Annotated in this window: 57 protein-coding genes and 1 pseudogene (1 of these 58 running past the window's edge); 4 read left to right on the top strand and 54 right to left on the bottom strand. The window is 33.1% G+C overall.

The window, feature by feature from the left end; all coding sequences use genetic code 11:
- The 31 genes from BUB90_RS08540 to BUB90_RS08390 form a co-directional block, all read right to left on the bottom strand.
- Nucleotides 1-290: the beginning of a thioesterase II family protein gene (locus BUB90_RS08540; protein WP_073286056.1), read on the bottom strand. The gene continues 418 nt to the left of window position 1, outside the view; the window shows 290 of its 708 coding nt (coding positions 1-290); the start codon lies at nucleotides 288-290; its stop codon lies off the left edge, out of view.
- A 310-nt stretch (nucleotides 291-600) separates the two neighbouring features.
- Nucleotides 601-2,196, bottom strand: coding sequence for a B12-binding domain-containing radical SAM protein (locus BUB90_RS08535; RefSeq protein WP_073286053.1), 1,596 nt, complete (start codon nucleotides 2,194-2,196; stop codon nucleotides 601-603).
- A 13-nt stretch (nucleotides 2,197-2,209) separates the two neighbouring features.
- On the bottom strand, nucleotides 2,210-3,895 hold the full coding sequence (locus tag BUB90_RS08530; protein ID WP_073286050.1) for an HAD-IA family hydrolase: 1,686 nt from the start codon (nucleotides 3,893-3,895) through the stop codon (nucleotides 2,210-2,212).
- Between the two features lie 81 nt (nucleotides 3,896-3,976).
- Nucleotides 3,977-4,690: a PIG-L deacetylase family protein gene (locus tag BUB90_RS08525; protein ID WP_073286047.1), complete on the bottom strand. Its 714-nt coding sequence runs from the start codon at nucleotides 4,688-4,690 to the stop codon at nucleotides 3,977-3,979.
- Entirely contained in the window at nucleotides 4,687-5,889 is a 1,203-nt protein-coding gene (locus tag BUB90_RS08520) for a DegT/DnrJ/EryC1/StrS family aminotransferase (protein WP_242952510.1), read from the bottom strand. The genes BUB90_RS08525 and BUB90_RS08520 overlap by 4 nt, the downstream gene beginning before the upstream one ends.
- A gap of 2 nt (nucleotides 5,890-5,891) precedes the next feature.
- Nucleotides 5,892-6,359, bottom strand: a complete 468-nt coding sequence (locus BUB90_RS08515; RefSeq protein WP_073286044.1) for a type II 3-dehydroquinate dehydratase — start codon at nucleotides 6,357-6,359, stop codon at nucleotides 5,892-5,894.
- On the bottom strand, nucleotides 6,352-7,443 hold the full coding sequence (locus tag BUB90_RS08510; protein ID WP_073286041.1) for a Gfo/Idh/MocA family protein: 1,092 nt from the start codon (nucleotides 7,441-7,443) through the stop codon (nucleotides 6,352-6,354). Before BUB90_RS08510 ends, BUB90_RS08515 begins: the two co-directional genes overlap by 8 nt.
- 2 nt (nucleotides 7,444-7,445) lie before the next feature.
- A complete protein-coding gene (locus BUB90_RS08505; protein ID WP_073286038.1) occupies nucleotides 7,446-8,390 on the bottom strand; it encodes a hypothetical protein in 945 nt (314 codons plus the stop codon).
- A complete protein-coding gene (locus tag BUB90_RS08500; protein ID WP_073286035.1) occupies nucleotides 8,380-9,750 on the bottom strand; it encodes a class I adenylate-forming enzyme family protein in 1,371 nt (456 codons plus the stop codon). Before BUB90_RS08500 ends, BUB90_RS08505 begins: the two co-directional genes overlap by 11 nt.
- Nucleotides 9,737-10,948 (bottom strand): alkaline phosphatase family protein, encoded by a 1,212-nt coding sequence (locus BUB90_RS08495; RefSeq protein ID WP_073286031.1) that lies wholly within the window; start codon nucleotides 10,946-10,948, stop codon nucleotides 9,737-9,739. The genes BUB90_RS08500 and BUB90_RS08495 overlap by 14 nt, the downstream gene beginning before the upstream one ends.
- Before the next feature lie 18 nt (nucleotides 10,949-10,966).
- A complete protein-coding gene (locus BUB90_RS08490; RefSeq protein WP_073286028.1) occupies nucleotides 10,967-12,178 on the bottom strand; it encodes a GTP-binding protein in 1,212 nt (403 codons plus the stop codon).
- A gap of 11 nt (nucleotides 12,179-12,189) precedes the next feature.
- Entirely contained in the window at nucleotides 12,190-12,990 is an 801-nt protein-coding gene (gene cysD, locus BUB90_RS08485) for a sulfate adenylyltransferase subunit CysD (RefSeq protein WP_073286025.1), read from the bottom strand.
- Nucleotides 12,991-12,996: 6 nt separating this feature from the next.
- On the bottom strand, nucleotides 12,997-14,124 hold the full coding sequence (locus BUB90_RS08480) for a radical SAM protein (RefSeq protein ID WP_073286022.1): 1,128 nt from the start codon (nucleotides 14,122-14,124) through the stop codon (nucleotides 12,997-12,999).
- Nucleotides 14,125-14,140: 16 nt separating this feature from the next.
- A complete protein-coding gene (locus tag BUB90_RS08475; RefSeq protein WP_073286019.1) occupies nucleotides 14,141-14,851 on the bottom strand; it encodes an SDR family NAD(P)-dependent oxidoreductase in 711 nt (236 codons plus the stop codon).
- Nucleotides 14,844-16,139: an alkaline phosphatase family protein gene (locus tag BUB90_RS08470; RefSeq protein ID WP_073286017.1), complete on the bottom strand. Its 1,296-nt coding sequence runs from the start codon at nucleotides 16,137-16,139 to the stop codon at nucleotides 14,844-14,846. The genes BUB90_RS08475 and BUB90_RS08470 overlap by 8 nt, the downstream gene beginning before the upstream one ends.
- A gap of 11 nt (nucleotides 16,140-16,150) precedes the next feature.
- The gene (locus BUB90_RS08465) at nucleotides 16,151-17,119 is read right to left on the bottom strand and encodes a carbamoyltransferase N-terminal domain-containing protein (RefSeq protein WP_073286014.1); all 969 of its coding nucleotides are present in this window, start codon (nucleotides 17,117-17,119) and stop codon (nucleotides 16,151-16,153) included.
- A 72-nt stretch (nucleotides 17,120-17,191) separates the two neighbouring features.
- Complete coding sequence (locus BUB90_RS08460; protein ID WP_073286011.1) at nucleotides 17,192-17,821, bottom strand: carbamoyltransferase C-terminal domain-containing protein; 630 nt, start codon at nucleotides 17,819-17,821, stop codon at nucleotides 17,192-17,194.
- A gap of 17 nt (nucleotides 17,822-17,838) precedes the next feature.
- Nucleotides 17,839-19,386: an alkaline phosphatase family protein gene (locus tag BUB90_RS08455; RefSeq protein ID WP_073286008.1), complete on the bottom strand. Its 1,548-nt coding sequence runs from the start codon at nucleotides 19,384-19,386 to the stop codon at nucleotides 17,839-17,841.
- Nucleotides 19,387-19,452: 66 nt separating this feature from the next.
- A complete protein-coding gene (locus tag BUB90_RS08450) occupies nucleotides 19,453-20,442 on the bottom strand; it encodes a class I SAM-dependent methyltransferase (protein ID WP_073286005.1) in 990 nt (329 codons plus the stop codon).
- A gap of 16 nt (nucleotides 20,443-20,458) precedes the next feature.
- Entirely contained in the window at nucleotides 20,459-21,235 is a 777-nt protein-coding gene (locus tag BUB90_RS08445) for an alpha/beta hydrolase (RefSeq protein ID WP_073286001.1), read from the bottom strand.
- 18 nt (nucleotides 21,236-21,253) lie between these two features.
- Nucleotides 21,254-22,186 carry a glycosyltransferase family 2 protein gene (locus BUB90_RS08440; RefSeq protein WP_073285997.1) on the bottom strand — a complete coding sequence of 311 codons (933 nt, stop codon included), beginning with the start codon at nucleotides 22,184-22,186 and terminating at the stop codon, nucleotides 21,254-21,256.
- A 10-nt stretch (nucleotides 22,187-22,196) separates the two neighbouring features.
- A complete protein-coding gene (locus BUB90_RS08435) occupies nucleotides 22,197-22,451 on the bottom strand; it encodes an acyl carrier protein (protein ID WP_073285993.1) in 255 nt (84 codons plus the stop codon).
- Between the two features lie 85 nt (nucleotides 22,452-22,536).
- Nucleotides 22,537-23,283, bottom strand: coding sequence for a sulfite exporter TauE/SafE family protein (locus BUB90_RS08430; RefSeq protein ID WP_073285989.1), 747 nt, complete (start codon nucleotides 23,281-23,283; stop codon nucleotides 22,537-22,539).
- On the bottom strand, nucleotides 23,280-24,113 hold the full coding sequence (locus BUB90_RS08425; RefSeq protein ID WP_170865466.1) for an ROK family protein: 834 nt from the start codon (nucleotides 24,111-24,113) through the stop codon (nucleotides 23,280-23,282). The genes BUB90_RS08430 and BUB90_RS08425 overlap by 4 nt, the downstream gene beginning before the upstream one ends.
- A gap of 71 nt (nucleotides 24,114-24,184) precedes the next feature.
- Complete coding sequence (gene metK, locus BUB90_RS08420; protein WP_073285982.1) at nucleotides 24,185-25,414, bottom strand: methionine adenosyltransferase; 1,230 nt, start codon at nucleotides 25,412-25,414, stop codon at nucleotides 24,185-24,187.
- Entirely contained in the window at nucleotides 25,407-26,372 is a 966-nt protein-coding gene (gene sbnA, locus BUB90_RS08415) for a 2,3-diaminopropionate biosynthesis protein SbnA (RefSeq protein ID WP_073285979.1), read from the bottom strand. Before sbnA ends, metK begins: the two co-directional genes overlap by 8 nt.
- 66 nt (nucleotides 26,373-26,438) lie before the next feature.
- Nucleotides 26,439-27,407 (bottom strand): 2,3-diaminopropionate biosynthesis protein SbnB, encoded by a 969-nt coding sequence (gene sbnB / locus BUB90_RS08410; RefSeq protein ID WP_073285976.1) that lies wholly within the window; start codon nucleotides 27,405-27,407, stop codon nucleotides 26,439-26,441.
- 53 nt (nucleotides 27,408-27,460) lie between these two features.
- Nucleotides 27,461-28,150: a 4'-phosphopantetheinyl transferase family protein gene (locus BUB90_RS08405; protein ID WP_073285972.1), complete on the bottom strand. Its 690-nt coding sequence runs from the start codon at nucleotides 28,148-28,150 to the stop codon at nucleotides 27,461-27,463.
- Nucleotides 28,151-28,371: 221 nt separating this feature from the next.
- Nucleotides 28,372-28,692, bottom strand: a complete 321-nt coding sequence (locus BUB90_RS08400) for a helix-turn-helix domain-containing protein (protein ID WP_073285969.1) — start codon at nucleotides 28,690-28,692, stop codon at nucleotides 28,372-28,374.
- 167 nt (nucleotides 28,693-28,859) lie between these two features.
- Nucleotides 28,860-29,210, bottom strand: a complete 351-nt coding sequence (locus BUB90_RS08395; protein WP_073285966.1) for a helix-turn-helix domain-containing protein — start codon at nucleotides 29,208-29,210, stop codon at nucleotides 28,860-28,862.
- A 1,073-nt stretch (nucleotides 29,211-30,283) separates the two neighbouring features.
- Nucleotides 30,284-30,616, bottom strand: coding sequence for a TfoX/Sxy family protein (locus BUB90_RS08390; RefSeq protein ID WP_073285963.1), 333 nt, complete (start codon nucleotides 30,614-30,616; stop codon nucleotides 30,284-30,286).
- A 117-nt stretch (nucleotides 30,617-30,733) separates the two neighbouring features.
- Between BUB90_RS08390 and aroB the strand changes: the two genes are divergently transcribed.
- Nucleotides 30,734-31,855 carry a 3-dehydroquinate synthase gene (gene aroB / locus BUB90_RS08385; protein ID WP_073285959.1) on the top strand — a complete coding sequence of 374 codons (1,122 nt, stop codon included), beginning with the start codon at nucleotides 30,734-30,736 and terminating at the stop codon, nucleotides 31,853-31,855.
- Nucleotides 31,856-32,176: 321 nt separating this feature from the next.
- On the opposite strand, the gene BUB90_RS08380 is transcribed toward aroB, so the two are convergent.
- Complete coding sequence (locus BUB90_RS08380) at nucleotides 32,177-32,836, bottom strand: DUF1349 domain-containing protein (RefSeq protein ID WP_242952509.1); 660 nt, start codon at nucleotides 32,834-32,836, stop codon at nucleotides 32,177-32,179.
- A 120-nt stretch (nucleotides 32,837-32,956) separates the two neighbouring features.
- On the opposite strand from BUB90_RS08380, the gene BUB90_RS08375 reads away from it, so the two are divergent.
- Nucleotides 32,957-33,865 carry an AraC family transcriptional regulator gene (locus BUB90_RS08375; RefSeq protein WP_073285956.1) on the top strand — a complete coding sequence of 303 codons (909 nt, stop codon included), beginning with the start codon at nucleotides 32,957-32,959 and terminating at the stop codon, nucleotides 33,863-33,865.
- A 562-nt stretch (nucleotides 33,866-34,427) separates the two neighbouring features.
- On the opposite strand, the gene BUB90_RS08365 is transcribed toward BUB90_RS08375, so the two are convergent.
- The 12 genes from BUB90_RS08365 to BUB90_RS08315 all read right to left on the bottom strand — a co-directional run bounded on the left by BUB90_RS08365 (nucleotide 34,428) and on the right by BUB90_RS08315 (nucleotide 45,739).
- The gene (locus BUB90_RS08365) at nucleotides 34,428-34,994 is read right to left on the bottom strand and encodes a DUF4256 domain-containing protein (RefSeq protein WP_073285948.1); all 567 of its coding nucleotides are present in this window, start codon (nucleotides 34,992-34,994) and stop codon (nucleotides 34,428-34,430) included.
- Nucleotides 34,995-35,256: 262 nt separating this feature from the next.
- The gene (locus BUB90_RS08360) at nucleotides 35,257-35,835 is read right to left on the bottom strand and encodes a uracil-DNA glycosylase family protein (RefSeq protein ID WP_073285945.1); all 579 of its coding nucleotides are present in this window, start codon (nucleotides 35,833-35,835) and stop codon (nucleotides 35,257-35,259) included.
- A gap of 681 nt (nucleotides 35,836-36,516) precedes the next feature.
- Nucleotides 36,517-36,675 carry a hypothetical protein gene (locus BUB90_RS23475; RefSeq protein ID WP_170865465.1) on the bottom strand — a complete coding sequence of 53 codons (159 nt, stop codon included), beginning with the start codon at nucleotides 36,673-36,675 and terminating at the stop codon, nucleotides 36,517-36,519.
- 317 nt (nucleotides 36,676-36,992) lie between these two features.
- Nucleotides 36,993-37,280: a hypothetical protein gene (locus BUB90_RS08355; RefSeq protein ID WP_242952508.1), complete on the bottom strand. Its 288-nt coding sequence runs from the start codon at nucleotides 37,278-37,280 to the stop codon at nucleotides 36,993-36,995.
- Between the two features lie 30 nt (nucleotides 37,281-37,310).
- Nucleotides 37,311-38,846 carry a hypothetical protein gene (locus tag BUB90_RS08350; RefSeq protein WP_242952507.1) on the bottom strand — a complete coding sequence of 512 codons (1,536 nt, stop codon included), beginning with the start codon at nucleotides 38,844-38,846 and terminating at the stop codon, nucleotides 37,311-37,313.
- Nucleotides 38,824-39,444 carry a hypothetical protein gene (locus tag BUB90_RS08345; protein WP_073285942.1) on the bottom strand — a complete coding sequence of 207 codons (621 nt, stop codon included), beginning with the start codon at nucleotides 39,442-39,444 and terminating at the stop codon, nucleotides 38,824-38,826. The genes BUB90_RS08350 and BUB90_RS08345 overlap by 23 nt, the downstream gene beginning before the upstream one ends.
- On the bottom strand, nucleotides 39,441-39,776 hold the full coding sequence (locus BUB90_RS08340) for a relaxase/mobilization nuclease domain-containing protein (protein WP_073285939.1): 336 nt from the start codon (nucleotides 39,774-39,776) through the stop codon (nucleotides 39,441-39,443). The genes BUB90_RS08345 and BUB90_RS08340 overlap by 4 nt, the downstream gene beginning before the upstream one ends.
- Before the next feature lie 18 nt (nucleotides 39,777-39,794).
- Nucleotides 39,795-40,142, bottom strand: coding sequence for a plasmid mobilization relaxosome protein MobC (mobC, locus tag BUB90_RS08335; protein ID WP_084139160.1), 348 nt, complete (start codon nucleotides 40,140-40,142; stop codon nucleotides 39,795-39,797).
- Nucleotides 40,143-40,147: 5 nt separating this feature from the next.
- On the bottom strand, nucleotides 40,148-40,591 hold the full coding sequence (locus BUB90_RS08330) for a hypothetical protein (RefSeq protein WP_073285936.1): 444 nt from the start codon (nucleotides 40,589-40,591) through the stop codon (nucleotides 40,148-40,150).
- Between the two features lie 359 nt (nucleotides 40,592-40,950).
- Complete coding sequence (locus BUB90_RS08325) at nucleotides 40,951-42,732, bottom strand: ABC transporter ATP-binding protein (protein ID WP_073285933.1); 1,782 nt, start codon at nucleotides 42,730-42,732, stop codon at nucleotides 40,951-40,953.
- Nucleotides 42,722-44,518 (bottom strand): ATP-binding cassette domain-containing protein, encoded by a 1,797-nt coding sequence (locus tag BUB90_RS08320; protein WP_073285929.1) that lies wholly within the window; start codon nucleotides 44,516-44,518, stop codon nucleotides 42,722-42,724. Before BUB90_RS08320 ends, BUB90_RS08325 begins: the two co-directional genes overlap by 11 nt.
- Before the next feature lie 27 nt (nucleotides 44,519-44,545).
- Nucleotides 44,546-45,739 carry a radical SAM protein gene (locus BUB90_RS08315; protein ID WP_073285925.1) on the bottom strand — a complete coding sequence of 398 codons (1,194 nt, stop codon included), beginning with the start codon at nucleotides 45,737-45,739 and terminating at the stop codon, nucleotides 44,546-44,548.
- A 723-nt stretch (nucleotides 45,740-46,462) separates the two neighbouring features.
- Here BUB90_RS08315 and BUB90_RS08310 point away from each other — a divergent pair.
- The gene (locus tag BUB90_RS08310; protein ID WP_084139158.1) at nucleotides 46,463-47,827 is read left to right on the top strand and encodes a TldD/PmbA family protein; all 1,365 of its coding nucleotides are present in this window, start codon (nucleotides 46,463-46,465) and stop codon (nucleotides 47,825-47,827) included.
- Between the two features lie 26 nt (nucleotides 47,828-47,853).
- On the top strand, nucleotides 47,854-49,152 hold the full coding sequence (locus BUB90_RS08305) for a metallopeptidase TldD-related protein (RefSeq protein ID WP_073285922.1): 1,299 nt from the start codon (nucleotides 47,854-47,856) through the stop codon (nucleotides 49,150-49,152).
- A gap of 511 nt (nucleotides 49,153-49,663) precedes the next feature.
- On the opposite strand, the pseudogene BUB90_RS24535 reads toward BUB90_RS08305, so the two are convergent.
- The 10 genes and pseudogenes from BUB90_RS24535 to BUB90_RS08265 all read right to left on the bottom strand — a co-directional run.
- Nucleotides 49,664-49,956, bottom strand: a pseudogene (locus BUB90_RS24535) (transposase); the annotation flags it as partial.
- A 548-nt stretch (nucleotides 49,957-50,504) separates the two neighbouring features.
- A complete protein-coding gene (locus BUB90_RS08300) occupies nucleotides 50,505-51,146 on the bottom strand; it encodes an HNH endonuclease (protein WP_073285919.1) in 642 nt (213 codons plus the stop codon).
- Nucleotides 51,147-51,149: 3 nt separating this feature from the next.
- Nucleotides 51,150-51,803, bottom strand: a complete 654-nt coding sequence (locus tag BUB90_RS08295) for a hypothetical protein (protein ID WP_073285916.1) — start codon at nucleotides 51,801-51,803, stop codon at nucleotides 51,150-51,152.
- Nucleotides 51,804-51,814: 11 nt separating this feature from the next.
- A complete protein-coding gene (locus BUB90_RS08290) occupies nucleotides 51,815-53,206 on the bottom strand; it encodes an ATP-binding protein (protein WP_139241727.1) in 1,392 nt (463 codons plus the stop codon).
- Between the two features lie 137 nt (nucleotides 53,207-53,343).
- Nucleotides 53,344-53,499 carry a hypothetical protein gene (locus BUB90_RS23470; protein WP_170865464.1) on the bottom strand — a complete coding sequence of 52 codons (156 nt, stop codon included), beginning with the start codon at nucleotides 53,497-53,499 and terminating at the stop codon, nucleotides 53,344-53,346.
- Between the two features lie 234 nt (nucleotides 53,500-53,733).
- Nucleotides 53,734-54,096: a hypothetical protein gene (locus BUB90_RS08285; RefSeq protein ID WP_073285908.1), complete on the bottom strand. Its 363-nt coding sequence runs from the start codon at nucleotides 54,094-54,096 to the stop codon at nucleotides 53,734-53,736.
- A gap of 107 nt (nucleotides 54,097-54,203) precedes the next feature.
- Nucleotides 54,204-55,841: a DNA cytosine methyltransferase gene (locus BUB90_RS08280; RefSeq protein ID WP_330393767.1), complete on the bottom strand. Its 1,638-nt coding sequence runs from the start codon at nucleotides 55,839-55,841 to the stop codon at nucleotides 54,204-54,206.
- Between the two features lie 41 nt (nucleotides 55,842-55,882).
- The gene (locus tag BUB90_RS08275; RefSeq protein ID WP_073285906.1) at nucleotides 55,883-56,074 is read right to left on the bottom strand and encodes a hypothetical protein; all 192 of its coding nucleotides are present in this window, start codon (nucleotides 56,072-56,074) and stop codon (nucleotides 55,883-55,885) included.
- Between the two features lie 48 nt (nucleotides 56,075-56,122).
- Nucleotides 56,123-56,761, bottom strand: a complete 639-nt coding sequence (locus BUB90_RS08270; protein ID WP_073285903.1) for a hypothetical protein — start codon at nucleotides 56,759-56,761, stop codon at nucleotides 56,123-56,125.
- 288 nt (nucleotides 56,762-57,049) lie between these two features.
- Nucleotides 57,050-57,316 carry a hypothetical protein gene (locus BUB90_RS08265; protein ID WP_073285900.1) on the bottom strand — a complete coding sequence of 89 codons (267 nt, stop codon included), beginning with the start codon at nucleotides 57,314-57,316 and terminating at the stop codon, nucleotides 57,050-57,052.
- Nucleotides 57,317-57,671: the final 355 nt, after the last annotated feature.

The raw sequence follows: 57,671 nt of genomic DNA, 5'->3' as shown, positions 1-57,671 counted from the left end.
TTAATCCCCCATAATCTGAGCTGATAATATACCTCATAAGCCAGCCAACTCCCCATACTGTGTCCCAGTATAATATAGGATTCGTCAGGACTATGCCATATGTGTTCTGATATATCAGTTGCCACATCATATACTGCTTCCATGAAGGTATTATACAATGGAAGCTTTTCCTTAACCCCTCTCCCTGCCAATTCAATACCAATCACCTCTACAATCCCCAACAGACTTCTTTTTAGAGGAACGAATGAAGCGATAAGACCACCAGCATGTGGTATACAAAATAATTTCATGTCATTTTTTCCTTTTTTTATTTAATTATTTAAGCGTAATAACGGAATGAAAACCTACACATAATATAACTGTTTTTTAGCCCGTAAAAAACCATCAATAGCAATCATTTAATATACCTTTCGCGTTATCAGTGTTGTTATAATAGATTGGATTGACGCGCTGTCACTTTTGTGACAATTACCAATGGCGCGTCATGCGCAACCTGCAAAGCATTTTTTATGGTATAGGACGCAATTCCCTATATCATAAAAAAGATGCTGCGGCGTCAGCCACAACATCTTTTTAGTTATCTTCAATTTTCTTATTGCATTATCGATTAATAAGTTTCTGCCCTAATTTTAAGATCTCACGTCCCAGCTGATATTGAGCTTTACGAATTTGTTCCATGCTTTTTTTAATTTGATGATCCAGTAAAGTTTTTTCTTTTTCAACATCAAATGCTGTGGGATCTTTTAGTAATCTCATAAAAAACTTGATATTGAATTTGGCCATTTCCTTTCTCTCTTCATTAACAAAATTTCGAAAATTCTCTATTTTGTCAAAGGTAGTTGTATTCTTATACTCTCTTCTAAGTCTCGTGATAAACGTATGAATTACAATATCAAATATCTCAAAATCCCAAACAGATTCAAGCTCCAGCAAACTCTTAAAGATATTAGGAAACACATTTACCCTACTGTCTATAAACCTATATTGGTACATCCCTTCAGTAATATCATACTCTTTTGTAAGAAGCGCATCTTTAATAAGTTTTTCTTCCATCAGTGTCCCTGGATATACTTCTAGCTGCCAAAAATAATGTCTGATTACCTGTCCGATTCCCGTTTTATATAAGAATCTCGCATTATCAGCAAGATCTTCCATGGTACTGTAAGGATGAAGCATAATAAAGCCAAATGTAATATAGATATCAGGAAAATCCTTTATAATCTCAATTGCTTTCCAGTTATCAGACATTCTTGCTTTTTTATTTAATATTTTAAGTCCACGGTCATTTCCTGACTCAAATCCGATGTTAACCTTTTCCAATCCAGAATTAATTAATAACGCCAGTAATGGTCGATCTTCATCTTTCCAGTTTTCTGCTCTAAAGCAGCAATTATAATAAATATTAAGCTTTCTGTTAATAATTTCTTTTGCAATCTCACCTATTCTTATCTTACCTTCTTTTCCTGGATCTTCAAAGGTAGAGTCTACGAAATCAAACGTATGAAAGTCGTAGTCCTTAACCAGTTGCTCTAACTCATCAACTACATTTTTAGGACTTCTCCCTCTCCAACAAGGGCCCTTTTGCTTTCTACCAACAAAAGAACTGCAAAATGCACAGTTGCCATAACAGCCCCGGCTAGTAGATATTCTTATATATTGAGTGTTTTTTTTATTATGTAGAAATTGATCTCTTGCCGGAAAAGGAAGATCATCCAGATCAGCAATCAATTCTCTGTCTTCATTTTTCTGTACTCCATTTTCATTACGAAAATAAATTCCTTTTACTTCAGATAAATCGGAATTATTCTCCAAACAAGTTACCAGTTCATAAAAACTAATTTCCCCTTCCCCTGAAATGATATAATCAATCTGGGGAAACTGCATTAGTATTTGCATACCAGAAAAAGTTGCCATATGTCCTCCCAGTACAATATTCAGCCCATTGCGGCATTCTTTCAGATGCTTTGCAACAGTAAGTACATCTGTTAAAGTAATGCAGGTAGTTGTAAAACCAACTAGGTCATAAGATCCTGGCAGCAAATTCTCATAATTCTTTTTTTCCTTTGCATTTTTTATCTCCAATAGACTTACTTGATGTCCCTTTTCTCTTAAATAAGAAGCAATCATTCCAAGTCCAACATGCTCTGCCGAGCGAACTAGATCTCCTCCGAGCACTGCAACTAAACATATCTTCACGCTTTCACCAACTTTATCTTAATATTTGTTTTAATTTTACCAAATGGTTTCTAATCGATATAAAACTATAGAGAGGAACTTGAATTAACTCATCAAGGGATATCTTATCCTCCATATACAAATTAAATATATCCCATGGTGTATAACATTGACTACATTCCTTGGGAGGATTATTGGCATTGATAAACTGATAGCACAGACTACGATGTCTTTCCTGTATCTCCATATTGCAATTATTATCCAAAATGTTATTCATTTCAGTAAACCAATAATTCGGACAAGGCGTTCTTCTACCATCATCAAATAATCCGTTTGCCACCTTGGGAATATAACATCTTTCTCTTCTAGATCCTGTCTTGATAACATATAACAGCTCTTCAAGATATGCCTTGGGTGGAAGAATCTCTTTAAATCTTTCATACTCAGAATATAACCGTTCCACACCTTGGTATTGATTCTTAGCTGAAATATAGTTTTCTTTTTGATTTCCTCTTATTGGAAAAGGAAGAAGCATAACTGACTTTCCTATATATTTTATCAGATATTCTGCAAACTCTTTGAGAACAGGGGTGTTTTTATCTGTCAATACACAGTTAATTTCAACAGGAATATCATAGTGAACTACCAGATCCAAATTCCTTAGGATCTGATCCAACTGCTTTTTCTTCTTTGTTCGATAACCATTCCCTTCTAAAGTATGGTGATCTAAAGACAACTGGATGCAAATACCAGGTATTCTGCTTAACTCTTCTAACAATGTTTCATTTAATAAAAGACCATTCGTCAAAATCTGAATCACCTTGTAGTTTGCAGACTGTTTTTTAATAAAATCCAGCAGGTTATTAATTAGAAGTATTTCTCCTCCACTGATTTTTAATATTGCAGTATCATAATATTGACACATTCTTTTTAATATCTGATCTAGGTCTCTTTGAATATCACTTCCTTCTTCATAAAAAAGCTTATGATCTCCTCCATTTTTAAAAATACTAGTTTTAGTTAGACAATAATCACATTGCAAGTTGCAAATATCTTCTCTAATAACAAAATCATCCATTAAGTTAATTTTCTTAAGAATGTGATTTCCCAATTCTTCAATAGACTGCATCAGTAAATCCGGTTTGGCTCCTTCAAGTACTTCTTTTTCCTGATCTCCCCATGTAACTGCAATACTAAAAACACTGGCTGCTTTTGCACATAAAATATCATTGACAGCGTCTCCAACCATCACCGCATCTTTTGCTTCTATTTGTAAATTCCTAAGGGCGACAGACAAACTGTCCGGCGCAGGTTTTGCATGCTCCACATCATCAGAACAAACAATCGTATCAAAATAGGACAATAATTTATGATGCGTTAATATTTCTATGGTTCTTTCCCTGTCCTTACCAGTACATATACCACATTTAGTCCCCTGTTCTTTTAATTGCCCCATTAATTCATGAATACCATCAAATACATGGATATCATTTACTCTTTCCCTGCTCAGTTGCTGATATAAAGGGATCATCTCCTGTGTTAACCCCATTATTTTAAATATATTTGTTAAGGAGTTACCACAGTGTTCAAAAAATTCCTCTATAGGAGGTTCCCTGTATTTCCCATAATATGTTTCATAACTTTTTATGAATGCATACTTTTGAACCTGAGATGATTGAATTATCACCCCATCCAAATCAAAAATAACCGCTTTTGGCAATATCTCACCTTCCTTTTACGCATGACTAAAATTTCTCTATTGTGTTTTAACATTCAATTTGATTTTATTAGTTCTTTGATTTTATGGTTCATTACATAAAATAGCCTCTACCACTTCCTTGTACTCTTTTGCAGCAAAGTATTTGAATGCTTCCGCATATTCGTAATCCTTTTTTGTGATCAATGCTCCGCGGAACCTATGTAATGATACATCTCGATTTATGATATTATAGTGGTCTAATTGTGAATTATAACATTTGATTGCAAGACTTTTTTGACTATAAAAATCAGAAACGTTGATATATAAATTGGGATATAAAATAGGCGTCCAGACCTCATACATACAAATAGTAACAGGCACATCAGCTTCTAATACATTTGACAATGCTTTCACTACTGCCACATGATCTTGATTTAAGTCAAAGATATAAGGAACAAAAATCATATTGTAATGCATTTTCTCCTGCAGTCCCCTTATCTTTTTTTCCAATCTTAAAAATTCCTTTTCTTTCCCCAACTCACCATCCTTAAATTGAAATAGATATCTATTCTGGCAGGATAATATATCTAAGGCATGGTGAAATTCTTTCAATCTTTGCTGCTCATGTGTCAATAATGCAATATCTACAGGAATCCCCTGATTTAATAAATATAAGATAGTTCCACCACATCCTAAAAGCTCGTCATCGGGATGGGGTGCTAACACCAAAGCTTTTGTAATATGAAATGTATCGCTATTAAATTTTACTCTTGGCAATGGAGAAGTCATTTTTTTGAATGCTTCTTCCTTTCTCATAACATACCTTTTATTTTTAGAATGGCTAAAGTAATTTCCAGCAGATCTGTATCATCACCTAGCAATGTATAATGAGGCAGCCATACGACTTCTTTTGAGACTTTCACCGCATTAGGAATTAACTCTTCCTTATATTCTCTTGTAATATTAACTCTGCCCGCAAACGCCCGTGCTTTAAAGAAGGAAGTATTACAGATGGCAGGGTAAGCTACAAAACAAGGTATTCCCTCTGCATTCATGTGTTCAACAAACTCTTCTCTCGTCATATTCCCAAATAATTCCTTTTTATAACAAAACATATACATATAATGGGAATTTATAGTTCCTCTCGGGTCAAATATTTGTGGAACTATCCCGTTAATGCTGGATAATAAATCATTTAACCTTTTTGCGTTTTGTTCCCTTCGCTCATTAAATTCTGGTAGTCTTTCTAATTGTGCAAGCAATACTGCTGCCTGAAATTCATTCATCCGATCATTGCTCCCTAAAACTTTATGCTCATACACTGTATCTCCTTTGGGTCTTCCTACACCATGAATCAAGTACGCCTTTTCATACAGATCTTTGTCATTTGTTACAATTGCACCCCCTTCTCCGCATGTAACAATCTTTCCGTTTTGGAAACTAAAAGTGGCCATATCTCCAAAAGAACCTATTCTTTTATGATTCCATTCTGTACCATGGCCATGTGCAGCATCTTCTATAACTTTAATCCCATATTGTTTCGCAATATTGCATATAGTCTCCATTTCACAAGGGTGACCCGCCATATGGACCGGTATTACGGCTTTTGTTTTTGGTGTAATAGCTTTTTCAAAGGAAGCTGGATCCATGCAAAATGTCTTGGGATCTATATCTGCAAACACCGGTTCCGCATTACAATAAAGAACCGCCGTTGCCGTTGAAATAAACGTAAAAGCAGGTACAATTACTTCATCCCCTTTTCCGATCCCCAATGTATTCAAGGCCAATTCGATTGCATGAGTACCATTCGAAAGACCTAAACAATATTTTACGTCATGCATCTTTGCAAACTTTTCTTCGAATTCTTCCACTTTGCTACCTGTCATACGCCACCAATTGCGGCTATCTAAAACTTCTTTTAAATTATGAAGCTCTCTCTCATCGGCATATGGCCATTCATGAAATTTCTTCGTCCTTACAGGTACTCCTCCGTTTTTTGCTAAAATGTTTTTCACATCTACTCCTCCGTTTTTCTATTATTTTCACTTATATAATGACACATGGCTCTTACCCCTGACTCATATATATAATCTTTCATTCCTGCCATCACAGCTACTGCTTTTGAGGAAAATATAGAATCAGAATGCCAGCGCTCCCTTGCATAAATATTTGATAAATGTACTTCAATAAAAGGCACCTTGGTTGCTATTAATGCCTCCAGCATAGAATACCCATAACAAGAAAGTGCCGCCGGATTTATGATAAATCCATCTGCCTGTTGATAATTATCTTGAATAAAGTCTACAAGCTTGCCTTCGCTGTTCGATTGAAAAGTCTCAATATGTATACTTAGCTCCTTAGAAAGTGTGTATAGATTTCCCTCAATTTCCTTCAACGTCTTATTACTATATAATTCCGGTTCTCTGACACCCAGCATATTTATGTTCGGTCCATTTATAATAATACAATTTATTATCTTATCCATCTAATCCCCTTTCATTCTTATATAAATCTTCAATTAAGCAGACATTCCTGACAGCATCTTCTGCACATACTTCTTTTCTGACATTACCTTTTACTTTATCAATAAAACATAAAAGCATATGATAAAAAGCATCATCTGCACATTTTGCCGAGTGCTCTTTTAAGATTTTTTCTTCTGGCTGGCCATCAATCATCACGCTGATAGAAGAATCATCCCATAACTTATTCGTGCTATATCCGAACAATGTTCGTAATGCTATCTTACCTTTTGTGCCATTAATATAGAAATAGGTACAATCCCCCGCAACAGGTGCATTCCAGCTTAAGGCTATCCGCAAACATTGACATTGTGCCTTTACGGTTGCAAAAACCGTGCTTTCTACATCCATAATTAAGTGGTCATTTGACTTTCTGTTCTCAAACCATGTCGCACTATTTCTTTGACTTTCCTTTTTATAAACAGATTTTAACGTCACTTCTTTTTCCTGAAAGGAAGTTCCAAACATCATAAGGCAAATGTCTAATATATGTGAACCCAAATCAAAAAGAACACCTCCTCCTGCCAACTCTTTCTTCGTAAACCAGCTTCCAAGGCGTGGAATACCTCCCTTGCGCAGCCATCCAGCCTGTATATCTATGACTTCTCCAATTTTCTGGCTGTCTATTAATTCTTTTACGGTTTTCACATCATGGCGAAATCGATTGACGAACCCCGGCATATAAACTGCATTCCCTTTTTGTGCTGCTTCTATGACACAATTGATTTCTTTTTCAGACAAAGCGGCAGGTTTTTCACATAATACGTCAAGGCCTTTTTCGAGTGCTTTTACTGATAATTCCTGATGGGTATAATTAGGGGTTGCTACAATGACACAATCAATATTTGATTGTAAGAAGTCATCATAATTTCCGAAAAATCTATATCCCCTATGCCGATATTGATTTTCCATTTGTTTTTTTCTATCCTCTATAGGCTCGTAGAAAGAAACCAAATTTGTACCATCCAGCCTAGATAGGATGGGTATATACACTTTTTCCACAATCCAACCGGTTCCAGCTATCCCGATATTAATTAGTCTACTCACTTCTATCCCTCCTTTTTTATAAAAATTAAATCTGTGGTAATTTCTCTCAAATAAATACTTTTTGATATTTGCAACCCACATTGACTTACTACTTCTCTTACATTCTCAATGTACAGATGATTGGTTCCTCCATGGGTTATCCAATCTAATAAATACATATAATTTTCACACTCTTCATCTTTTAAAAACATATCTGCAATACAAAGCAAGGAATTTTCATTCATCTGCTCTTTTATCATCAATAAAGTTTTTTTCAGTTCCTCTGATGAATAGTAATGTACTGTATTGTACAGATGAATGATGTCATAGAATTTGTTTACTTTGCTATATAAGTCCTCCGGACTATAAATTTCCACCTGCTTATGCATTTTTTTATAAGTTAATTTCAAATCATTACTATTGATGAATTGATTGGATACTACGATCGTTATCTTTGCATCCGTATAAAATTTAGCTATTATAGTACTCATCTGCCCTGCACTGTTTCCCCATTCCAGATATGAAATAGGGCCATTTTTGCGGTATTCACGAATCATTCGCAAACCAATTATTTCTAAGTTCTTGCCATTCATTGCGCTTAAATATAATTGCCTGTCCTCCTGAGAGAATGTCTTTTTACTGTTTTTTAAGCTTTCAATTATATTCTGACTTGTATTCCAACACTCCATGATATTTTGTTCGTGCTTGATAATATTTTCGAACTCTTTTAACCTAGCGCAATCTTCCTCTTGCATATACCAGACATTGTTTTCCTCTTTAAGGATGCCCATGAACTTCCAGTACATAAGGAAAAGAAACAGTGCTCTTTCTCCAATTTTAAGTATTTCACTCAATTCTTTTATGGATCTAGGCTTGGATAAAATCTCGGGAATATTCATTTTCATACCTGCCATCAGAGCCACCGACTGTTTATAACCTGTTATTATCCTCATTAAATCAACAGCCATTTTTTACACCATCTGTTAATATCCTATACTGCACTTTTCCCAGCTCATTTCTCGGTATATTTTGAATAAATTCTATCATGGATGGCACTTTATAGTTTGATAACTTGATCATACACTCTTTTCGAATGGCTTCTGGGGTTAATCCTTCTGCAGCTACAAAAGCTTTTACTTTATCTTTGCATTCCATGACAACACAATCTTTCACTTTAGGAATGCTAAGTATTACTTCTTCTACCTCTTTTGGATTGACCTTCTGACCACCAATATTAATGATTCCACACTCTCTTCCGCAAATAAATAACGCTCCACTTTGGTTCATATAAACAATATCATGCATGGGAAACCAACCCTCCTCATCTTTAGGTCGTTTGGTCATCCCCAAATATCCTGTAAACATATTTGGACATTTCACCCAAAGCTTGCCTTGTTCTCCAATAGGAACCGGTCTTTTGTTTTCATCTAACACCTTAATCATTACACCTTCCATAGGCTTTCCAACAGAATTATATGGTCCTTTTTCGACCCGGGATATGATTGCTCCTGTTTCTGTGCTTCCATAATTACTTAGTAGCGTAATTCCATATTTTTGATAAAAATCTTCGTATAATTCCTTTGAGATAGCGCCTGCACCCACAATTGATAATCTCACTGATTTCAACTGCTCTTCGCTGGCTGTATAGGAATTGCATAGCAATTTAGCCATCACAGGGACTATGATTAATATGGTTATTTTTTCTTCCTGAATTACAGATAATGCTCTTCTCGGCACAAAAGTATCAAGGGTATAAAGGCATGCTCCGGTCACCAAAGCGCTCATACCACCTGCCCCAAGAGCATAAGAGTGATATAAAGGCGGTAATGCCAGAATCTTATCTGACTCATATAGTTGAAATGTTTTCTGATACATTTCTCCTTCGATGGTTAATTGCATAATATTTCTCACACAATATTTTTGTTTTCCAGTAGTTCCTGATGTCATATGAATAATACCGCCTGTATTAGATTTAGATGGAAATGCTTTCTCTGACGGTTCCACATGTATATATTGATCAACGACGGCATCCGCTTTTGTATCTGCTTTGACTGTTTCCAGTTCATAGTCTGTTATATCAGGAGAGACGGGAATAACCAGGCAGCCTATGGCCAGCAGACTTAAAAATGTTATGAACCACTCCTGTCTTTCCTTTATTTTCAAAATAACCCTGTCACCTTGATGGCATGTATTGCGTTGCAGATACTCACCATATGTATTAATCTGAATCAGCAGTCGGCCATATGTAATGGAATTTTTTTCACTTTTTAACGCCATCCGTTCAGGGCTTTTTTTGGCATGCATAAATATATAGTCAAAAATGGTCATCACATATTTCCTCCTCTATTTTTTCTGCAACCCTGGATATATCAGATATATCCGTTATATCCAGGGTACTAATTAACATGGCATTTTCAAATGTGTGCATACCTGTCAGCAAACTATCGGTAAAAATATTTGATTCTCTCATATTACTTTTTAAGTCATATCCATTAAAGGGGTGAACCACCATATTAGGACCAGTTTCTTCTTGCATTCCTTGGAATATCTCTTCTTCAAAAAATACGTTTTGAATGACTTTATGGCCGGAATCTTCTAATTTTAATAGTTTTTCCTTTAATTGCTGTTTTAATATTTCCTTTTCTTTCGCTTCGGAATGAATATAGATCCTTCCCGGTGTCAGTGAATATAGTTTGTCCGGATGAAAATAAGCCTCTTTTTTTAACCATGTATTTAATTGGACTTCATGTTGAATACCACAAAATCCATGATCTGAGAGTATGGTAAACCCGGTGTCTGGGGGAAGATGACGAAGTAATGAATCAACGTGATTGTCTAATGCTTCAAAAAATCGGTCTACTTCTTTGGAATATTCATCTTCCTTCTCACCTGTAACAGAATCCCAAAAGAAATGAAACAGCCTGTCCGTTTCCATGATATGTAGATGAAAATAATCCCACTTTGTATGCTCCATCAATTCTATACTAAGTTCTGTTCTTATTTTCATTGCTGTGAACAAATCTTCAATAAACCTTGGTTTGTCTTCTTCACTTGAAGGTGCTTCAACATCGATTATATATCCCCTCTCCGCCAAATTCTGATAAAATGCTTTTGGATAAGTCGCATTCTCTATCTTCGGACATAAAAAACAGGAAACCATGATGCCATTAACTGCTTCAGGTGGATAGGTGAAAGGAACATTCAAAACCACTACCTTCTTTCCTTTTCTTGATAATCGGTTCCAGATGGTTTCTGCCTTTCGATCAACCGTAGTTGGTATGTATAAACCCGAATGACGTGAATCTTTTTCAGTAAATCCATATATACCATGTTCTTTTGGATATTTTCCGGTAGCATAACTCGTCCATGCGACAGATGAAACTGGTGGCATAACAGAATCTATAGCTTTAAAGTTAGCCTTTTCAATTATTTTTTTACATTTTGGCATCTTATTGCTTATTAATTTCTCGTTGAATAAATCAAACGGCATTCCATCGATACCCAAAACAAAATGTTTTTTGTTCAACTTACTCCCCTCCTACAGTTAAGAAATAATACCATAGCCACAGATATTATTGTTACAAATGAGTACAAAACGTCCCAGACTTTCTATTTCCTCTACCGAGCACATTACTAGCTGCTTCTTTGTTTGGATTTCCACCTCACACATTTCCAGTGAACGAATACATTCATCATCATTTGTAATTGCTTCTAAGGTAGATGTATTAATCTTGTTGAAAATGCTAGTTACCTTACATAGAGTACTCTGTGTTACACATTGCAGTTGTAGCTTGGTCTCGATTGTCAACGGGTCTTTTGCAATCCAGAATACATTTGCTTTATATTTTTTTTCTGGTAATAATCGGCTGTCAGTGTGTATCAGAATATTACCTTTTTCCAAATATACGGGCGTGTCTGTTGTTATCCCTACGCTTTCTTTGGTATGAGCTTCTGTAAGACTTTCCTTATATTTTTCAATTGTACGGATACTTGCCTTATGCATGTCGGGCATGATCATTACTTCATCCCCTACTTTCATAACACCGGATTCAATCATCCCCACTGCCATTCTTTGGTCATTGACATAATACACATCCTGAACTGGATAACACAGTTCCTTCTTGTCTTTCTCACCAAGTGTAAGCTGATCCAATGCTTGAAGTAACGTTTTTCCCTTATACCAAGTCATGGTTTGAGAAGCAAATGCCACATTATCCCCGAAAATAGCAGATATAGGAATGCAATGCAGCACATTTATTCGGGTTCTGCCAAGAAACTGCACACATTCTTTTACTGTTTCTTCAAACCTTTCTTGTTGATAATCTACTACATCCATTTTATTAATGAGTAAAATGATATTATGAAATCCCAGCATCGATAATATAAAGGCGTGCCTTCTGGTTTGTTCTTGACACCCTTCCTCCACATCGACTATTAGTACTGCAGTATCCGCTTTGGAGGCGCCGGTTATCATATTTCTGACAAATTCTACATGTCCTGGTGCATCAATGATGACATACTCTCGTTTTAATGTTTTAAAAAAAGTCTGGGTCGATTCAATAGTTATCTTTTGCTCTCTTTCTTCTTGTAAATGATCCAAAAAATAGGCGAAATCCAAATGCCCGCTTTTGCAATTTGCTTTAACTTCTGTCAATTTATCTTCTGATATTGATTTCGTATCATACAAAAGTCTGCCAATCAGAGAAGATTTCCCATGATCTACATGTCCCACAATAACTATTTTTAGTTTTTCCATACTACCTCCCGCTACATATAGCCTAGTGATCTTAACTTTTGCATCATATAATCAGACTCTTTGTCCTGAACTCTTCCTGATCTTTCAGAAATATTAGTTGTTTCAAGTTCTTGTATGATTTTTTCTACTGTATCCGCCTCAGAATCTAAGCTACTGCAGCAAGTTTCACAGCCTATACTTCGATATCTTTTATTTTCCTTCGCAAAATATAGATCTGTTATAGGTATATTCTCCCGCTTAATATATTTCCAAATGTCTAATTCCGTCCAGCCAAGTATGGGATGAACACGAATATGTTCTTTCTCCTGAATTCCTGTTCTGTATTGTTTCCAAATTTCAGGAGATTGTTCTTTATAGTTCCACTCAAAATCCTCATCTCTTACAGAAAATACTCTTTCTTTTGCCCGAATTCCATGTTCATCCCTTCGAATTCCCAATAAAACGGCCTCTAGCTTCTTTTCCATAATGACTTTTTTTAATGCCATTGTTTTTAATTGATTACAGCATTCAAATCTTCCTTTTTCTGGACAGATTCCCAAATCCAAGGCTTCTTGATTTTTATAGACAATCAAATCTAAGTCCCATTCCTTGGCATATCGATCACGGAACTCATATATTTCCTTGAATTTATAGCCTGTATCAATATGTATGACCGGAAAAGGTATTTTTCCAAAAAAAGCTTTTCTCACCAACCATAGCATTGTTGTTGAATCTTTTCCAATGGACCAGAGCATAGCAATGTTTTTGAATTTATTATATGCCTCGCGAATTAAATAGATACTTTCATCTTCTAGTGCCTTTATTTCATCCATATATAACTACCTCTTTCTTATTTTTAAAGATTGCTTTCTATTATTTTCTTCAATTTCTGCTTTCAATTTAATTAATATCTCCCTTACTTCCTCCACTTCAAACATATAATTGTTTGAAGACAATTCATCAATGCTCATAGATCCATTTAAATACAAATTGTAAATGCTGCAGAAATTATAGCAGGTTTTGCAAAGAGGTACCCATTGTTTTGTATTCACAAGCAATTGCTGAAACTTTGTCCTTCCGAATCTATTCATGATATCCTCATGCTGGTCAGTAAATACATTTCCGACATTTAATACATTCTCTGGTAATACATTTGTACATCCCTTCACTTCCCCTGTGTCAATATAATTTGCACTAATAATTGGATTATAACAATAGTAATTTAGCTTCTCTCCCTGCATTAATTTGTAAAAATGCTTCATATATTGTATCGGGGGCAGAATTTGACTGTACTTATTTTCAACGGTTAATTTCTCGATTTCCTTTATATCTTCCGGACTCGCCTTAAACTCTCCCGTTTTATCCATAAGTAGAATAGGAGTGGCCTTTAATGTATTAGTCTTTTTCCCCCCAGGCAACTCATATAAGTAATCTAAAAACTCTGCATACCTAGCAGTATTTAATTTATTTAAAACACTGGTCAGTTCTATATATATATCATTTTTTTTAAGAATCTTAATAGCATACAGCAGTTTATCCAGTATATCTTGTGTCTCAAATCTGTACCTATTCATAGATAGAAGGTGTCCATCCATGGATACTTGCAAAAATACCCGTTTATAATTAATAATCCATTCTAATGTTTCATCATTTAGATGTTTTCCGTTTGTTTGAATGAGTACATATGGGTACTTATCTAATAGCTTTCCCACAAGTTCTTTTAGATTGGTCATTAAGAATATTTCTCCACCACAAATCTTTATAATTGGACAATTAAAGTTATTACTTGAGAATTCAATAATTTGATCAATGTTATCTTTTAACTCGTTTTCATATGTATATTCAGAGCTGTTTTCCGTATATCCTTCTTCTTTATTATGATAACAATATTTACAAAAGGAATCACAATGTCCTTGTTTTATCAGCAAATTAGTAAGTAATATATTTTTCTTTTCATTTTCTCTCATATTTCATCTCCTATTCTTAAATAAATAAACCACCATCTATTTTTATAACTTGTCCTGTAATATATGCAGCTTCTTCTGATGATAAATAAGCTACTAATCCTGCTACATCCTCTGGTGAGCCGATCTGGCTTGTAGGAATGCTTTTTTTAATATCATCATAATTACCTGCTCCCGTATCAATGACACCAGGAGCAATGACATTACAGGTAACTCCCTTTGAGGCATATTCTTTTGCAATGCCCTTGGTTAAACCAATAAGCGCCGCTTTGGATGATGAATAAAGAACTTCAAAGGGAAGGGCGTTCGTTCCTGCTATAGAAGAAATATTAATGATTCTTCCATATTTATTAAATATCATGTTTTTCAATGCATATTTACTACAATGAACTGCTCCTAATAAGTTCGTTCTAAACATTTCATCATAATCTTTTTCTGTGGAAGCAATAAATGATTTTCTGCTTGTCATCCCCACATTGTTCACCAAAACATCAATTCTTCCATATGTTTTAATAATTCTTTTAAAAATGTATGAAACATCCTCTTCTTGTGTTACATCACCTTGAATATACAAGTAGTTATCTCTTGATCTTAATTCATGATGCACGTCCAATTCCTTTGTTCGGGAATTGCCAATTACCATACATCCTTTATCCAACAACGCCTTGGCAACTGCAAGACCTATTCCCCTTGTACTACCAGATACAAATGCAATTCTTTGCTTATCCACGTTGTCCCCCTTCTATTGTTTGAATTTGAGTAAATATATCTTTCAGCTCTTGAACCTGCGATAATTCCTCTTTATCAGTCCTTAATCCGAATCTTCCCCAGACACTTTCATTTCTATGCCATCCAGTCTGACTATGTCTGCTGACTCGATCCGACCAGTAGGTATCTCCATAGGGAAGATAGGTCCAATCAAATGGCTCCAGAACAATATCTGGTGCTTCTATATTAGAATCGTAAAATTCCTTTCCAGGCACTACTTTACAAAACATAGGGTTGTCATTATACGGATTAGGCATTTTTTCTAGCTCTCGTATGACATCTTTGATTAAGCAATCATATTCGCAATCTTTCACCATTCCCCTTTCATAAATATGTTCCCTATTAATATTAATTCCGTGACTTCCCTGTACTGACTCAAAGGCAATTGTTTTATTCCAATCTGGTATTCTTTTGTTATCTGACCACTTTAATAACTTTTTCTCGGCAAGATATTGATTGATTTCTACAAAGTGATTCAGCTGTCCAAAACCCACTGAAGAAAACAAAATCAATTCACCATTGCATTTTTCTACAAATTCTAATATATCACCTAGTATTTCATCACAGTATTGATACATGTTAAAAACTGCTTTATCCTTTAAATCCATGGTCTTATCTAACAACTCATTCATAAAAAAATGGCACACCCTGTCAATGCACGTATAATTGAATACATACATATCCAAATCTTTTCGAAGCAACTCTTTACAAACTTCATGCCTCATTTTCTCTACTTTCAGAACTTCATGAATAAACGCTTCCTTGCCTTGATTTTTATAAAAAGCCCCCATATCCTGCACATAAGATAAACCCTTTTTGCTCAATTCTCTCATAAAATCCACTGGATAAGTGTATCTCAATGTTCTATTCATTGCATAAGTAATCAAATAACCATTGATATCATACGCCGGATGGGTTCCGAATATATTGACAATTCCCTTTCGATGCTCCTTGAATTTTTCTTGCTGCCAAAAATGGTATTTCTTTAAATCTTCTCCATTATGGACTTTGGGAATATAATCTTGGTTATGTACATGCCAATATGAATATAGTCCGTGTTCACTGTCGGACATGCCCGAAAGCACTGACATTATTCCAGAAGATTCATAGGGTATTCTACTGCACTTTATATTGCCTAAATAACCTTCTTGCCTTAATCTCTTGAAATTTTTTAAATGACCGCTTTCTATCCAGATATCGATCAAATCAGAATTCATTCCTTCAAATGATAAAAGAAACAGTTTTTTCAATTCTTTTCCTCCTATCCTATATTTCCCTGCAAACAGTGATAACCGTATAATGCACTTCCAATGGATGTGCCATTGTCACCACATGCAGGTGGTATGAATATATTTTTAAATAACTTTTCTTTATATAATTTATAATTAGCCACGCTATTGAGTACAATGCCTCCAGCCAAACATATATTATCCATCTTTGTTTCCACCTTAACATATCTGCACATATCCATTATCAATTCTTCCAAAATGGTTTGTGCCGCCCAAGCTAAATCCGCTTTCAATTCAAATTGCTTTTCTTCACCTTTTACTTCTGCAACCATCTTTTTCAATTCCAGAAGCGCTTTTATATCCTCCATTTTCATTTCAATCTGACCTTTACCTGTATAGCGGATATACCGCTTTATGAGATGATAATATTTGCTTGTTCCATAAGGCGCAAGCCCCATGGTTTTTCCTTCCTGATGTTCCCCGAACCCTATGATTTCTGTAATAATGGAATAAAAAATACCCAACGAGTTCTCTACATAGTCTGTCTCAGGGTAATTATATCCTTCAACCTTCCCGAGAAATCGAATCTCTTTTCCTGTACCAACACCATAGGAGCCGCTTTCATATTTATTATTCTGGAGATTCTTACTTCCGACTGCATCAAGCACTAATATCGCTGCCTCATTCATTTGTGACACATAATATGAACTTGCTGCATGTGCTAAATGGTGGTTCATCATCTCCACCTTTTTATTCAATCTTTTGTACATAACTTTGTTGATAATATCATTGGCTACAATCATATCCACCTGATCAATATCTATACCCTCAGCCTTCAGGCAGTAATTGAGTGAAAAACCTTTAGCCAATTGCAGACCCAAACCTTTTCCATTTTTCTTTCTTGTAATTCTTTCATCTTCAATCATACATCGAATTTCTCCGTCCTTTACTAAACATGCTGAGAAATCATGATTTGAACCTCCAAGTCCTAATATATACATATCTTCTAATCCTCCATAAGGAAAGCTCCCATTTATCAGTTCTCACTCGTAAATAAACTCATACCAGACTACTTATACTCTTTTAATATAATAATGTTCTATATAAAGTTCATCTATATCTGTATTCAAAAAACAGTTAATTGCATCATCTGGTGACTCTACAATTGGCTCTTTATTTACATTAAAAGAAGTATTCAAAACAATGGGCACTCCCGTTCGTTCATAAAATGCATAAATTAACTGATGATATTCAGGACTTAATTCTTTTAATACCGTTTGAATTCTTCCTGTTCCATCAATATGTGTTACTGATGGTATTTCTGCTCTCTTAATAGGCCAAATATCGGCAACCATTAACATATATGGTGATGGAATATCTAAATCAAAATATTCCTGTTGAAATTCAAATAACACAGAGGGTGCGAATGGTCGAAAAGCTTCTCTGAATTTCACTCTATTATTTAATATGTCTTTCATCTTAGGATTTCTTGGATCTACCAATATACTTCTATTCCCTAATGCACGCGGACCTCCCTCTGAGCGTCCCTGAAACCATCCGATGATTTTCCCCTCAGCAATGGATATTGCTGCTTGCTTATACTGGTCATCACATTTAACCGCTATTATTTTAGTATCATATCTTTTAATCGCCTGACATATTTCCTCTTGTGTATATGTTTTTCCATTATAAGGATTAAACATTTTTACCTCCCTTCCTTTTATAAATAACCTAAAGATTTTAATTTCTCAGCTACTTCCTGACTTTCCTCTCGTGTGTACGCTTCTTCTCGTGTATAAGCTTCTTCTCCTTTATATCCTCCTGATCCTTCATTAGGTATCACAAAATCCTTCCAGTTTTCCTGCTCGTCATTGAACTGAATCATACTTTCCCCATCCATATAAGAAGGGGTACGGATGGCAAAAAGATTTAAAATGGTGGGGGCTATATCTTCCAAAGCTATTTCACCAGATTCCTTTAGTTGAATATTTTCTCCGTATAATCCAAAGATTGCATCTTTATCATGCATACCTTTTTGCTCTGGTTTACCAAAGATTTTATCCGGATGGATTTTATGATGCACCATGGTACTATACTCGTAGGGAACCATAATAATATCAGGTGCCTTGTTAAGAGATGCACCAGCATATACTTCTTCTCTTTTCAACACATCACGAAACAGAGGGGTCTTCTTGTTCGGATGGAGAATTTTCTTCAACAGACTGATAATCTTGTCTCTCTCTTGCTCATATTGCTCCTGTTCGATAATCCCATGGTTCTGCCTTCCTTTTAGATTAATATTAACTCCATATGAACCAGGAGATGCCATATAAGCTGTTGTCTGATTCCAATCCACTTCATATTCCTTGCCGGCTTCTTCCATATAAAACCAGGAATTTTCTTTTATAGATTTTTTATCTATTTCTTTCACTGCCAACAAAGAATGTTTCATTAGAAATGTTTGGACATAGAAGTCCACTTCTCCAACTGTAAATCCATGATCTGACAGAAGCATCAACAGAGCATCACTTGGCAGCATTTCAAGTATTTTTCCCAATGCCAGATCTGTTTCACAATAGATATTTTCAATGGCTAATTTATATTTTTCTTCTACCTCATGGTTATACACCGGACTTGATTCATCCATGAAATTCCAATAATAGTGAGATATTCTATCAATCTCTGTAAATACAGAAATAAATAAATCCCATTCTCCATTCTTTAGAAAGTAGTCGATGGTTTTAACTCTTTTCTTTGTTATTTCGATGGCTTGGCTGATATACTCTAAATTATTTTCAAACATAATATTAATGTCAGAAGCATAATGCCCCCCAGCCTTGGCTATTTTAAACAACATATCTTTGGGATACGCATATCTCAATGTATTCGATAATGGCCATGATATCATCACTCCATTAACCTCTTTGGGCGGATATGTCATAGGAATATTAACCATAATGGTTTTATATGAAAATTGATTTAATATTTCCCATACGGTTGATACCCCCACATGATTACTCCCCATATACTCTCCATAATAATTAGGAGACTGGGTATCCCAAAACTGATAGATCCCATGCTTGCCAGGCTGTACTCCTGTAAATGCATTTGTCCATCCAGGAGCTGTATGTGGCGGGTTTGTTGTTTTTAGTTTTCTAAAAATACCTTCTTTTATCAACTTCTTAAAAGAAGGAAGTTTATCTTCTTCTACAAATCGATGGATCAATCTGTATGACGCTCCATCTAATCCAAGTACAAATAATTTCATCTAACCCTCCTTCTAGCTCTGGTGCAGTGGATGATCTACCACGCCATTTTCTGCTATTTTTATATATTAGATTTTCTTTGTAATAATGATTGACGTAGGAATACGCTCATATTGAACCTCTTTTATGAATTCTAATCCTACCGCCTCAACCCATTGTTTAATATCCTGAGCATCCGCATGAAAGAAAGATCCTTGCATCATCCAGTCCAATGTATAAATCGATGATACTGGCCTCTTTGCCTTATCCTCTGAGAGAAAGAAATCATGCATAATCAATATTCCACCTTTATGTAATGCTGATGCTAATTTTACCAAGAGTTTTTGATTCATTTTATCGCTAAACAAATGAAGAACATTGGATTCCAAAATTCCATCATACTTCTTCTCCAAAGAGATATCTCTGATGTCTCCCGTTAGAAAGTGAATTCTATCCTCCATCCCATGTTCTTTTATATTCTTTATACATTGCTCTTTCATTTCTGCTTTATCAACAATATCAATATTCAATTGTGGATTAAATTGACAAATTTTTATGGCATGCGTCCCCATACCTCCTCCCACATCCAGTATGGTTCCTTTTTTGACCTTGTTAAATTCCCTTGCAATACATACCGATGAATATTGTCCTCCAGCATCCATTACACAGCCATATACGTTTTCCTTTCCTTCTTTAGCATTTAAGTTTAAATCGTCACTTCCCCTACCGCTTATAAGAACATCTTTGAATCTGTCTTCGCCAGTATGCTTAGTGGACAGATAATGCTCCAACTGTATTAAGGAAATCATGCTGCTTTTTGATCTGCTATCTAGCAACGGCTTCCACTCAGCTTCAAGAATATACTTTTTATCATCACTTTTTCTTATCAGGTTCATTGAGCAAAAAACATCCAATATGATTTCTAACGCTTTGGGATCTACAGATAATTGATTTGAAATTGTTTCTACACTGTTAACACCATCAATATAATCAAATATTTTTAATTCTGCTGCAATAAATAATGCATTTGACAGTTTATATCCATTGATAAACTGCAATAAATTATCTGTATGATTCATGATCTGCCACTCCTTCCTATTGTGCATTGAGCCATTTAATCAAATCTTTCACCATTTCAATTGTTACTTCATGACCTGTCTTTGCATAATCTTTGTATATTATCAAATTTTCTTTACCATGGGTCTTATATATCTTTTTTAACTCATCATGAAATTCTTTACGTGCCTCAATTGATACAGTGGTATCAAGCTTTCCATTCATAAATAATATTGGTCTTGCTTTTTCTTTGAATAAATGATTGGTTATATCCAGATTTTTCTGCTCTTCTTTGGCTCTTTCATAGTCAATGACTGGTGTAGATGCTGCAAATAATTTAAATGAATCTAGCCTTTTATTTTCAATAATATATTTTAAATCGTATGTACCGGCTAAACTTGCCATACTGTCAATTTCTTTCATAAGCATGAAACAGGTTAAAGCAATCGTACCCCCTATAGAAATACCTACTACTTTTACACTCAAGTCTTTCAACCCATATAAACTGTTAAATTCTTCATTGCATAGTATTATTTTTACATCTGACACCGTTGCCAGTATGTCTCTTACCAGATGATTAAATTCATATCGCTGACTGGTATCAAAACTAATTTCACGCTTGCCATGTCCATACATATCCAGTATAATAACAAAATATTCTTCTTTGGCTAATTCATAGGCCAAGGGCAACCCCTGTTCTTTATTATTCAATAGTTTATGGAATAAAAAAATAACGGACTTTGCCTGCCTGTTTTCTTTAAACACTAACAGTACTGGTATTTCTTTAATTCTCTCTTCTTTCACTACAATACCCATAATTATTTTTTTGTCTCCTTAACCTCTTTGCTGATTTTTCCATTCCAAAAGGCTTGAATATTCTCCTCGGAAGTATTGATTTAGCAGTCGGATACTTATATCCGGATGTTTTTCTATAAAGTACCTCATAGATTCTTCATGTATTTCCTTAGAATCTTTTCGGTAGTGATCTAAATGATAATTTTTAGCCTGCATTTCATATGCAAAAAAATATCCTTTCTTATACAATCGATACCCTAACTCAAGATCTTCACATCCCCATAAAAGTCCCATGCGCTGATCAAACATTCCAGCATTCAATATGTTTTCTTTTCTGATAGAAACATTCCCACCATTAAAACCAACCCACCTGAAACAAGAGTCTTCCTCTGTTGTTTGCTGATATAAATCAAATATTTCCTGCTCAAATTTACTGATATGAGCATTCTCCTTTAAGTAGCTTTCTATTTTATCAGATTCAAACATGTCGATCTGAATGGTTTTATCGAGCAATTTTTTTTTAGTCACCTGATCATTCATCATTAACCCTGTGATAGGATCCTTGAAAAATTTCAAATAAGGTATATGATTAATCTGTCCATGTACTACTAAATGTGTATTCTCTTCATGCCTTTTCTTATGTTCATGTATAAAATTAGGATTCAGTATTAAATCATCATCTGTAAAAACGATGATACTACCTGATGCTTTCTTAATTCCTAAATTTCTGGCATAAGATCTTCCTTTATTGTTTGACATGATAACTGATACCCTGATGACTGCTTTACTACATCTTTCTATAAAATTTCTCAATACCACTTCCGTGTCATCTGTAGAACCGTCATTAACAATAATAATCTCCAGGTCATCTACGTCCTTTAAATAAAAAATTGATTCCAGCACTAATCTTAACCGACTGCTTTTATTATAGGTGGGAATAATTAAACTAACTTTCACTTCTTTTCTTAACATGGACTTACCTTTACGCTTCTAACTTTTTTTCAATATAACATCCTAGTGTATCCAAGGATGATAGTATTTGTGAATTTAAATCATCATCATCAATAAGTATTTCAAAAGTATTCTCTACCCAGACTAATATTTCCAAGGCATCTACAGAATTGATACCTAACTCTGTAATTAAATCATCTCCTTTTATTTCTTCAGGTGTACATTTTAACTCCATACTTTCAATAATAATTTCTTTTAATTTTTGAATGATTTTATTTTTCGCCATTTGCTTATCCTTTCTTTAATTATTATTTTATTTGTTATGATTAATAGCGCTACTTCATTGGAAGGAATTCTTTACTTCTTGATAATCAAAAATCGCATATAAGTGACCAACTATTGATTAGAATAATAAGTAAGCCCGTCATTATAATGATGATTTTTTTCGGTAGTTTTGTGCACAAAAATGCTGCAAAGGGGGACACGATGACTCCACCAATAATTAACCCCACAATTGGAACGCTAAATCTCATAAATGCGTTTCCCTGCAAGAAGAAGAATACGATGGACTCTGTCACAGTTATAAAAAATTCTACCGAATTAACAGTACCAATTGTTGTTCTCACGTCATGGTCAGAAGCAATTAGCGTTGATGTCACAATAGGCCCCCAGCCCCCTCCACCTATAGCATCTGATGCACCGCCAACAAATCCTAATATTGGGTTTTTTTTAAACTTATTTACTTTCTTTTTTTTAGTCCTTACCTTTGATAATATCGAGATTCCTATGATGATTAAGTAAACATCAATAATAATCTCCCACGCTTCAAGATTCATTCTTGACAGTAATACTGCTCCTGTCACTCCCCCTATTACTCCTGGTAAAAGAAGTTTATAGAACATCTTTTTATCCACATTATGAAGCTTTATATGTGAAATTGCTGAACTACACGTTGTAAAGATTTCAGCAAAGTGTATACTGGCGCTTGCTGTAGCAGCTGGCAGACCTGTAAATGCACGTAAAAATGTGCTGCAGGTTACTCCATAAGCCATTCCCATGGAACCATCAATAAGTTGTCCCAACATTCCGATTAGTATATATAAGATAAATAGTTTCATTGACCATTCCTCAACAATTCTATCACTCCTAATATTCCGTTCTTATTATAAAGCTTTGACTTTTCTATACTATAATTCCTATGGTCGGCTTCTTTGTACTGGTTGAATATTGAAACTATGTACTGAAAAAGATTTTGATTATATTCTATGCGTCCTCCACCCACAATGACTTTTGGAATATCCAGAATATATGCCAGTTGATATAATATATCAGCTATATGCCGTCCTACTTTTTCTTCCATATGCTTGTCTGTTATTATGCTCTGAAGACAGTCCGTCTTTCCACAGCCGCATAGTTTGTGTACTTCAGGTATAGATAAATGTCCCAGTTCTCCTGCCATCCCATACTCTCCCTTATGCAGTCTATGGTTTAAGATAATACCGCCGCCTATTCCTGTTCCTATGGTACAGTAAATCAAATTTCCCTTATAATGCTCATCACCATACTGCTCCATACTCTCTCCAACAGCCGCACAGTTTCCATCGTCTTCTACAATAACAGGTGTATGAAAATACTCGCGAATATAATTATAAATCGGAAACCCTTCCCATAAATGGTGATTTGGCCATCGATGCACACAGCCTATATTCTGATCCACATTACCAGCCATGGATAGGCCTATTCCCTTTAGGGAATTCAGTGATATCTGTTTTTGATACAGAACCCTTAATATTTGCTCGCATATATTAGCCTCTATTTCTTCTTTTGCTGTTTCCCCTTGAATAAACGATATTTTGTTATATTCAACGATCATTTTCTTCTCAATGGAATACAAACCGGTACGTACATGTGTCCCTCCAATATCCATTCCAATTAAATAGTTTTTCATTTTTCCCCCATTCATACCGCAAGACTACCTGTGATACTCTTTTTGCCTAAGTATCGCAAGATGTTCTTTGCCTATTCTGCGCCATCTTTAAAATACTCCTTAATCATTTCCGCCTTATTAGTTTCTTCCCATGGGATATGTAAATCGCTTCGTCCAAAATGTCCATATGCTGCAAGCTGCTTATAAATTGGGGATCTCATTTCAAATTGTTCTATCAGAGCGCCTGGTCTTAGATCAAACAATTTCATTATCATTTTAGTAATCTCTTCATTGCTTATGGAAGATGTTCCAAAAGTGTCTACATAAACTGATACTGGATTAGCAACCCCAATTGCATAAGCAATCTGAATCTCACATCTATCAGCTATCTTTGCAGCTACAATGTTTTTTGCAATATATCTTGCTGCATAAGCTCCGGTTCTATCAACCTTGGTAGGATCTTTGCCCGAGAAAGCGCCCCCTCCATGTTTACCCACTCCTCCATACGTATCTACAATGATCTTTCGCCCTGTAAGTCCTGTATCAGAGCATGGACCGCCTTTTACAAAACGTCCAGTTGGATTGATAAGAATTTTGGTCTCACTGTCTATTAGATCTTTGGGTATAACTGGATTAATAATATGCTTTATTATGTTATCATGAATTTCTTCCTGCGTAATATCTGACCGGTGTTGTGTAGAGATTACAATCGTATCGATTCTTTTTGGTTTGCCATCGCAATATTCAAATGTAACCATTGACTTACCATCCGGACCTAAATAGTTTAATACTTTGTCTTTTCGCTTAGCACTCAATGCGTAGCAAAGCTTATGTGCATAATATATGGGAGCCGGCATAAAGTCTTTCGTCTCATTGCATGCAAATCCGAACATCATACCCTGATCTCCTGCACCAACTCGTCCTTTCTCCTCTTCTTCCTGAATATCCTTATATTCTTCACAGATATTCTCATTTTTCTTATGTTCTAGCGAACTGCTAACACCTAGATTGATATCTTCTGATTGCTTATCAATCGCTAAAATAACTGCACAGGTACTAGCATTAAATCCAAAATCTTCACCTTCATATCCAATCTCCTTTACCGCCTCTCTTACAATTTTTGTGATGTCGATTGTTGATTTTGATGAAATCTCACCCATTACAGTAACTATCCCAGTTGTTGCTGTGACTTCGCACGCAACTCTTGAATTTGGATCTTTTTCTAGATACGCGTCTAATATGGCATCAGATATGATGTCGCACATTTTATCTGGATGACCTTCTGTAACTGATTCTGATGAAAATAAATAATTTTTATTCATTGCTTCCTCCATTATTTTGTATTTTTTTACTGTTTTCTGTCCTTATTTTCTGTACCCATTCATCGTTGTAAACGGTATTCAGATACCTATCTCCTCGATCAGCGAACACTACTACTACATTTGGATTTTGAACTGTCTTATGAATATCAAAGTATTTCCTAACCGCAGTATATACAGCCCCAGATGAGCCTCCGATAAGCAATCCATATTTCCTGAGTAAATAACGACACATATTAATTGTATCCTCTTCATTTACTATCATTATCTCATCGATTTTAGCACTTTTTAGATTGATGGGAATAATACTTGATCCGATACCTGATATATGCCTTGTCTTTGGGGGGCTTCCAAATATGACTGAACCTTCTGTATCAACTGCAATAACCTTGCATTTAGGATTATGTTCTTTTACTCTTCTTGATACCCCTGTTATCGTACCACCCGAGCTGACACCTAGAAAAATGTAGTCAATATTGGTAATTTGATTACATATCTCCAACCCTAAGGTATTATAATAGGACTCCCAATTAAGTACATTTTCATATTGATTAATCCAATAACTGTTCTCTATCCGCTTTTTGAGCTCACTAACCTTTTTTAACCTATTCATTAGATATCCACCATTTTCATCTGGAATATCTATTTTTACGATTTCAGCTCCTAGATGATGTAATATGCATTCATTCTCTTTTTGAATATTTATATCTATAACGCATATAAATCTTAGCCCCTTTCTATTACAGTACGTTGCTAATGCAATACCGAAATTTCCTGAACTGGATTCTATAATTGTAGTATCCTTATTAATTACACGATTCATTAATAGATTATCAATTATATAGTTTGCTGCTCTATCTTTCACACTTCCGGATAGATTATAGCCTTCTAACTTTGCATATAAGTTAATTCCTGGATCTTCGATTTTTACCATCGGGGTGTTGCCAACTAGATCTAACATAAAATACTCCTCCTTATAAACTTGACACGATTATTCTGAGGATGCGTCGTATTAAGTGGATAAGTTTTATTCTAATACTGTACCAATATTGTTTTTTTCTGCTAGATTATAATAATAATTTCCAGTTGCAATGTCAAAAACTGCCATTCCCATTGGATTAAACATTATCGTTTTATCCTTATCACATTCAGCCAAACAATTATTACATACAACATCAACAATGGATTTCGTACATTCCTTGTTTAATCCTAGTTTCTTATGCATCAATTCAATATCAGTTTTTTCTCTGCACACTTCATCCCAATCATCCACGATTATCAAATCTTCTTGAATATTTATTGCTTCTGTTTTGTAATCTCTAAGGGAGATATTTAGCAAAAGTTTACCTTTTTTAGACCGCATATCTATATAAGGTTCATTAGAAACAGTACATGTAATTAATATATCTGAATGTTCATAAACCTCTTGCCAATTCTCTGCAATAGTAACTTTGCATTCTTTTGTAGAATGGATATCTTCCTTGTTGATCCCACGAATATCATATAGATATATTTCCTCTAAATCGCCTTTGAAAACTTCCTTACAAATAGCATAGTGGTACTTCCCAATAGGACCATATCCGATAATACCAATTTTAATATTCTTAAGTTCCCTACTTTTTTTGTAATAACTCATAAATAATCCACTAACACCTGCAGTTCTTATGTTACTTAGCAGAGCTGTATTAATGATACATACTGGCTGTCCAGTATCTGCATTATTCAATACAACAATGCTATGGGCCCTAGGTATTCCATTATTTATATTATCTGGAAAACTAGCAATCCACTTAATTCCTGATATGTTTATGTCCCCTCCAACATATGCTGGCATAGCAATAATTCTATTTTGGATATTCTTATACCTCAGATAGGGTTTAATAGGTTGCTCATACTCATTTTGGTTCAGGTAATTTACCGTTTTATCTAAATGATCTATGATATTACTCCAATTAATACCCAGACTCATAATATCTCTTTCATTAATGTATCTCACACTTGCCTCCTTATATTTTCTTGTCCTACACTTGTCGTTTAGTGAGGCTTTTTCTAATTAACTATACTTTTATAATAATTATATATGTCTGCTTCATCTGTATAGATATACTTATACTTTAAATCATAACTTTTGGAAGATAAAGAAACTGCATAACCGTTCAACGTTGTAGAAGTGAAGCAATATTTTCCCTTTGACCTCTGATGATTTAAACTTATATTATTCCCGATTGCAAACTCAAATGAATTAAGGGGAATATTAAGTCCCTTTCCGATTGCCTTAATATAGCTTTCCTTCAGTGTCCAGTACATGTAAAAGACATTCCTCTTATCAACCTCTGATGCCAAGGATTCAATAAATGAATACTCATTCTTAGTAAAGAATCGTTGAGCAATACCCATATCAATTTCTCTTATCTTTTCGATGTCTATTCCAACTCCATATTCACTTACGGCAATTACCACGTAAGAGCCTGAATGGGATACATTAAACTTAAATTTTCTAGCATTAGCGATATAAGGCTTCCCGTAGGGATTATAACTAATTTTCACCTTGTCAATAGGTATCATCAATTTCTCATATGCAGCTTTTCTTATCAATAGCTCTGCTATTAAACTCCGCTTTTTATCTGCTTCATTTCTAAGCTTAGAAATTCTTACTCTTCTTTCAAATGAAGTATGTTTTATAAGTTCACTATTGAAAGGCACATCATCTGTTAGTTTTACAAATGTAATTTCTACCATATTCCCTCTCCTGCTGTCTGCTTTAATAATAAATTTCTTACTCAACTACTTTCTGAAAGATTTCAATACACTCATCAATAAAATAGAATAGTCTACATCTTCTTCATATCCACTTTCCAAAAAGTATCACATACCAACTCATATTACATTCCAAAATCTCCATGTTTCCTAACTTATACTCCAAATTATTTATGAATTGAAATTTTATATAATATCCCAGACTATATGATGATCTCATAAATAAGTTTTAATAATTCCTCTATTTTTACTACTTGTGAATTATTAAAAAGATTTAATGTGTTAATAACTTTCCCATCATATATGTATTGATTATTTCCAGATAAAATATATTCACTTGAAACTGCTAATGACTTCGCAATTCTATATAACGTATCTGCTGAAAATCCTTTTTTTCCAGTTTCGATTTCATATAAGAATTTTGGAGAAATTTCTGCCAGTTCTGATAATTGTTCCCTTGTGTATCTGTTAGTTTCTCGTAAATCTCTAATTCTGGCTCCGACATTATCATAAAAGTTATTCATTTGTACCTCCTCCTAATCATTTTACATTTTTTATTAGAATTCAAAACCTCCTATTGTACTAGAGGGATATACTTAAAGCAGTTTTTATTCTCTGTATTTTGTTATATAGATACCATGTGGGATACTTATAGGATAATTACTACAGACATATTGCTGCATATAATAATCTATCCGTCTGATGACATTTTTCCTAATAAATCCACCATTGTATAGATAACGTTTTTATCTCTTTCTGATAGCTTATCCAATTGGACAATACAATCATAATATTTATCCAATAATATATCCTTTCTATTCAACACTTTATGAGAATGTTGTGTTTCTGAAATGTCCAATAAGTAGTCCGTAGACACACCAAAAAATTTCGAATACAAAATGACCTGCTGAAGTGATATATTCTGTTTACCATTTTCGAGAGCACTAATTGTTCCTTGGTCAATTCCAATCCTACACTCTAATGTACATTGAGTCATTTTTCTCTTTTTTCTCAAATCTTTAATTTTTTCTTTGGTACCCATACTATGCCTCCTTATACCTCCCCTATATACTCTTACTTTTCCTCACATTTCATTTTTTTCAGAACCTACTCCACGGATATAACCTACATTTAATGCTTGGTTTAAGGAATTTTGGGCACAACAAAAAAACGTCTTCCTTTTTGTATTTGAAGGCCCTGCGATTAATCGCAGTGGTAACCCAATTCCTCCAACAGTGCTCCTTTGCTGAGTCATCTTTGTGCTCTAGTGGTGAAAAATTACGACTGACTACCGGCTCTTATTTATGTTTTTGTGAGTATTCCAAGGTCTCTTAGCATTGATTTACAATGGACGTTTCACCAAGATTCCTTTTTTAGATTTTTATGCTGCCTGTAGGTCTACAGGTCTTTTTATATCACTGATCATCTTATCTGCATCATATAACTGACCAGTAACACACCTATTTTACTATGGGGTATTCTTTTTATGCAAACCCGTGTTTTATTGATTACAGGAATGCTACTTGTTATATTTTACCAAGTATTTAAAGGAAAAATAAGGAATTACAGAATAATGAATATTGATATTTAGCATAATTTGTAAACACACAATAATAGAGTACCTTTTAAAAATAATCGGGATATCTTTAAGGAAGATTGGTAAGGGCAGAAAAATCAGAAATGTTCCACTAATGGCAAAGATAATAAATCATTTGCAAGCCTATCTAAAGGAGTTCATCCCATATTACATAAAAATGTACCTGCCAAACAAGGCAGGTACATAACCAAAAAGCCCAAATATTTCATTGTCCTCTTGACGGGGAGCACATCATATTTAGACTCGTAAACTCCAATATTTTATTCTATTTTATAATAAAAAACACCTCCAAGTGCCAGTCCATTACAACAATCACTCGGAGGTGCATATAAATGCTATCTTATATCAATAAATTACTAGATTTAAAAATGTTTAAGTTAAAAAATTACCCAAGCAGACCATTTTGTTGAGATTCACATTGAAACAGAATGCAAAGACTTGATTATTGGGATTGGATTAAGATTGCTGAAAAGTGTGTATTCCTGACTATAACTCATCTGGTGAAAGTATCGTTTTATCTATAATGAAACCTTCTTCTTTTTTGGTCTTGGCATTGGAAGTTCTTCACAAGTACCAGCTATTAGATCTGCTAAAAACTCTCTATCATCTAATGTTTCTATTAGGAAATATGGCTTTGCATTCGCATATGGAGGTGCCTCCCCTGCATCACATCCTAACCTGTTTTCACCGAAACTTGTCTTCTTTAGGAAAAATTGGTCTTTACAAATCATTCCGATTACTTTATTATTACAGTAAACTCCAAATTCTCCAAACATCTTTTTATATGAGATTTCTCCTCCCCCTGCAATCTGTTCACAAACATATTCCACAAATTCCATACTTGATGCCATATCCCTTTACCTCTTTTCCATTTTTTGTATTAGTATAGCATAAATTAATTTTGATTTCTATAACTATTTCGATACTACAACAAATATTTATCTATTCTTATTAAGTGGAGGTGTAAAATGAAAAACATCATAATTTCTGTTAACAATGGTTATTATCCAATATCAATAAATAATAACTTTAAAGCCTTAATTAACTATATTTCAGAATACGAAAGCTCACAAATTTTTGTTATAACAGACTCTAATGTAAATATATTGCATTTTCAAGCATTAGAAGATACATTAAAAAAGTTTAAATTAACAAAATTTATTATACCTGCTGGCGAGCAGAGTAAATCCTTTCAAGAGTTAAAAAATATATATAATTTTTTGATAAAAGGTAATGCATCAAAAAAAGATATTATTATTGCTTTTGGTGGAGGGGTCATTGGTGATTTAGTTGGCTTTGCTGTTGCAACCTTCTTGTCTGGTTTAAGGCTTATACAGGTCCCCACTTCACTACTATCCCAAGTTGATAGTAGTGTTGGTGGAAAAACTGCTCTTAATTTCTTAAGTCATAAAAATAATATTGGATTATTTTATCAACCAATACAAGTTTTTATTAATACTAGTTTATTAACCACCCTGCCAGAGCGTGAATTTAATTGCGGAATGGGCGAAGTTCTAGTTCATAGTATTTTAGATAACAGTAAATCTCTATTTACTCTTTTAACTGAAGAACATGAGAGAATTAAAGCTAGGGACTTAATTATACTTAATGAACTCGTTTATTTAAATTGCAATATAAAACGTAAATTTGTAGAGGAAGATGAGTACGAGCACGGAAAACGCCAAAGCTTAAATCTTGGTCATACTATTGGTCATGCAATTGAAAGTTTATATAATTTTGAACTGAAACACGGCGAATGCGTTTCTTTAGGTTTAGTTGCTGCTTGCTATATCTCTCTACAAAAAAATATATTATCCAACGAGATCGCCGATAAAATAATTAAATTAATTGAACTCTTCAATCTCCCTACATATATTTCCTCTTTGCCCCCATATGAGATATTAGATTTAATTCAATATGATAAAAAAAGAAATTCAAACATTAATAATTTTATTCTTATAAAAGATATTGGCGAAGTACAAATTGTTCAAATAGAAGATTTATATACAGAAATTATTCCTGTTCTACTTCGATTACAAAAACCATATTATCGCTCAGAATCTCCGATAAATGCTGCTAAACTAATTTAGAATGTAAATTAATTATTTTTCACTATACATAACTTTTAGTTTACCTAACTTACTTTTATATTTTTAATAAAAAACTACCAACTCAAGGCCGATAGTTGGTAGTCAAGAAATACATATTAATTTATTACCTTGGATTATACTCATTTTACTCTGTATCATCTATGACATCCTATATTTTATAGAGTATTATAAATAACTAAGCGAACAGCCCCGACTCTTTACAGAGTAGGGGCTGTTCACTTAGTTATTTTAATATAGAACTATTACTCCACAACTTCGCCGGTTTCTATGTCCTTCCTTTGATAATTTACCACTACGAAATTACTTTCCCATTCGAATATTTTTAACTTTTCTTTTTTCTATTGTCAAATCTTCATATATACGAGCTCCACCTACACCGGTAGGTGCCTGTGCCAGCAGACCTACTTTCAATGTTTCTCCTGATGGTAAGTTAAAAAATCGCATCATATAATAATTATTTCCATCTATTGAATAATGAAATGCGAAAGATTGTCCCAGGCGACATAACTGAAGCCAAACAGAACTTTCCTCTATATTGCAACCATTTGCATCATCCGACTGCCCATTTGTAACAACACTAACAACAGCATGCGTGTTAAAATCTGTAAGCTCAAAACATGCTTTTGCCCAATGAGTCATATCCTGCATTACCATAATAGAAGAAGAATCATAAATATCTTTAAAATCAAGTGACACTTTTACTTTCATCACGAAATCTCCTGTGACTTCCGTATAATAAAAAGGAGCATTATTAAGAGATTCCGGAGTAACTCCCTCTTCTCCAACAGTCCCACCATTACAGAAAAAATCACTTTCTTTAGGAGCAAAAATTTCGATTCTTTTTCCTGATTTGTTTATTGTACTTTGATTTAACCACTTAAACTCCATAACAACCTCCCAGGTAATATTTTGAGCTGGTTTACGAATCCACTGCGGATTGTATTTCAAAAAGCTAGCCATGTCTTTTCCTCCTAAAATAGATAATTATTTACTAGCTTTATTGCATTATATCTCAATTAAAATCTTTTTTCACTACATAAAATCGCAAATATATAGTACAATATAACAGAGGTGAAAATTATGCAGTTCTACAAAACAACTACCGATGAAACATTAAGAGAAATCGCTACTCACGGCAACGACAAATACCCTATCGCATATTATGTTGACGACATCTGCCAATTCGACCTTGGATTCATAGACTGGCATTGGCATCGAGAGGTTGAGTTCGTGACAGTCTCAAAGGGTACTGTAAATTGTCTGATTGGGCAAAACAGAATTTGTCTTGAGAAAGGTTGGGGAATCTTTATAAACAGCGGAACCATTCATCGCTTTGAAACCGATGATGGCGGTATCATGCCCAATATAGTATTTGCACCGGAACTAATTGCCACGGAAAGAAGCCTAATTCATGATACATATATCTTACCTGTGCTGTCATCCGGTCCCTCATATCAGATACTGGACCCGAAAATTTCATGGCAGAATACAATACTGATGCTATTGGATAAAATCTATGATAAACAGGAACAGAATGGGGATTCTTTATCTCCTCTTAATACGCTTTTACTAACTACTGAGCTATGGAAATATCTATTTCAAAACATAAATATTGAAACAGTTCCTGCAAATGGAGTAAAATCTGCCCTTCACTCTTCACGTTTACAGATTATGCTTCAATTCATCCATGAACATTATGCAGAAAATATAGGACTTGAGGATATAGCAAATACTGCTAACATTAGCAAAAGTAGTACTTTGGAAACTTTTCGTCAGGGAATCGGCCAATCTCCGGTTTCTTATCTTATTGAATACCGTTTAATACAGGCAGCAATTTTATTGAAGAACACAAGAAAAACAATTATTAACATATCATTAGTTACTGGTTTTTCTAGTGCTGCTTACTTTTGCAGAATGTTCAAATATCACTATAAAATGACTCCTGCCGAATATAGGAAACAGACATTACATATTACCCCCTCACTATAACTCCATCCCCTTCGTTGTGTGGATAACATAATCCAATGGTTTAAGTCCTCTCTCTATACACACTCATCCTTTCGCTAGAACGACCAAAACTGTTTATAGAAGTTATAAACTAAAATATGATCCAGAATCAATCTAAAAAATCCGTTAGTTTATTATTCAATTATCTCAGAAAACTAACAGACAAGTTGAAGTACTCATGATTTACCGTATACGAAAAAAGCCCCCAAATCGTTTGATCTAAGGGCGTTGTTCCATCCATTTATTATCGAACATTTCAAACTGATTCATCTCTTCTTGCGACAAAGGGATGCCTAATCGTTTCGACAATAATATTGCCTCTCGCAAACGATATACCTTTCCAGCAGATCTTGCATAGCTTCGCCAAACTTTTCGAAATGTATGGTGCCTTGCATAATTTTCAGACATTGCTATAAGCTCTGCTCAATTTCTCTATAACGCTTTCTTGGAAGAATCAAAGAAGATATCCTTCCTGTTTTGCTTTCATATAAAATATATATGTGAATCGCTTATATAACCCGAAAAGTCTCCAATAAACGCAAATTTAAATTTTTAGCAATCCCCTGAATCCTCTTGAAGCATAATAAGATTCCGCCCCATTATGGTATACAAAGACCGTATCATAACGATAATCACAAAAAATAGCCCCTCCGAGCTTTCTTATATTATCAGGTGTTTTTACCCAGCTTGATGTTTTTACATCATACTTCCCAAATTCCTGTAGCTTCCTATACTGTTCTTCTGTTAAAATTTCAATACCCATTTCACTTGCCATATCGATTGCGTTATTTTTCGGCTTATGCTCTTTTCTTGAATCTAGGGCCTCACGGTCATAACAAATACTTCTACGCCCTTTTGGTGTTTCATCTGAGCAATCGACAAAAACATATTCATTTTTATTATAATCAAACTCAATAACATCTGGTTCTCCGCCTGTTCTTTCCATCTCATTTAGTGACCATATCTTTCCGGGGTTTGCTTCCAGCTTTAATTTTATCCCGTCCCATTCAAGTCCCTTATGCCGCTCCATATTTTTCAAAAAGCGTGCCTTTAACACATTAAATAGTTTATCTCGTTGTTCTATTGATAACTCCCTTTTTTTGTTGTCCATATTGGTACCTCCTACAATCCTTTTTAGTCTTATTCCTTCTTAATCAGTGTTAGAGCAATCCTTAAGGCGACGATGCAACGCTGCTCAAAAAGAATCTGCTGCGGCTTGCCTAATCTCGTGACATCTATGTTTTTTTTTATCTCATTGGTATTTCTAGAAGTATTGTATAAATCCTACGTTCTACTATCTGTGGTAAAATATCGAGTAGCTCATTGCTGCAAAGGATTCTGAACCAATTGTCATTAAATTAGTTAATGATTCCTTATAAGTTCCTATCCACAATTTCTTTTAAAACAGGTAAAACATCATTTTCAAACCATGGATTTTGTTTCAACCAGCCAAGATTTAAAGGAGAAGGATGAACCAATGGAAAATATTCCGGTAAATATTTTTGAAAATTCCTCACTGTTTCAGTTAAACTTTTCTCACGTCTTTTATTTAAATAATATTTCTGTGCATAGCTACCTACTAGAATTATGATTTCAATATTTGGCATGTCATCCATTATACGTGGATGCCATTTTTCTGCAAAGCCTTTTCTAGGTGGAACATCACCGGTTTGCGCTTTTCCTGGATAGTAGAAATCCATAGGCAAATGAGCGATGCGATTCGTATTATAAAATATCTCGCGAGAAACTCCCATCCACTCTCTTAATCGATCACCACTTAAATCATTCCAAAACAATTGAGTTGCTTCTGCTTTACGTCCAGGTGCTTGACCAATTATGGCAATGCGGGCATCTACAGAAGCTTTAAATAATGGTGGGATTCCCATTTTTGTATAGGATTCATTCATTGGGTCAGCCATAATTTCTTGTTTGATTTTTTCGAATAATATCATATTTCACTTCCATTATATTTAATAATATTTATTTTCTATTCTCTCCTTATTATAGATAAGCAAAATCCCTCATATTTTAAACGTAAGAATTATATTATTTTATTTCTTTCGACCAATAATCCTATGAGTAATATCAAATATGAAAGAAGTAATGAGAGAACTTGTGCATGCAGTAAGCAGTAAGATCCCCATTACAATTCGGCCTAATTAAGCTTTTTACACTATACATGGTAATAAAATTGTATATCATAAAAGGTAACAATTCAACTGCTGGAAAATACTCCACAAATCTATTTTTTTAACAATAGATTTAATATAATAGTAATTTTTATCTAAAACGCTCGGATTTCAGAAAAAAAAACTATTCCATATCGAATTGTTCATACTCTACCTTAAAGCGCCCTAACAGTTCTTTAATGACTTGCTTTTACTAAAGCTTGTCGGTACTGCCACATGAAACAACCACTACTCGTTTCTTCTTCAGCCAAAACCTTAGTACCCTTTCATGATTTTAAAACTTCTTTCTTCACTGCATACAGTGTTAATTAACGACATTAAGCGAGGTTGATATAACTCTTATTTATTAACCTAAAGATACACGTATAGAGAACAAAAAAGAGCCGTGTTCAGTTTTAAACTTTACATCAACTCAATTTATTAAATGAGAGTACTATTAATTATCTACTTGTTTAAATTATATAGTAATACGTTAAAACCGCCATAGAATTCTACTGAGCAATTATTTTCCTCTGTGTATTGCATTACTACTTTGTTTATAGCTTCAGATTTATCTTTTTTTATCTCAAGAGGAACATCAACGCTTGAATTTTTCTTTCTCATCCTTACGTTCCTCCTTTATAGTAGAATCTCAAATACTATTATAGAAGTGTGGGAGGGAAAACAAGTACACAAGCATGGTTGGTATGTTTAGAGACATAGTTGGTTAATTCTTACGGAAGGTAATACGCAAACTATCCTTTGTAATTTATTATTAGAAACTTATTGCGTTTTTATTCCTATTTTATTTCTTGTTGCACATAATGTCTTAATAATCCACTCACACTATCTTTTGATTTATCGAGACATTCATATGATCCAAATACCCAAAATGCATCTTTTGCTCTAGAAAAGCTACATTCATAAGACTTCTATTTACATTAAACGTACTTCGTCGTCTTCTTTGCAATGATAACCAGATTGTATTCCAATGCCTGTGTGATAAATTCCGAAGCATTCTTACGGGTAGGATTCTGAATGTAATCAAAATATTCATGCATCCTGTCAGCCTCTTCGATTTTTAAAAGGATATCCTGAATCAGTTCTTTTTGTCTTACTGTGGCAGCAAGGCGTTTGTTTCTGCAACTTTTTCCACCCCCTCCCTGGTTCCAATATATTGTATCAAATTGTGCAGATATTCCGGCGGGGCGTTTTTTAAGTAGTTGCACCGTAAGATTAGTTTCGCCATGATCCCCCTATCATTTCAATTGTATCTCTAATTTCTTCATTATTTTCGAAAAGTAATCACGCTCTCCAATAAAATGCATATTACCAATGGCTCCATGAGTATTAAGAACTTTTAAAACACTTTCAAAATGTGCACTGTTATTCTGATTGTCTATCATATCATTTACCACTTTCCGGAACTTTTCATAATCATTTTTGTATGTAGCCAGCATCATTTCTAAATCTTCTATTGTCATAATGTAGCATCTACTATCTATCTCAAAAATCTCTGGTATTGAAGACATGATAAGTTGTGTATTTGTCATACATTCATACAAAAGAAATATTTTTATTACCGGCTTTTCTCCCTGATATTCTTCCTCGGAGTTTTTTAACTGCTGATAAGCTTCCCTTATATTTCTATCAGAAAATCTATCAATCTGCTGGATACTCGGATTCTGTTGCTTTGCTCCTATTCCTAATAGACCTGACTTTAACTCAAATAAAAATACTGCATCCTCAAACTCCATAAAATAATCGGCACTCTTTTTCTTTTGTTCCGGTATCTTATTCCACGCATTTTTTCGCAAGTAAATATCTGCTATTTCCTCAAAATACTGTTCAAACATTTCTCCAAAAGTGTTTACAAATCTTTGCCCTCCATCATTTTTCAAATAATAATCCCTGACAAGCCAGTATAATCCATCCCCGATAAGCATCCATACCAAATAATGACTGATTGCAATATATTCGTTTTTCCTATCTGTAAGTACAAACGGCTTGCTATAAAAAATCTGTTTACCTATGATTGATTCTCTTACTTCATCGTAAGTAACAGTATAATATTCCAATATTTTCTGTATGTTTTCTTTCGTCAGAATGGTTTCATCCTTTTTTCTATATAATTCTTCCGGCGCACTTAATATATCGGCATGCTGGCTGCACAGCCATAAGATAATCAACTCAACAGCTAGCAATTCATCTGCATTGAGACCAAATGTTTTTTGCGTGATCTCATCTACGCTGACTATTTTTTCTCTGTAGATTTTATCAGAGCCAATCAACATATGATAATTCCTGTTAAAGTTTTGCATTATCCATGAAATGTTTTGAAATTTAAATTGTTCATAGGTAATACCCGCCAGATATTTATATACATCTTGCAGTTCTGCATCTCTTAAAAATTCACTTCCGGAATGTTCATTTTCATAACCCCGGTAAAGATTAACCACTTTACTTACTTCATCCGCCTGTATCATTTTTTTCCGATAATCAGTTGATTCCTTGATAGAAAGATAGGCCATGGCATGTATATCCCATGCTGACAGCATTACCGATACTTGTCTGTGTAAAAATCCATGTTGGATTATATCTAGGGGAAAGCTCAAACAACAGTTTAAACTTTCTATTGGTAATTTCATTTGCTTCTTAAACATTTCTATCGATAATTCCGCAAAGAAATATATAAAATCTCTTGTAGCATACTCTTTAATAAAAGATATAAAATTCTTCATTCCACTAACCTTTTCCTCTCCGATTATTTTCTCAAACATCAAAATCATAATCATCGGCTTCACCTAAAATATGTGCTGTAATGTATTTTAAGAGATAATTTAAAAGAAATATAGCCGTCTCTTCAAAAAAGACAAAAAGAAATACGAATAAAAGTCCTTCTACATTATTTATCTCTGTATACAAAGACAATAGAATAGCTTCCATACACAAAAAAACGATTTCAAACAAATCTGTTTTCTTTTCGACTCCAAACCAAAGTTTATAAGCCAATCCTGCAAGTATACAAGTAAAAGCAGCTCCTGTAGCTGTTCCTATTAAGGTTTGAAAAGATAATGCTGTAACAAATACACCTTTTACAATTAACAAAAGACTTTCTGTTGTTCCTCCTATATCCTCACAATCCTTTGCTATCCCGTAAAAAATATATACCATTGTCAATGCAAATACCATCACTCCTGCATTATCCTCTAACTTATTCTCATTCATTAAATTCCATGCCAGAGATAGCAATGCAATAATACCTATGTCTCTAAGAATTGCTTTTACTCTCAGTTCTGAATCTAAAATCTTATATTTAAGAAGTCCAAACCGAAAAGCAAAACCAAGACCTGCCGGTAACCAATACCACCACATACTAAAAAACCATATCAATGCCTGCTCCATTTTCTGTTATATTCGGCACACAAATACTCCCCAACAAATTCCCTAATGATTTCAAATCCTAGTTCTTTGTCCTCAAAATCTTTTGGGAATGATATGATCAGGTGATACCCTTGTCTGCCATCTAGTTTTTCATACGCTTTCTTAGTGTCTATCATCTGTTGATAAGACATCTCTAGATTTGGTAAGCAATTTATAGCAGAAACGTATTTCCCCTCTGTTTTAATTGCGTTAAGTATGTACTTAATAGAGCTATACAGATACTGGTGTCCATTTCCTTTTCCTCTATTCTCACTTAAATAAAAGATCTTACTTACTGCCATCTTTCTGTTACCACTTCCCTATCTACATCGATTTATTGTAGTAAGTAACTCCATGATTTTCTTCATGTAATAATCCAACTTCTCTTTATCCATCTCCTGGTAATTACCACTATTGTTATTCTTCGAAATTTGATTAATCGAAACACCAATCTTATTAACTTCATTGATTAACTGGCGCATATCTAAATTCTGAACCATAAATGGTTTCTTTTGATCCAAGAGCAAATGCCCATTACCAATAAGATAACGGAGATATTCACTTTCATCTATCGATCTACCATTGGCATAGACAGTTGCTCCATCTAACAAAAGATTCTTGTCTCGTTCCGATAAACGAATCTCTTTTCGATACTTCTTAGCCGCCATGCAAATCACCTAGCCTGACGCTTACTCATATTCTGTTGCATTCGTGTTAGATACTGATTAACAACCTGCATCATGTTCTTACCATAAATCGTCTGTTTAAACAGTGAATGTAGGATTACTTCTTGTTGCTGCAACTGCAATAAATCTCTTGACGTAGACAGATACTGATCTAGTCCAAATGAACGTTTATTCTTTTGTCTAGTGCCGACTAATTTCTCGTAATTTGATTCACAAGCAATATCAATCAGTTCATCAATCGTAATACATGTTCTTACACTATCACTTGATTCCTTGACATAGAGCTTACTGTCTTCTTCACTTAATTGTTTTTTACTGGATTGTAATTCTGATAATAATAGATTTGCTTGCACTGAATCCATCTGCATCAGCAAGTCAGTTTGTTCGACAAACTGAAGCAGGGATTGTGCATCAGAAATGATTTGCTCCATAGACTTCTCTCCTTCCTTGAATATTTAATATAGTAGTTTCAAGGTTATTATAGGAGAGATGGAGATTTTATTGAATTGTCTGTAGACTAGTATTTTATTTCCTTGATAACCATCATTTTTAAGGTAACTTTCTTGTTATACAACTAGCGCATATGACAAAGAAATCTTTATATACTTCAAGGTTAAGAGTGTACATAAAGATAGTTAAATATGTGACTGAGCACCTACTAGTATATTTTCATACGAAATATGAATAAATTTCCATTTTGCTAACTCTTTAGAAATCTGCCATTATTATAAGTTTTGAAATCTTTGATTATATCACTTTTAACATATGCTTCTATAACATTGTTCTTCATTTAATTATACCATTTACTTTGAGCATAAAACATATCCCTATATTTTCCCTCTGTATTAATCAGAGCATTATGGGTACCATCTTGTAAAATTTGGCCGTCTGAAAATACGAGAATTCTATCAGCTATTTTAGCAGCTCCTAATCTGTGAGTAACAATAAAAGAAGTTTTACCTTTTGAGATTTCTTTAAATTTCTGGTAGATTATTGTTTCCTCATTAGGATCAATGGCCGCTGTTGGCTCATCTAATAAAATCATATTATGATTCTTATACAAACCTCTAGCAATTGCTATACGTTGCCATTGACCACCTGATAAATCAGTACCATCAAATTCTTTTGAAAGTATTGTCTTATATCCATCAGAAAATACTTCATTTGTTATATTCAAATCTGCCATATTTAATGCACACTCTACTCTATTTTCATCAATTACTGTTTCTGTATCACTAATAGCAACATTATCTTCCAAGGATATTTTATATTTTTGATAGTTTTGAAATACACTAGAAATATTCATAAATAAATGTGAAGTATCAATTTCGCTAGTATCATATCCCCCAATAGATACCTTCCCTTTGCTAGGCAAATAAAGCCCCGAAATTAATTTAACAAATGTACTTTTTCCAGCACCGTTTTCACCTACAATAGCAACGGTTTCACCTGAATGCACCACTAAGGAAACATCAGAAATTGCCTCTTCATTTCTATTTGGATAATTGAAAGAAGCATGGTCTACTATAATTTCAGGTGCTGAATCAATTGTTATTTTATCTCCTGATTTTTCTGGCTGTTCAAGAAAAATTACAAAGTTTCTCACACTACCACTTTCCTTCATTACTTTTCCAATTGTTATGCTTATAAATTCATTCATCATATTTGTAAGAAGTTGATATGAAGCTAATACTGCACCAAATGTACCTATAGTGATTGATCCATTAAGAACATTATTAGTAAGTAATATAAGAGTAATTAAATAACCACTTATAGTAATAACTTTAAGTTTTAATTCCATAAATGTAGATTTTTTCTTTACTTTAAAGTTTTTTTGATTTAGTATTACTAGTGTCTTGGAGTATAATTTGTTAAAATATTGATATGCTCCAAGTATTCTAGTTTCTTTGAAATATTCGCGACTTGTTATACATTGTTCATAGTAATTATACTCTCTTCTAATAGGAGCAATTGTATCCTCAAGATTATAGAAAAGTTTTCCCTTAACTATTTGAGCTATTAATGAAGGCAAAAATATTACCAAAATTATAATAATCAAACTAGGTTTGATATTATATAAATAGATGCCAACTATCACAAAATATGGTAAATAAATAAATACAGCATCCATTACACTTGTAACCAAACGAACACTATTAATTATACCTTTTTTAGCTTTATCTATTTCATCAAGTATACTTGTATTTTCAAAATCTATAGGATTAATTTTTGAACATTTTTGGTTAAATAAATATTCAAATTTTAATGTTACCTTCTTTTCAAAATCACCATATATAATGGTGTTTATGCAATTCAAAAACGGATTGGCTTCAATACAAATGAATAAAAAAATGAGATCTATAATAAGTTTACCATACATCCTATCATCAGTAAGTGAAATTGAGACTTCATCAAATAGTGATTGAAGTGCTATAATATTTAGCGCTAAAAACGTACCAAGCATAAGTTCAATGAAACTTTTGAAAGTAAAATATATAGGGCATGCCTTGAAGGTATTAATTATTAAACTAATTAACATTTTAAATAAAGACTTAGGATTTTTACTTTTCATTTTCGTACCAACTCCTTTGACTTTCAAACATCCGTGAATAAGTTCCATTATTCTTCATTAAATCATAGTAGTTTCCTTTTTCTATCACAGAACCATTTTCTATCACATAAATGATATCTGCTAATTTAGTAGACCCAAGACGATGACTAATAAAAATGGTAGTTTGTCCTTTACTAATTTCCTCAAATTTTTCATAAAGTTTGCTTTCGCTAATTGGATCAAGAGATGCTGTTGGTTCATCCAAAATTCTTATAGTAGCACAACTCATCATTGCTCTAGCCATAGCAACTCGCTGCCATTGACCACCTGATATATCAACGGAATTATGATGTATTTTTCCAAGATAACTATCAATTCCATTTGGAAGATTATTAACAACATTATTTAAATCAATTATATTCATTATATTTAATATTTCAGAGATTGAATTTTCTTGTATATTTCCTAATAAAATATTATCTTTTAAAGTAACAGCATATTTAGCATAATCCTGAAATACAACAGAAAACATAGACTTAAGTTGACTTTGAGTATAATTTTTAATCGATATCCCATTAATTAAAATCTCGCCATCAAAATCTTCATATAGACCCAATAATAACTTTATAATTGTAGATTTACCAGCTCCATTAATTCCTACGAATGCATAATGTTTTCCTTTTTCTATCTTTATACATAAATTATTTAAAATAAATTGTTTTGAATCAGGATACCGGAAAGAAACTTTCTTAAATTCAACAGTTTCAATACAAATAGGATTTTTATCCGGTAAATCAAGATATTCACTATTATTATCTAAATTTATAAATGCACTTAAGTCTTTCATATATTCCAAATTCTGCGCAAGTACTTCAGCACACTCTGGTAATTCCCATGATAAATCAGGTATTAATGATACTACATTATTAATAATAGATATAAATAACCCAATTGTTAAAACACCACTTTTAACAGGGAAAATAAGTAATATTACAATACTTGCTGTAAGTAATGAAGTGGCAAAACCACCCAATCCTGCCTGTCTTGCCCAATTAATATTTGCTTTACGCATTAGTTTTCTAGATTGATCGAATTGACTATACCAATATTCATTAACCTTATCACTATAATTAAAGAGCGCACGTTCACTAACTGCATCTCTACCCGTTAATACTTCTGAATAATAGTTAGCTTTTCGATTATATTTCTGTGCTTCCCGATAAGCAGCATAATTAACTTCTCCACCTTTAATTGCTATTTTAAATACAGGAATAGCTATTAAAAAAATTATTATAGCAGCCCACCATATTTGAGTAAATAAAATGATTAAGATGCCTAGAATTTTCAAAATAAGATAAACCAAGTCAAAAAATTTACTAAAACCTTTTTGACATTGGGTCTCAGGCTCCTTAATTACTCTTGATATTAAATTACAACTTTCAGCATTTTCAATATAGTTATATTTAAGAGAAGCTATTCTTTCTACTATAAAAACCCTAAAGGTTTTACGCAAATTATTTTCAAGCTTTGCTTCTGCAAGCTCAATTAACTGTGTTGAACACCATGAATAAATAGCGCAAATAACTATACATACTAATGGAATTACAATAGATATATAAGTATCATTATTTTTTTGTAATTTATTTATCGTTGCATTAATAAAACCTGCAGTTGCTAGCATACTTATAGTTGGTACAATACCACCTATTACTTTTAAAATTATTATTAAAAAAGAATAGAACGGACTATATTGGAAAGGAATTTTAAGAATATCTTTAATATCATATTGCTTATCTTTTAAGGTCATTTTAGTAAATCCTTTCTTTATTATTTGCTAAAAATTTGATAAATAATTATCTATAATTATCTGAAACTTTTCTGGAGTATCTTTATAAATAGATACTAACTTTATGAGTGCATATTCATATAATTTCATTTTAAAACAATTTTTATCTAGATAAGGTTCTTTTTTCATTTTAAGTACATAATCGGCAGTACAATCTTTACATAACCCTCTTGCCCAACAATTAAGGCAAGTATCATTGTTCTTTGAGTTTATTACATCAATATAATCATTCGCTAAATTTTTATCAATAAATCTTGAACATGGCACCTTATTTCCATTATAATCAAAAAAAGCATTAAATTCTTTTTCAATATCATAGCAAAATTTATCAAAATAAATTGGTTCTATAAGTACATCAATTACTGCACATGCATATGTACTTAAATTCCTATTAATAGAATTTTTGTATATTTTTTCAAATGTAGAATCTATATTTTTTTCTGAAATAGTTAAATCAAGACTATTATCACTATCCAATTTTAGCCAATCTATTTCTGTTACGACATCTGATATATAATATTTTATCCCTAAATTTTGGAAGAAATTATTTAGTTCATTATATGTTATATGCTCTTGATGATATTTTGTATAAGTACAATTAAGTTCTAGTAAATCACCTATTGAAGTAATACGTATTTTATTAATAATCTTCATTATATTATTATAAGAACAGTTTAATCTCAATTTATCATGGATATAATCTGGGCCATCTAGACTAATTGTTATCTTAAAGTGATATTTATCAAAAAAAGTAATCATATAATCATCAATAAGGGTTCCATTAGTAACAATAGAAAATACATCTACGTCTATATTACCATCTAATCTGTTTACAATATACTTAATTAAATCAAAATTTAACGTAGGTTCTCCACCAAAAAAATTCACATTACCTATACTTTTAAAATTTCTTAGTATATAATCTATAATTTTATCTGCATCATCTCTATTCATTAATGTATTTTTTCGCCCAAAATTCCCACCTTTTTCGTAGCAATAAATACATTTACCATTACAAGTATTTGATATAATTAATGTCACCTTATGTAATTTATTAAATTCATTTATAAATAGAGTTTTCTCATTATTTTCTACATCACCTGGTATAAAATCTTGAAACAACTTTAAAGTTTCGCTATTAAAAAAATAATTTATATCATCTAAAGTAAAATTAAAAATCATAAATATATATTCCTTTCTTTAAGCAAGCAAAATTTCACTCTGCTTCATTATTAATTAGTTAATTATTAATTTTGAATTCACTTGTAATTATTATTTATTATGCATCTTGTAATATAATAGTAATCTACATTACACTATTACTTCAGTAGTAAATATTTAAACAAAGAACCTTTAAAGAAATTTAAAACTTAATAAAATTATTTATTAGCTTAATACATTCCAAAAGACACCAAGTATTAATACTTGGTGTCTTTTATTTTTTAACAATATGCTAATCTAATAAATTAACCACAATTAATTTGGAGTATGACTTCCATTAGCATGTACACCACAATTACTTCTAACTGCAGTTTTCTTTTTGCTTGTTTTAGCTATAATTTGCATATTAATACCTCCTTTCTTGTTATTTCTTACATATTATAACTCTATCAACCTTTTTTTTCAAGTAAAATTTTTCTTTTTTTCTAATTATTACATTATTATTAATAATATGTCATTTTTATCAAATAAAGTATTATTTTTTTAATATATATTTAGAGTTAAGAATAAAATATAAAAAATAGTGAATTTTATTGTGAAAGTGGTATAATATGTAATATCGTCCATAATATAGGAAACATAATTTAATAAACTAAAACTATTAAGAAATATATATTAATTTGGCAATAAATAATTTTATACAGATATAAAACCTACAAAAAATTATTAAAAGGAGATGAAATATTGGATATTTTAAAGTATAGTTCAATGCTTCAAGATAATATGGATATAAGATGGCATTGTAATTGTAATCAATCAGTATCTATTTTGAATGGAGGTATGACACAAAATAGTAGTGAAAAAAATCAAGGAATTAGTGTTAAAATATTTAGAAATGGTGTGCATGGATTTGCTAGTTCATCTGATACAGATCATAATACTATATGTCGTGTAGTAAAAGCTGCACAAGAAAATGCAGCGCTATTAGATTCAAAAATCGGACGTAGTATAACTTTACCAAAACAGGTCAATTTGAATATTCCATTATATTATGAAATAAAAAGAATAGACCAGAGATATATTATTGATATTGCTAAAGAAATAGATGCTTATATAATTAACAATTATCCTAATTTAAAAAGCCGTACAATAATTATAACAAACGAATCTACAGAAAAGAAGTTATTAACAGCTAACGTAAAAAGCCATACATTTCGACCAAGAGCTGTATTTCATCTATCAATGACAACAAATGATAAAACTGGACTTCCAGTTACATATGAGAATCATCTTGGTGAATTCGGAATGATTGATGAACAATTCGAAGATAAAGAAAAACTATATAGCCTTGTAGATCAGACTTATGAATCTCTCATGCAAAAAAAAGAGGGTGGATTAGCTGAAGGTGGATTTAAACAAGTTATATTATCTCCTGATCTTGCAGGCATTCTTATGCATGAAGCAATAGGACATGCAGTTGAATCAGATAGCTTTCAAGCAAATTCAATAGCATACACAATGCGGGATAAATTATGTACAAGTGAACTAATAACATTAGTTGATCTAGCTAATACTTATAATGGAGAAACACTGCCAGTACCAATTTATGTAGACGATGAAGGTACTAAGGCTGAAGATGTAACCATTATTTCAAACGGGGTTATGAAAGATTTTCTCTACAATAGAAAATTAGCAGTTGAATATAACGGAACCCCAAAAGGAAATGCTAGAGCTAGTGAATATAGCGATATACCATTAGTGAGAATGAGGAATACTCTACTTCTACCAGGAGAAAATACTATTGAAGAAATGATAGCTTCTGTTGACGACGGATATTATTTTATGATGCCAACCAATGGACAAGCAGATTTAAATAGTGAATTTATGTTCGGTGTCAATATGGGGTATGAAATAAAAAATGGTAAGCTTAGTCGCCCTATAAGAGATACAACGATATCCGGTAAAGCATTTGATGTATTAAGTACAGTAACAATGGTAGGAAATAAAATTAGTTGGAGCGGTGCTGGTTACTGTGGTAAAAACCAATGGATTCCTGTTTCTATGGGTGGTCCTGCAATTAAATGTATGATGCAAGTTGGAGGTAAATAGCTACGATAAACGTAAAGGAGAAAATTATGAACTCTTGTCAAAATTTAGCAATATATATATTGAAAGAATTAGTTAAAGCTGGAGCAGAAAAAGCTGAATGTAATATAAAACATGAAAAAACGGATGAACTAAGTATCTCAGATAATCAGATTGAAACGTTAAGTTCAAATATTTTAACTTATATAGAAATGAAAGCTATAAAAAATAATAAAGCAAGTATAGTACGTGTTTATTCAAACGATATTGAAGAAATAAATACAACAATTAAGATGTGTATACAGGCCGTTGAGAATTCAATTGTAGAACCAGGGGAGGATATTTCTGAAACGTGTTCTTCAATATTATTAATTATTCCTGCAGAAAAGGATGAAATTTTAATGTATAATAGACTTAAGAATTTTATTGACGATGTTCATACACAATATCCAAAAGTTATATTGTCAGAAGGATCTATATTATATTCGGAAAAAGAGCACATATACAGAAATACCAACGGCGCAAATCTAGTAGAAAAGTACGGCTATTATAACGTATGGAGTGGATTTAATGCTAAAGATGAAGATGATGTTTCTAGTAGTTTTGGATTTACTTATAGATTTAAAAAGCTAGATAAACCAATAATAGAATGCTTTAATGCCCGAGAATTACTACAGAGCGCTACAGATTCTATACGACCATATTCAGCAACAGATAAGTTTATTGGAACAGTTATATGTACTCCAGATGTTGTATATGAGATATTTCAACTTATATGTAGCTTGTTAATAAGTGATCAGCCCCTTATTCAGGAAACAAGTAGATGGAAAGAGAACCTTGGAAAAAAGGTAGCAAGTGAAAAATTGACAATATCTTCTATATATTCCAATCCAGAATTTTGCCTTGGGGGAGCTCACGTTTCTTGGTCAGGATTTATTAATAGAGATTGTACATACATTGAAAAAGGTGTTTTAAAAAATTTTATGGTAAGCCTATATGGCTCCCGAAAAACAGGCATAACACAAATACATAACGAAGGAAAAGGAATAAGTATTACGCCAGGCTCAAAAAAACTAAATGAGATTATAACTGAAATTCCCAAAGGTATATTATTGTATGGTTTTTCTGGTGATGACCCAAACGAAAGCTATGAAATAAATGGTGTAGTACAAAGTGGGTTCGCTATCGAAAACGGAAAGAAAACATATGCTTTAACAGATACGATGATATCATGTAATTTACTTGATATGCTAAATAATATACATGAAATTTCGTCAGAAGTTTGGCAAGATGGTGAAAGCAGTATACCATATATTTCATTTAACAATATAACCATTATTAAAAAATAAATTCGAATGCAAAATAAGTCTTTTGATATTTTACATGTTTAAGGGTGTGTAATACACATGTTTCAAGAAAGTACGTTGAAGTAGTTTATTAACTAATGAGACTTTCTATGACAAATATAAAATCATAGGAGGTATTAGGAGGTATATAGAAAAACTTTCACAGACTCAATCCTGCTGTTGTTCCCAAATAGGATGAAGTGCGTGTTAATATTGTTCCATACACAGAATATTGACTCATTTTCTATACCCGTAGATGATGTCACTGACAATATTACGATGTCAATCTGATAATTTCTAACAACTTCAATTGTGATACTCAAAAAAGAGCTATGCTGAGGGAGACGATAGAGAGTGTAATTGATTTTGTATAAACCTCTTGAATTGAAGTAAAATACTCAAAGTGGTTTAAGAAGTTACAATAAAATATCAGTTGCCTGTATTTTGGCACAAACCAAGTAGCCTGTCAATATCTCAAATTGCCAGGCTACTATTTTTATGTACAATTTAACATCTATTCTATGTCAGATGGAGATATACGATCAGAAAAGTATATACATATTTGATCAAGGGTTTTCCCCCAATCCCAGCTCTTTCCCGTCCATTTTTGGGTTATATCCATCATAGCTAGGTAAAGCAGCTTAAACAAAGAATCATCAGTTGGGAATATTGTTCTGCTTTTAGTAACCTTGCATAGCTGTCGGTTAAAATTTTCGATATATTAGTAGTGTAGATAATTTTTCGAATCTCTGATGGATATTTAAGGTATGTTGACAGTTGCGTCCAGTTGTTCCGCCAGGATACAATTTAAGATGTGAAAATCAATTGATGGATTATGTACCATTTCAAGAACAGTTAAAAATGGAGGCTAATGATAGTAATCCATCTTCCACAACTTGCTAACACTATTTAGTATGTGACTATAACCAATTATTACACTAGAATACACATTAAGCCACTATGCGATAGTGCAATTAATATAAAAGTGATAGCACATCACATATCACATAGTAATCTGTAATAGTATCTTATTATATATCTTAAATGATCATAAAACGATATTACTTTGCTATTCAACTATATACATTTTCTTTTGCAAGATACGCAGTCTGTACGTACAGATTGCAAACTTGTTAGGGGGCTTCCCTAAAACCCTACTTTACAAATTAATTACCTTTATAAAAAGTACCAACGGAATAAACACACATTTTAAGTAGGACGAATTATAATTCCTTCTTTATTTCTGTCACAACAACGCCATAGAATGGTGCTATATCCTGCATCATTCTATGGCATTATTTGAGTTGATTTTAAAAGTTTTATACTCACATACGTCGGTATAAAGCAGTATATAACTATTCTTTTGAATACAGTTCTAATGTAAATCTTTCATTATTATAATTTTCTAGGAATATCTCATTACAAGTAATATAATATTCATTTAATTCATTTTTAGCCTCTAATAATAACTGTCCCTGCTTTGTGTCTTTACCAACTTTATCAATCTGTACATTTAGTTTATCACGTGTACTTTTTAGAGTTTCACATATCCAAGCTAAATTATGTATGGGACGATACAACTTAAGTTTATTAATCATATCTCTCCCTTTTATATCATCAGATGCAATCCCACCAGCATCATTTCGATAAAAAATTTCTCCATAATCACTTTCAACAGGATTATAAAAGTATTCATTCTCTATTACTCGCTTAGATATATTGCCTTTATAATAACTACTCTTAGCTAAATTACACTTTTTACATGAATAAACTAAATTTTCATATAGAGTTTCACATTCGGGCCATTCATCTTTAAAGGTATCTCTCGGAATAAAATGATCTACTTCAAAAGGAGTGGTGATTCCCGAATCAATCAAATTACAATAAGCACATCTATGAGAAAAATCTTGTTTTAAATAAGGTTTGTAATCTGGATAATTTTTATATTTCTTAGTACAAGTTCTTTTTATTGTATAATCTCTAAACTTTCTACTCATCAGTTACTCCAACATATTATTTGCTTTTTCTATAAGTTCTACAATTTTTTTTACCTTACCTTCATCAAAAACTCTATCAATTTGTGATTGATCTGATGGTAAAAAGTCTGCAATTTCACTTTCTACTTTTAGCACCTCTTTAATCATATCACTTTCATTACCTTTGGCTAATTTCTCCTTCAAATCAAATAATGTTAATTTTAAAGAATCTCGTTGTGAAACATATTTACGCATACTGTCAAAAATATTGTGTACCTTATCCTTGGAATACTCTTCTTCTAATTTAAAAAAATCTCGTTTTCTATATACTTTATCAGCATCTATAAAATCCGGTTCTATACTTTCTTCAACAACTTCTGTTAATATGATAATAGGAAACTTAGGAACAACTTCTTTTATTTTTCTAAAAATTTCTGTTCCTTGTATCTTTGTTGTCCTAACCATGATTTTGTAGTCAATTATTAAACAGCCAATTTCTTCATTAACTATATCATGCATAACATCCCTGAAAACTTCATCAACCAATTTTCCGCTCTCTTTTGATAGCGAATATGATTTAAAATCATATTCCACAGAGCGTGGTGCATTAATCTTTATTGTGCGTCGCATTGCCTTCAACTGACTTTCTTCGTCATCTATCAAACCTATAGTATACATGATTCCACCTCCTAACTCTTCCAATACGCTCGAAGCATAAAGCCCGAACTAATAGGAATTACTTGTAGCCTTCCATCATTTCTTTCCACTGACTCACGCGCTACCCAAAGACCTAATCCTGTTCCTCCAAATTTGCTACTTACCGTTGCATCTAGTACTATATCTGGGTTTTGAAGATTTTCTTTTGCCAATTCAGGGCCGTTATTCTCCATATCTAAGTATATCTTCTGTCCCTCTTTATATACTTTAAACTTAATAATTCTTTCTCCTTCACACTCTTCTAAAAAGTATGCCGAATTTAACAAAAAATTATTCAAAAGCAAATGAAGGTCAACAATTGGTAATGACAATTTTATATCTTCTGAACAATTTATATCTTCTATTCTAATATGCTTCCTCGCCAGTAAGGTACTCCACTTCTCTACTATATGTACCAGAAATTCATTTATAAATACTTCCTGCGTATGAAAATTTTCTTTATTAACACAATCCATTATTAAATTTACCCATTCGGATAAAAGTATATCCGTACTACTTAATTCCTCCAACATATCATAAGGATTAAAATCTTCATCCCCTATATACGGCTTATAATCCAAAAGTAAATTAATAGATTCCTTTAAATGTTGCCCTCTACTTCCTAAATTAGTTGCTATTCGACTTATTTCATGAGCAAATGTCTGCGCCATAACCCCTGCCGAACTAAGTACCATCAAAAGCTGATTAACTGTCATTTCATAATCTTTCTTTTTTCCAATTGAATAGATTACATCTTTCAAATCATCTTTTGTATAATCTTCTCCTTTTTTCTCCTGCTTGTCTTTCGTATCTGCTTCTGAAGAGTCATCATTTTTTTTTAACTTTTCCCTCTCTTCTTTATCTGCCTGCTCTTTCATTACTTGCTCATAAATTTTTTGCCTTCGATCTTCATGAGCCTTTTCCTTCTCATTTTTCCAAGCTGCATATTCTCTTAATGGATATTGTCTATCATATTCAAATTTTGCTATAATCCCTTCCAACAACTTAACAAAAGCATTATACTCTGAATTTATACTCATCCCTTCTCGATTGGCTGTATCTTCAAGTTTGGGATTGGTAATTCTGCTTATTGAAACACTTCCAATTAACTGATTAGGAGAGACACGCCAATTCCCTTTTTCGTGAGATGCTGCCGCCGGACTACTTTGAACTCGCTTACTTAAATCAATCCAGTCATAAAAAGCTCCATCATCTCCGTATGGGCGTACTTTAAAATCATCGCGATATATTTTAATGCCAGAGAAATCATTAAGCATCTTTTTCCGAACACGTACTTGAAAATCTCTTATTATTTCTACTGTACTTTTAGCACTTTTTAAATAATATATCTTTAACTTAAATGCCCCTACATTTGTATATTCCACTAAATTTTCATCTTTCAATTTGGGGATAATTTCTTTTAACTTGTACTCAAATTGGACATTTCCATTAAACTCTTCTCTTCTATACTTATCTTATTGAAAACACTCAGCTCCCCAAAACTCTTTTAATTCATAAGTCTCTACATCACTTCTGGTCTGTTACTGTAAGGAATATTTCCTATAGTAACCTTCTTACCTAGAAACTTTCTCATTCCATGATGGAACATAATATATCCATACTTTATTTCATCTTGTAAGTCACTTCTCACTATTACTACATTGCCTACTTTTAACATATTTTATCCCCTTTCTTAATTAAGTAAATCCTAATTAGCCACAATTCTTATATTTGAAACATCACAGTCTGTTTAAAGTAGGAAACCTGTCCCCCTTTATCACTTGCAAGCGAAATTCTCCGCTGTCAAGTTGTCCAATGACCTTGCCTATTCTACCGTCTTGTAACTCCACATTGGTATGCTACACATTAATCGTTACCATATCTATATGGAGTTACACTTGCATAGGTCTTATTAATGTGTCTGTAAATCATATGGGAAAAATGTAGAATCTAGCTGCTCAATTGTAATTAATGTATAAGGGTTTCCCAGAATATCCCTTATTTTAAATACAATACTACCCAGTGCATTATAATATAACTTTGAATCCTGCGTCTGGATTGGATTCCTTATTGCAGTTATTACAAATCCTCTTTCTTCTTTAGTACAATCTACACAGGCAAGCAAACGTTCATCTATTGCAACGTTTATATAAATAGATGATTTTTGATACTCTTCTAGTATCGCTTGATTCCAGATATCTGCAATGTACTCCTTTTCTGGTATTTCTCTCCCAATGAAAGCAATAAGAATTTCATATTTTTCAGTTAAATTCATAATATTTTTCCTTTTTCCTTTTTATTTATATTATGAATTCTTTATATAAACGTTCTACCTTTACAAGTACTTAATATGATACCTTCCTTTCCTTAATCCTAATTTTGTTATGCAAAACTAAGCTGCTGATTACTATCATCTATCCTCATATTTAGCATACGCTCGTATTTACACAACTCTGGTAAGTTAGCTCTCACAAGTGCATTTGCAAATGGAGGAGGTACCGCATTCCCACGTCTCTTTACTTGCTCTGTTCTGCTATATTTCTTATTGTTGTAATCACGATCAATTATATAGTCACTTGGAAACCCTTGTGCATTATACAATTCTCTTGGTTCTAACATTCTCAATCCAATATCAATGATCTGGTAATCAACTCCGTGTATTGTAACAAGTCCAAAACGATCATTACTTGTCACTGTATCAAGAGGAGACTTTATATCTTGTCCAGTTCCTTGCCCATAGTACTTAATCAAAAATGCTCTAACCTCTCCGAAGTGTCCTGCACTCGTTGTAACCGTATGAAGCGGATCACGTAAGTCTTGCCCAATACCTGTCTTGTAGAATTTGCTAAGGAATGAAGTTACAAGTCCATACCTATTACTACTATCTAGTGTCATTATTGGTTCGTTGATCTGCTGTCCTCTAACTCCATCTTTTGTAGTTTCAGAATGATACTGTATCAATGCAGGTGCTACTAAAAAATTATGATCTACGGTTGTTATTGTATGAATTGGTTCATCAATCTTACTACCAGATCCTGTGTAATTACCTCCATATGCTTTCATCAAGCATGGAGTTATCAAGCAATGTTCATTCTTGCTTACTATCGTTGTAAGCGGATCATATATTGAATGGTTTCTATCTTTTGCAAAGCCTGTCTGTCCAATCTGACATATGAATGGTTCAGGATTATCAATTACAAATTTCTGTATTCCCCTAGCAATTCGATTCATTGTCTTTTCTGCTAAAGGTCTTACGGCTCTAAGTCCGTACTTTTTCATTATATCTTCGCTTGTATCAAAAATACTAGGACAAGGCAATGAAAAATCTATACATTCGCTTGCTGATACATATGGTTTGCATAAACCACCTTTTACTTCTTCACTATCTACATTTGCATGTGAATGATCTGGCCATACAATCGGTTTACCATCACATCGAGCAATCAAGAAGAATCTCTTACGCATTGTTGGTGCTCCATAATCAGCAGCAATCAGCTCTTTGTGTTCTACCTGATACCCAAGAGCAGTAAGTTGTTGAACAAACTTCTTGAATGTAACTCCTTGCTTTGATTTTATAGGCTTATTGTTACGGTTTAATGGTCCCCATGTTTTAAACTCTTCTACGTTCTCTAACATGATTACTCGTGGTCTAACAAGACCTGCCCATCTGCAAGCAACCCAAGCAAGACCTCTAATAAATTTATTCTTTGGCTTACCTCCTTTTGCCTTGGAAAAATGCTTGCAATCCGGACTAAACCATGCTAGTGCTACTTGTCTTCCATTACATGCTTTTATAGGATCAACTTGCCACACATCCTCACAATAATGCTTTGTACTAGGGTGATTTACCTTATGCATCTTAATAGCTTCTGGATCATGATTAATTGCTATATCAACACTGCGACCTGTAGCTAATTCAATTCCTGTTGAAGCACCACCCCCACCTGCGAAGTTATCCACTATAATTTCACCATTTATCATAATATCTATTGGAGTAAAGAGCTCTTTAATGGTGGCCACCAAACCTCTTACTCCTTTCATTTTTTTCACAAAATATCAATTTATACTTCTTCGCAACTTCCTAAAAATCCATCATTTTCGGCTAATGTCAGCTCATGTGCATCATTAAACAGTGCGCCAACCTCTACGCTATCACACCCATCATGTAAGCATACTTTATCACTTTCTCTTAATGTGCCATCTGCAAGATTTTCTTCGATATACTCAATTAATTTTTTAATTGTTATAGCCATAATTAATCCTCTCTCTCTTCCCTAAACTATCATTATCACTACAAGTAACTATTTGTTTATACTAAGATAGTTATAAAACTCACTATCTATTGTCCATAGATTATTAAAAGTAGCATTTACAACGAAGCCAGTGCATAGGAAGTTCTTGCATATAACATCATATTCATCTTTTCTGCCATTAACTTTTCTATACATTAGATGAATACCGCACTTTGGACAGTAAGCTTTACTTTTAAATGGTTCAATAATAACAAAGTTATTAAATATATTTGACATAGTTATTCCTAATTTAAAACTTTCACTGTTTAAATCATGCCCTAATAATACACCTTGTGTTAATAAATATAAAAATATATCTTTCTGATTCATTTTAGCCATAATTGTTTGTAAATGACTTAATTTTTCAGAATTAGAAATATTTAATTCATCATCAGCATGGTCAATGATTATAATACTGGTGTGATTACGAGGTACGGTTTCATTTACAATATTTATTACACGATTAAAAAAATGCATTAAATTCTCATTTTCTTTTTGCATTATTACATCTGCGTCATTATATACCCCTAATACATCATACACAAATATATGTACATCGCTTGGTTTTTGATTTATAAAGTCCAACGCATAAGTTGTTTTTCCAGAAGCTGGTTTTCCTTTAATGATTACATTCTTGTTTTTTATCATAAAGTCTCCTTTTATACTCTAATGAGTAAATCCTAAATTTCTAGCATTCATTAACTTCCACTCTCTCAAGTGCATACTTAAGTAACATATTCACTAATTCACTCTTGCTACGACTTGTTTTAACTGATAAATTATCTAGCTCTCCAAAAATTGCAATGTCAAAGTCTATAGACTACTTTTTCTTTGTTGGTTTTGATGATTTAATATATACACTTAATTTATCATTTTTATCTTTTAGATTAGTTTTGTCTATCAATTTTTCACCAATTCCTTTCCCAAATATCAACTTTAGTTGAATGGCAACTTCTCAACTATATTTATAACAGTTCCTTTATCTACAAATTCTGTTTTAAATCCATTTCTCCCAATCGTCAAAACAGCCGTTTTATTGATTGCGTTTAAAATTCGAATTCTATCATCATCTACACAAGTAATAATCGGATTTTTTAATTCTAAAATGGCTTCATTTACTACATTTCCCCAATAATCCTTACTTTTACAATGCAGATACTCTTTTATTTGCTCTAAATCTGCAATAAGTAACTCTCTATCCATAAATTACCTCCTATAAATATCAATTCGTACTATATAAGAGTAGAGAATATTGTCTCTATTCTTATTTTTTTGTTATGATGAGGTTGATTGGCTGACGTAATCTATCAATTGGGACACCACGCCCGTAGCTAAACTTGTCAGCCAGCTCTCATTATCTTACATTCGCTTCAGCAAGTTGGGACGTTGCTCCCGTGTCACTAACGAACATGAGTTGATTATGAGATGTTGGAACCAATCATAATAATACATAAAGGAGGACTATCATGATTGCTGTCGGTGTTGATGTTTCTAAATCTAAAAGTATGGTTGCTATTCTTAGCTCAGATGGCGAAATTGTTGCCGAACCATTTGAGGT

The organism is Anaerosporobacter mobilis DSM 15930 (assembly GCF_900142955.1).
Lineage (GTDB): Bacteria > Bacillota > Clostridia > Lachnospirales > Lachnospiraceae > Anaerosporobacter > Anaerosporobacter mobilis.
Note: the sequence above shows the minus strand (reverse complement) of the source record. Positions and strands in the feature narration are given on the sequence as shown.

Coding starts and splice junctions, on each gene's coding strand:
- BUB90_RS08515 (WP_073286044.1), bottom strand. CDS start 6,359: ATGGATAAGATAATAAATTGTATTATTATAAATGGACCGAACATAAAT.
- BUB90_RS08395 (WP_073285966.1), bottom strand. CDS start 29,210: ATGGGTACCAAAGAAAAAATTAAAGATTTGAGAAAAAAGAGAAAAATG.
- BUB90_RS08340 (WP_073285939.1), bottom strand. CDS start 39,776: ATGGCAGTAAGTAAGATCTTTTATTTAAGTGAGAATAGAGGAAAAGGA.
- BUB90_RS08525 (WP_073286047.1), bottom strand. CDS start 4,690: ATGAGAAAGGAAGAAGCATTCAAAAAAATGACTTCTCCATTGCCAAGA.
- BUB90_RS08440 (WP_073285997.1), bottom strand. CDS start 22,186: ATGTTAAGAAAAGAAGTGAAAGTTAGTTTAATTATTCCCACCTATAAT.
- BUB90_RS08490 (WP_073286028.1), bottom strand. CDS start 12,178: ATGGAAAAACTAAAAATAGTTATTGTGGGACATGTAGATCATGGGAAA.
- metK (WP_073285982.1), bottom strand. CDS start 25,414: ATGAATAAAAATTATTTATTTTCATCAGAATCAGTTACAGAAGGTCAT.
- BUB90_RS23475 (WP_170865465.1), bottom strand. CDS start 36,675: ATGAGAAAGAAAAATTCAAGCGTTGATGTTCCTCTTGAGATAAAAAAA.
- sbnA (WP_073285979.1), bottom strand. CDS start 26,372: ATGTTAGATCTAGTTGGCAACACCCCGATGGTAAAAATCGAAGATCCA.
- BUB90_RS08300 (WP_073285919.1), bottom strand. CDS start 51,146: ATGAGTAGAAAGTTTAGAGATTATACAATAAAAAGAACTTGTACTAAG.
- BUB90_RS08445 (WP_073286001.1), bottom strand. CDS start 21,235: ATGGGTATTGTAGTGAAAGAAGAGAGAATTAAAGAAATACCAGTACTG.
- BUB90_RS08350 (WP_242952507.1), bottom strand. CDS start 38,846: ATGATTATGATTTTGATGTTTGAGAAAATAATCGGAGAGGAAAAGGTT.
- BUB90_RS08365 (WP_073285948.1), bottom strand. CDS start 34,994: ATGGACAACAAAAAAAGGGAGTTATCAATAGAACAACGAGATAAACTA.
- BUB90_RS08505 (WP_073286038.1), bottom strand. CDS start 8,390: ATGGCTGTTGATTTAATGAGGATAATAACAGGTTATAAACAGTCGGTG.
- BUB90_RS08450 (WP_073286005.1), bottom strand. CDS start 20,442: ATGAATCATACAGATAATTTATTGCAGTTTATCAATGGATATAAACTG.
- BUB90_RS08500 (WP_073286035.1), bottom strand. CDS start 9,750: ATGACCATTTTTGACTATATATTTATGCATGCCAAAAAAAGCCCTGAA.
- BUB90_RS08375 (WP_073285956.1), top strand. CDS start 32,957: ATGCAGTTCTACAAAACAACTACCGATGAAACATTAAGAGAAATCGCT.
- BUB90_RS08325 (WP_073285933.1), bottom strand. CDS start 42,732: ATGAAAAGTAAAAATCCTAAGTCTTTATTTAAAATGTTAATTAGTTTA.
- BUB90_RS08360 (WP_073285945.1), bottom strand. CDS start 35,835: ATGATATTATTCGAAAAAATCAAACAAGAAATTATGGCTGACCCAATG.
- BUB90_RS08390 (WP_073285963.1), bottom strand. CDS start 30,616: ATGGCATCAAGTATGGAATTTGTGGAATATGTTTGTGAACAGATTGCA.
- BUB90_RS08275 (WP_073285906.1), bottom strand. CDS start 56,074: ATGGCTATAACAATTAAAAAATTAATTGAGTATATCGAAGAAAATCTT.
- BUB90_RS08330 (WP_073285936.1), bottom strand. CDS start 40,591: ATGGAGCAAATCATTTCTGATGCACAATCCCTGCTTCAGTTTGTCGAA.
- BUB90_RS08460 (WP_073286011.1), bottom strand. CDS start 17,821: ATGTTTAATCCTTATAATGGAAAAACATATACACAAGAGGAAATATGT.
- BUB90_RS08400 (WP_073285969.1), bottom strand. CDS start 28,692: ATGAATAACTTTTATGATAATGTCGGAGCCAGAATTAGAGATTTACGA.
- BUB90_RS08465 (WP_073286014.1), bottom strand. CDS start 17,119: ATGTATATATTAGGACTTGGAGGTTCAAATCATGATTTCTCAGCATGT.
- BUB90_RS08305 (WP_073285922.1), top strand. CDS start 47,854: ATGAACTCTTGTCAAAATTTAGCAATATATATATTGAAAGAATTAGTT.
- BUB90_RS08425 (WP_170865466.1), bottom strand. CDS start 24,113: ATGAAAAACTATTTAATTGGAATGGATATTGGAGGGACACATGTACGT.
- BUB90_RS08270 (WP_073285903.1), bottom strand. CDS start 56,761: ATGATAAAAAACAAGAATGTAATCATTAAAGGAAAACCAGCTTCTGGA.
- BUB90_RS08315 (WP_073285925.1), bottom strand. CDS start 45,739: ATGATTTTTAATTTTACTTTAGATGATATAAATTATTTTTTTAATAGC.
- cysD (WP_073286025.1), bottom strand. CDS start 12,990: ATGGATGAAATAAAGGCACTAGAAGATGAAAGTATCTATTTAATTCGC.
- BUB90_RS08435 (WP_073285993.1), bottom strand. CDS start 22,451: ATGGCGAAAAATAAAATCATTCAAAAATTAAAAGAAATTATTATTGAA.
- BUB90_RS08320 (WP_073285929.1), bottom strand. CDS start 44,518: ATGACCTTAAAAGATAAGCAATATGATATTAAAGATATTCTTAAAATT.
- BUB90_RS08285 (WP_073285908.1), bottom strand. CDS start 54,096: ATGAATTTAACTGAAAAATATGAAATTCTTATTGCTTTCATTGGGAGA.
- BUB90_RS08455 (WP_073286008.1), bottom strand. CDS start 19,386: ATGAAATTATTTGTACTTGGATTAGATGGAGCGTCATACAGATTGATC.
- BUB90_RS08480 (WP_073286022.1), bottom strand. CDS start 14,124: ATGAGAGAAAATGAAAAGAAAAATATATTACTTACTAATTTGCTGATA.
- BUB90_RS08265 (WP_073285900.1), bottom strand. CDS start 57,316: ATGGATAGAGAGTTACTTATTGCAGATTTAGAGCAAATAAAAGAGTAT.
- BUB90_RS23470 (WP_170865464.1), bottom strand. CDS start 53,499: ATGTTAAAAGTAGGCAATGTAGTAATAGTGAGAAGTGACTTACAAGAT.
- BUB90_RS08430 (WP_073285989.1), bottom strand. CDS start 23,283: ATGAAACTATTTATCTTATATATACTAATCGGAATGTTGGGACAACTT.
- BUB90_RS08380 (WP_242952509.1), bottom strand. CDS start 32,836: ATGGCTAGCTTTTTGAAATACAATCCGCAGTGGATTCGTAAACCAGCT.
- BUB90_RS08405 (WP_073285972.1), bottom strand. CDS start 28,150: ATGGTAGAAATTACATTTGTAAAACTAACAGATGATGTGCCTTTCAAT.
- mobC (WP_084139160.1), bottom strand. CDS start 40,142: ATGGCGGCTAAGAAGTATCGAAAAGAGATTCGTTTATCGGAACGAGAC.
- aroB (WP_073285959.1), top strand. CDS start 30,734: ATGAAAAACATCATAATTTCTGTTAACAATGGTTATTATCCAATATCA.
- BUB90_RS08295 (WP_073285916.1), bottom strand. CDS start 51,803: ATGTATACTATAGGTTTGATAGATGACGAAGAAAGTCAGTTGAAGGCA.